The sequence below is a fragment of the Natronomonas sp. EA1 genome, assembly GCF_051195035.1.
Lineage (GTDB): Archaea > Halobacteriota > Halobacteria > Halobacteriales > Haloarculaceae > JBNTJV01.
In genome coordinates, this window is record NZ_JBNTJV010000004.1 from 212,871 (window position 1) to 265,274 (window position 52,404).

60 protein-coding genes and 1 tRNA gene (1 of these 61 cut by a window edge) are annotated in these 52,404 nt (G+C 67.1%); 30 read left to right on the top strand and 31 right to left on the bottom strand.

Features of this window, described 5'->3' with window-relative positions; all coding sequences use genetic code 11:
- The 4 genes in view from cysS to corA are tightly spaced (at most 58 nt apart) and all read left to right on the top strand, a layout consistent with a single transcriptional unit that may run on beyond the window.
- Positions 1-291, top strand: partial view of a cysteine--tRNA ligase gene (gene cysS, locus ACQUQR_RS14550; RefSeq protein ID WP_435197231.1) — the 3' end only. 1,182 nt of this gene lie to the left of the window's left edge; only the last 291 of its 1,473 coding nucleotides appear in the window; its start codon lies beyond the left edge, outside the window; its stop codon occupies positions 289-291.
- Positions 292-348: 57 nt separating this feature from the next.
- Positions 349-993 carry a DUF6517 family protein gene (locus ACQUQR_RS14555; RefSeq protein WP_435197232.1) on the top strand — a complete coding sequence of 215 codons (645 nt, stop codon included), beginning with the start codon at positions 349-351 and terminating at the stop codon, positions 991-993.
- Positions 994-1,051: 58 nt separating this feature from the next.
- Positions 1,052-1,207: a hypothetical protein gene (locus ACQUQR_RS14560; RefSeq protein WP_435197233.1), complete on the top strand. Its 156-nt coding sequence runs from the start codon at positions 1,052-1,054 to the stop codon at positions 1,205-1,207.
- The gene (corA, locus tag ACQUQR_RS14565) at positions 1,204-2,175 is read left to right on the top strand and encodes a magnesium/cobalt transporter CorA (protein WP_435197234.1); all 972 of its coding nucleotides are present in this window, start codon (positions 1,204-1,206) and stop codon (positions 2,173-2,175) included. Before ACQUQR_RS14560 ends, corA begins: the two co-directional genes overlap by 4 nt.
- Here corA and ACQUQR_RS14570 read toward each other — a convergent pair.
- From ACQUQR_RS14570 to ACQUQR_RS14600, 7 genes are all read right to left on the bottom strand, one after another.
- Positions 2,170-3,396 (bottom strand): tripartite tricarboxylate transporter permease, encoded by a 1,227-nt coding sequence (locus tag ACQUQR_RS14570; RefSeq protein WP_435197235.1) that lies wholly within the window; start codon positions 3,394-3,396, stop codon positions 2,170-2,172. The genes corA and ACQUQR_RS14570 overlap by 6 nt on opposite strands.
- Before the next feature lie 98 nt (positions 3,397-3,494).
- The gene (gene rpl12p, locus ACQUQR_RS14575) at positions 3,495-3,827 is read right to left on the bottom strand and encodes a 50S ribosomal protein P1 (protein ID WP_435197236.1); all 333 of its coding nucleotides are present in this window, start codon (positions 3,825-3,827) and stop codon (positions 3,495-3,497) included.
- 6 nt (positions 3,828-3,833) lie between these two features.
- Positions 3,834-4,877 (bottom strand): 50S ribosomal protein L10, encoded by a 1,044-nt coding sequence (locus ACQUQR_RS14580; protein WP_435197237.1) that lies wholly within the window; start codon positions 4,875-4,877, stop codon positions 3,834-3,836.
- The gene (locus tag ACQUQR_RS14585; protein WP_435197238.1) at positions 4,877-5,515 is read right to left on the bottom strand and encodes a 50S ribosomal protein L1; all 639 of its coding nucleotides are present in this window, start codon (positions 5,513-5,515) and stop codon (positions 4,877-4,879) included. Before ACQUQR_RS14585 ends, ACQUQR_RS14580 begins: the two co-directional genes overlap by 1 nt.
- Before the next feature lie 218 nt (positions 5,516-5,733).
- Complete coding sequence (locus ACQUQR_RS14590) at positions 5,734-6,210, bottom strand: 50S ribosomal protein L11 (protein WP_435197239.1); 477 nt, start codon at positions 6,208-6,210, stop codon at positions 5,734-5,736.
- Between the two features lie 45 nt (positions 6,211-6,255).
- The gene (locus tag ACQUQR_RS14595) at positions 6,256-6,456 is read right to left on the bottom strand and encodes a VNG_1110C family protein (protein WP_435197240.1); all 201 of its coding nucleotides are present in this window, start codon (positions 6,454-6,456) and stop codon (positions 6,256-6,258) included.
- An 81-nt stretch (positions 6,457-6,537) separates the two neighbouring features.
- Positions 6,538-6,702 (bottom strand): hypothetical protein, encoded by a 165-nt coding sequence (locus tag ACQUQR_RS14600; protein WP_435197241.1) that lies wholly within the window; start codon positions 6,700-6,702, stop codon positions 6,538-6,540.
- Between the two features lie 122 nt (positions 6,703-6,824).
- Here ACQUQR_RS14600 and ACQUQR_RS14605 point away from each other — a divergent pair, with 122 nt between their 5' ends.
- The 7 genes from ACQUQR_RS14605 (at position 6,825) to artA (ACQUQR_RS14635) (ending at position 15,649) form a co-directional block, all read left to right on the top strand.
- Positions 6,825-7,943, top strand: a complete 1,119-nt coding sequence (locus ACQUQR_RS14605) for an OBG GTPase family GTP-binding protein (protein WP_435197242.1) — start codon at positions 6,825-6,827, stop codon at positions 7,941-7,943.
- A complete protein-coding gene (locus tag ACQUQR_RS14610) occupies positions 7,943-8,413 on the top strand; it encodes a TIGR04206 family protein (protein WP_435197243.1) in 471 nt (156 codons plus the stop codon). Before ACQUQR_RS14605 ends, ACQUQR_RS14610 begins: the two co-directional genes overlap by 1 nt.
- 57 nt (positions 8,414-8,470) lie before the next feature.
- Positions 8,471-9,244, top strand: a complete 774-nt coding sequence (locus tag ACQUQR_RS14615) for a VOC family protein (protein WP_435197244.1) — start codon at positions 8,471-8,473, stop codon at positions 9,242-9,244.
- Positions 9,245-9,553: 309 nt separating this feature from the next.
- The gene (locus tag ACQUQR_RS14620) at positions 9,554-12,457 is read left to right on the top strand and encodes a beta strand repeat-containing protein (protein WP_435197245.1); all 2,904 of its coding nucleotides are present in this window, start codon (positions 9,554-9,556) and stop codon (positions 12,455-12,457) included.
- A gap of 132 nt (positions 12,458-12,589) precedes the next feature.
- Positions 12,590-13,573 carry a hypothetical protein gene (locus ACQUQR_RS14625; RefSeq protein WP_435197246.1) on the top strand — a complete coding sequence of 328 codons (984 nt, stop codon included), beginning with the start codon at positions 12,590-12,592 and terminating at the stop codon, positions 13,571-13,573.
- A gap of 77 nt (positions 13,574-13,650) precedes the next feature.
- On the top strand, positions 13,651-14,592 hold the full coding sequence (gene artA, locus ACQUQR_RS14630; RefSeq protein ID WP_435197247.1) for an archaeosortase A: 942 nt from the start codon (positions 13,651-13,653) through the stop codon (positions 14,590-14,592).
- A 13-nt stretch (positions 14,593-14,605) separates the two neighbouring features.
- Positions 14,606-15,649, top strand: a complete 1,044-nt coding sequence (gene artA, locus ACQUQR_RS14635; protein WP_435197248.1) for an archaeosortase A — start codon at positions 14,606-14,608, stop codon at positions 15,647-15,649.
- Here the strand turns inward: artA (ACQUQR_RS14635) and dph5 are convergent.
- Positions 15,641-16,423 (bottom strand): diphthine synthase, encoded by a 783-nt coding sequence (gene dph5, locus ACQUQR_RS14640; protein ID WP_435197249.1) that lies wholly within the window; start codon positions 16,421-16,423, stop codon positions 15,641-15,643. The genes artA (ACQUQR_RS14635) and dph5 overlap by 9 nt on opposite strands.
- A gap of 45 nt (positions 16,424-16,468) precedes the next feature.
- Positions 16,469-17,440 carry a YeiH family protein gene (locus tag ACQUQR_RS14645; RefSeq protein ID WP_435197250.1) on the bottom strand — a complete coding sequence of 324 codons (972 nt, stop codon included), beginning with the start codon at positions 17,438-17,440 and terminating at the stop codon, positions 16,469-16,471.
- 310 nt (positions 17,441-17,750) lie between these two features.
- On the opposite strand from ACQUQR_RS14645, the gene ACQUQR_RS14650 reads away from it, so the two are divergent.
- Both ACQUQR_RS14650 and ACQUQR_RS14655 read left to right on the top strand, forming a co-directional pair.
- A complete protein-coding gene (locus ACQUQR_RS14650; RefSeq protein WP_435197251.1) occupies positions 17,751-18,725 on the top strand; it encodes a class I SAM-dependent methyltransferase in 975 nt (324 codons plus the stop codon).
- Between the two features lie 115 nt (positions 18,726-18,840).
- Positions 18,841-18,913, top strand: a tRNA-Thr gene (locus ACQUQR_RS14655).
- 89 nt (positions 18,914-19,002) lie between these two features.
- Here the strand turns inward: ACQUQR_RS14655 and ACQUQR_RS14660 are convergent.
- A complete protein-coding gene (locus ACQUQR_RS14660) occupies positions 19,003-19,386 on the bottom strand; it encodes a PIN domain-containing protein (RefSeq protein ID WP_435197252.1) in 384 nt (127 codons plus the stop codon).
- On the bottom strand, positions 19,386-19,610 hold the full coding sequence (locus tag ACQUQR_RS14665; protein WP_435197253.1) for an antitoxin VapB family protein: 225 nt from the start codon (positions 19,608-19,610) through the stop codon (positions 19,386-19,388). Before ACQUQR_RS14665 ends, ACQUQR_RS14660 begins: the two co-directional genes overlap by 1 nt.
- A 163-nt stretch (positions 19,611-19,773) precedes the next feature.
- Between ACQUQR_RS14665 and ACQUQR_RS14670 the strand changes: the two genes are divergently transcribed.
- The 3 genes from ACQUQR_RS14670 to ACQUQR_RS14680 all read left to right on the top strand — a co-directional run bounded on the left by ACQUQR_RS14670 (position 19,774) and on the right by ACQUQR_RS14680 (position 21,725).
- Positions 19,774-20,925: an MFS transporter gene (locus ACQUQR_RS14670; RefSeq protein ID WP_435197299.1), complete on the top strand. Its 1,152-nt coding sequence runs from the start codon at positions 19,774-19,776 to the stop codon at positions 20,923-20,925.
- 65 nt (positions 20,926-20,990) lie between these two features.
- Positions 20,991-21,503, top strand: a complete 513-nt coding sequence (locus ACQUQR_RS14675; protein WP_435197254.1) for a cupin domain-containing protein — start codon at positions 20,991-20,993, stop codon at positions 21,501-21,503.
- A gap of 63 nt (positions 21,504-21,566) precedes the next feature.
- The gene (locus ACQUQR_RS14680; protein WP_435197255.1) at positions 21,567-21,725 is read left to right on the top strand and encodes a DUF7563 family protein; all 159 of its coding nucleotides are present in this window, start codon (positions 21,567-21,569) and stop codon (positions 21,723-21,725) included.
- On the opposite strand, the gene ACQUQR_RS14685 is transcribed toward ACQUQR_RS14680, so the two are convergent.
- Positions 21,722-21,976: a winged helix-turn-helix domain-containing protein gene (locus ACQUQR_RS14685; RefSeq protein WP_435197256.1), complete on the bottom strand. Its 255-nt coding sequence runs from the start codon at positions 21,974-21,976 to the stop codon at positions 21,722-21,724. The two genes, ACQUQR_RS14680 and ACQUQR_RS14685, sit on opposite strands and share 4 nt — an antisense overlap.
- Before the next feature lie 74 nt (positions 21,977-22,050).
- Positions 22,051-22,776, bottom strand: coding sequence for a CAP domain-containing protein (locus tag ACQUQR_RS14690; protein WP_435197257.1), 726 nt, complete (start codon positions 22,774-22,776; stop codon positions 22,051-22,053).
- 78 nt (positions 22,777-22,854) lie between these two features.
- Here ACQUQR_RS14690 and ACQUQR_RS14695 point away from each other — a divergent pair, with 78 nt between their 5' ends.
- Positions 22,855-23,073: a hypothetical protein gene (locus ACQUQR_RS14695; protein ID WP_435197258.1), complete on the top strand. Its 219-nt coding sequence runs from the start codon at positions 22,855-22,857 to the stop codon at positions 23,071-23,073.
- Here the strand turns inward: ACQUQR_RS14695 and ACQUQR_RS14700 are convergent.
- A complete protein-coding gene (locus tag ACQUQR_RS14700) occupies positions 23,068-23,853 on the bottom strand; it encodes an ABC transporter ATP-binding protein (RefSeq protein WP_435197259.1) in 786 nt (261 codons plus the stop codon). The genes ACQUQR_RS14695 and ACQUQR_RS14700 overlap by 6 nt on opposite strands.
- A complete protein-coding gene (gene btuC / locus ACQUQR_RS14705) occupies positions 23,850-24,899 on the bottom strand; it encodes a vitamin B12 ABC transporter permease BtuC (protein WP_435197260.1) in 1,050 nt (349 codons plus the stop codon). The genes ACQUQR_RS14700 and btuC overlap by 4 nt, the downstream gene beginning before the upstream one ends.
- 60 nt (positions 24,900-24,959) lie before the next feature.
- On the opposite strand from btuC, the gene ACQUQR_RS14710 reads away from it, so the two are divergent.
- The 5 genes from ACQUQR_RS14710 (at position 24,960) to ACQUQR_RS14730 (ending at position 28,006) form a co-directional block, all read left to right on the top strand.
- Entirely contained in the window at positions 24,960-26,033 is a 1,074-nt protein-coding gene (locus ACQUQR_RS14710; protein ID WP_435197261.1) for a PGF-CTERM-anchored ABC transporter substrate-binding protein, read from the top strand.
- Between the two features lie 60 nt (positions 26,034-26,093).
- On the top strand, positions 26,094-26,372 hold the full coding sequence (gene srp19, locus ACQUQR_RS14715) for a signal recognition particle subunit SRP19 (RefSeq protein ID WP_435197262.1): 279 nt from the start codon (positions 26,094-26,096) through the stop codon (positions 26,370-26,372).
- Positions 26,369-26,596: an H/ACA ribonucleoprotein complex subunit GAR1 gene (locus tag ACQUQR_RS14720; RefSeq protein WP_435197263.1), complete on the top strand. Its 228-nt coding sequence runs from the start codon at positions 26,369-26,371 to the stop codon at positions 26,594-26,596. Before srp19 ends, ACQUQR_RS14720 begins: the two co-directional genes overlap by 4 nt.
- Before the next feature lie 45 nt (positions 26,597-26,641).
- The gene (locus ACQUQR_RS14725) at positions 26,642-27,682 is read left to right on the top strand and encodes a presenilin family intramembrane aspartyl protease PSH (RefSeq protein WP_435197264.1); all 1,041 of its coding nucleotides are present in this window, start codon (positions 26,642-26,644) and stop codon (positions 27,680-27,682) included.
- Between the two features lie 93 nt (positions 27,683-27,775).
- Positions 27,776-28,006: a hypothetical protein gene (locus ACQUQR_RS14730; RefSeq protein ID WP_435197265.1), complete on the top strand. Its 231-nt coding sequence runs from the start codon at positions 27,776-27,778 to the stop codon at positions 28,004-28,006.
- Between the two features lie 61 nt (positions 28,007-28,067).
- Here ACQUQR_RS14730 and ACQUQR_RS14735 read toward each other — a convergent pair whose 3' ends face one another.
- Together ACQUQR_RS14735 and ACQUQR_RS14740 are read right to left on the bottom strand one after the other, a co-directional pair.
- A complete protein-coding gene (locus ACQUQR_RS14735; RefSeq protein WP_435197267.1) occupies positions 28,068-29,066 on the bottom strand; it encodes an ornithine cyclodeaminase family protein in 999 nt (332 codons plus the stop codon).
- Positions 29,067-29,105: 39 nt separating this feature from the next.
- On the bottom strand, positions 29,106-29,348 hold the full coding sequence (locus ACQUQR_RS14740) for a hypothetical protein (protein ID WP_435197268.1): 243 nt from the start codon (positions 29,346-29,348) through the stop codon (positions 29,106-29,108).
- A gap of 270 nt (positions 29,349-29,618) precedes the next feature.
- On the opposite strand from ACQUQR_RS14740, the gene ACQUQR_RS14745 reads away from it, so the two are divergent.
- Positions 29,619-30,884 carry an MFS transporter gene (locus tag ACQUQR_RS14745; RefSeq protein ID WP_435197269.1) on the top strand — a complete coding sequence of 422 codons (1,266 nt, stop codon included), beginning with the start codon at positions 29,619-29,621 and terminating at the stop codon, positions 30,882-30,884.
- Here the strand turns inward: ACQUQR_RS14745 and ACQUQR_RS14750 are convergent.
- Together ACQUQR_RS14750 and ACQUQR_RS14755 are read right to left on the bottom strand one after the other, a co-directional pair.
- Positions 30,857-31,252 (bottom strand): DUF3054 domain-containing protein, encoded by a 396-nt coding sequence (locus tag ACQUQR_RS14750; protein ID WP_435197270.1) that lies wholly within the window; start codon positions 31,250-31,252, stop codon positions 30,857-30,859. The two genes, ACQUQR_RS14745 and ACQUQR_RS14750, sit on opposite strands and share 28 nt — an antisense overlap.
- Before the next feature lie 30 nt (positions 31,253-31,282).
- Positions 31,283-31,834: a class I SAM-dependent methyltransferase gene (locus ACQUQR_RS14755; RefSeq protein ID WP_435197272.1), complete on the bottom strand. Its 552-nt coding sequence runs from the start codon at positions 31,832-31,834 to the stop codon at positions 31,283-31,285.
- Between the two features lie 58 nt (positions 31,835-31,892).
- Here ACQUQR_RS14755 and ACQUQR_RS14760 point away from each other — a divergent pair, with 58 nt between their 5' ends.
- Positions 31,893-32,411, top strand: coding sequence for a GNAT family N-acetyltransferase (locus tag ACQUQR_RS14760; protein ID WP_435197273.1), 519 nt, complete (start codon positions 31,893-31,895; stop codon positions 32,409-32,411).
- Here ACQUQR_RS14760 and ACQUQR_RS14765 read toward each other — a convergent pair.
- From ACQUQR_RS14765 to ACQUQR_RS14800, 8 genes are all read right to left on the bottom strand, one after another.
- The gene (locus ACQUQR_RS14765) at positions 32,402-32,977 is read right to left on the bottom strand and encodes a histidine phosphatase family protein (protein ID WP_435197274.1); all 576 of its coding nucleotides are present in this window, start codon (positions 32,975-32,977) and stop codon (positions 32,402-32,404) included. The two genes, ACQUQR_RS14760 and ACQUQR_RS14765, sit on opposite strands and share 10 nt — an antisense overlap.
- An 86-nt stretch (positions 32,978-33,063) precedes the next feature.
- Positions 33,064-33,492, bottom strand: a complete 429-nt coding sequence (locus ACQUQR_RS14770) for a hypothetical protein (RefSeq protein WP_435197275.1) — start codon at positions 33,490-33,492, stop codon at positions 33,064-33,066.
- A 271-nt stretch (positions 33,493-33,763) separates the two neighbouring features.
- Positions 33,764-35,101: a hydroxymethylglutaryl-CoA synthase gene (gene hmgB, locus ACQUQR_RS14775; protein WP_435197276.1), complete on the bottom strand. Its 1,338-nt coding sequence runs from the start codon at positions 35,099-35,101 to the stop codon at positions 33,764-33,766.
- Positions 35,102-35,197: 96 nt separating this feature from the next.
- A complete protein-coding gene (locus ACQUQR_RS14780) occupies positions 35,198-36,202 on the bottom strand; it encodes a type IV pilin (RefSeq protein WP_435197277.1) in 1,005 nt (334 codons plus the stop codon).
- Positions 36,203-36,242: 40 nt separating this feature from the next.
- On the bottom strand, positions 36,243-37,598 hold the full coding sequence (locus tag ACQUQR_RS14785; protein ID WP_435197278.1) for a hypothetical protein: 1,356 nt from the start codon (positions 37,596-37,598) through the stop codon (positions 36,243-36,245).
- Between the two features lie 46 nt (positions 37,599-37,644).
- A complete protein-coding gene (locus ACQUQR_RS14790; protein WP_435197279.1) occupies positions 37,645-38,220 on the bottom strand; it encodes a DUF2150 family protein in 576 nt (191 codons plus the stop codon).
- 84 nt (positions 38,221-38,304) lie between these two features.
- Positions 38,305-39,144 (bottom strand): TatD family hydrolase, encoded by an 840-nt coding sequence (locus ACQUQR_RS14795; RefSeq protein ID WP_435197280.1) that lies wholly within the window; start codon positions 39,142-39,144, stop codon positions 38,305-38,307.
- A 45-nt stretch (positions 39,145-39,189) separates the two neighbouring features.
- The gene (locus tag ACQUQR_RS14800; RefSeq protein WP_435197281.1) at positions 39,190-39,627 is read right to left on the bottom strand and encodes an NYN domain-containing protein; all 438 of its coding nucleotides are present in this window, start codon (positions 39,625-39,627) and stop codon (positions 39,190-39,192) included.
- Positions 39,628-39,753: 126 nt separating this feature from the next.
- On the opposite strand from ACQUQR_RS14800, the gene ACQUQR_RS14805 reads away from it, so the two are divergent.
- The 4 genes from ACQUQR_RS14805 (at position 39,754) to ACQUQR_RS14820 (ending at position 45,121) form a co-directional block, all read left to right on the top strand.
- Positions 39,754-41,319 (top strand): S8 family serine peptidase, encoded by a 1,566-nt coding sequence (locus tag ACQUQR_RS14805; protein ID WP_435197282.1) that lies wholly within the window; start codon positions 39,754-39,756, stop codon positions 41,317-41,319.
- A gap of 114 nt (positions 41,320-41,433) precedes the next feature.
- Complete coding sequence (gcvT, locus tag ACQUQR_RS14810) at positions 41,434-42,510, top strand: glycine cleavage system aminomethyltransferase GcvT (RefSeq protein WP_435197283.1); 1,077 nt, start codon at positions 41,434-41,436, stop codon at positions 42,508-42,510.
- Positions 42,507-42,890: a glycine cleavage system protein GcvH gene (gene gcvH / locus ACQUQR_RS14815; RefSeq protein ID WP_435197284.1), complete on the top strand. Its 384-nt coding sequence runs from the start codon at positions 42,507-42,509 to the stop codon at positions 42,888-42,890. The genes gcvT and gcvH overlap by 4 nt, the downstream gene beginning before the upstream one ends.
- A 599-nt stretch (positions 42,891-43,489) precedes the next feature.
- Positions 43,490-45,121, top strand: a complete 1,632-nt coding sequence (locus ACQUQR_RS14820; RefSeq protein ID WP_435197285.1) for a class I adenylate-forming enzyme family protein — start codon at positions 43,490-43,492, stop codon at positions 45,119-45,121.
- On the opposite strand, the gene ACQUQR_RS14825 is transcribed toward ACQUQR_RS14820, so the two are convergent.
- Entirely contained in the window at positions 45,118-46,500 is a 1,383-nt protein-coding gene (locus ACQUQR_RS14825; protein ID WP_435197286.1) for a sensor histidine kinase, read from the bottom strand. The genes ACQUQR_RS14820 and ACQUQR_RS14825 overlap by 4 nt on opposite strands.
- Positions 46,501-46,574: 74 nt before the next feature.
- A complete protein-coding gene (locus ACQUQR_RS14830) occupies positions 46,575-46,781 on the bottom strand; it encodes a hypothetical protein (protein WP_435197287.1) in 207 nt (68 codons plus the stop codon).
- A gap of 29 nt (positions 46,782-46,810) precedes the next feature.
- On the opposite strand from ACQUQR_RS14830, the gene gcvPA reads away from it, so the two are divergent.
- Entirely contained in the window at positions 46,811-48,136 is a 1,326-nt protein-coding gene (gene gcvPA / locus ACQUQR_RS14835; RefSeq protein WP_435197288.1) for an aminomethyl-transferring glycine dehydrogenase subunit GcvPA, read from the top strand.
- Positions 48,136-49,554 carry an aminomethyl-transferring glycine dehydrogenase subunit GcvPB gene (gcvPB, locus tag ACQUQR_RS14840; RefSeq protein WP_435197289.1) on the top strand — a complete coding sequence of 473 codons (1,419 nt, stop codon included), beginning with the start codon at positions 48,136-48,138 and terminating at the stop codon, positions 49,552-49,554. The genes gcvPA and gcvPB overlap by 1 nt, the downstream gene beginning before the upstream one ends.
- 607 nt (positions 49,555-50,161) lie before the next feature.
- On the opposite strand, the gene ACQUQR_RS14845 is transcribed toward gcvPB, so the two are convergent.
- Together ACQUQR_RS14845 and ACQUQR_RS14850 are read right to left on the bottom strand one after the other, a co-directional pair.
- Positions 50,162-50,329: a hypothetical protein gene (locus ACQUQR_RS14845; protein ID WP_435197290.1), complete on the bottom strand. Its 168-nt coding sequence runs from the start codon at positions 50,327-50,329 to the stop codon at positions 50,162-50,164.
- A 350-nt stretch (positions 50,330-50,679) separates the two neighbouring features.
- The gene (locus ACQUQR_RS14850; RefSeq protein ID WP_435197300.1) at positions 50,680-52,263 is read right to left on the bottom strand and encodes a transposase; all 1,584 of its coding nucleotides are present in this window, start codon (positions 52,261-52,263) and stop codon (positions 50,680-50,682) included.
- Positions 52,264-52,404 lie beyond the last annotated feature (141 nt).

Genomic DNA, 52,404 nt, shown 5'->3' on the forward strand with positions numbered 1-52,404 from the left:
GTCGCCGCGACGAACCGCCACGTCGACGGCGCGACGTACGACTACCGGGGACTTCGCGAGGCCGTCGAGCTCCTCGAAACGTACGGCGAGGGGGTCTTCGGCTTCGCCTTCGACGGCGACACCGAGGGGAAGGTCGGCATCGCCCCCGAACTCGTCGACCTCCTGCTCTCCATCCGCGAGGAGGAGCGCGAGGCGGGCAACTACGAGCGGGCCGACGAGATTCGCGACCGTATCGAGGCGCTCGGCGTCGAGGTACAGGACACGGACGAGGGGCCGACGTTCAAACTGTAACGACGGAATCTGTCGTCGGCCACAGGACTTTTTGCGTATTCGTGAGTACCGCCGGGTATGGCACGACGCGCTGTCGCGGCCCTACTGCTGGTTGGGCTGATGCTCACGAGTGGCTGTATCGGCTTTCTGACCGGTGGAGAGGCACTCTACTTCGACTCCGGGACGGTCTCGGAGACGGACGCGGCGAAGAGCGACACCGGCTACGAACTCGAACGGCAGGGGGCGAACAACCTCACGCGGACGTTCAGCGTCGCCGGACAGGAGCGGAACGTCACCGTGACGAACCACTACGCGGAGTACTCCAGAACCGCGGACGCGCCGCTGTTCGGCGACACGAAGGTCTCGCGGTTCAGCGTGTTCGCCACGCCGCAGGTCGAGATCGCGGGCCAGGGGCCGTTCAACCCCGTCTCTCGGATGTCGAACCGCGAGCTCGTGTTGCGGCTCCAGCAGCAGTACTCCGCCATCGAGGACGTCCAGTTCGTCTCGAACCGGACGGTGACGATGCTCGGCGAGGAGACGACCGTCTCGAAGTACAACGCGACGGCGACGATGGAAGGCGGCCAGGAGGTCGAGGTGACCATCCACATCACGAAGGTCCAGACGGAGAGCGACTTCGTCATCGCCGCGGCCGTCCACCCGACGAAGGTGGACGAACAGCAGGAGGTCGACCGGATGCTGGAAGGCGTCCAGCACAGCGAGTAAGCCACTCCCCGCTCGACCCCACGACAACGCTTTTTTCGGTTGCCGGCGCACGCCGGGTATGGACCGCACGGCCCTCGCCGGGCTCCTCATCACGCCGCTCGCGCTCGCAGGCTACGTCATCGGAGCAACGTACGCGTATCCGGGCCGGGCGCTCACCCTCCCGGGGCTGATGGTCGGGGCGACGCTCCTCGCGCTCGGACGGTGGTCACGGTGATCGAGACGGTCGTGTTCAACGACGCGGGGGTGACGACGTACACGGAGGACGCGCTGGCCGAGGCGAAGGCCGCGACGGGAACGACGTGGGTCCGGGTGTACGACGCCACGCCCGAGGAGATCCAGACCGTCGCGGACACCTTCGGTATCCACCCGCTGGCGGTGGAGGACGTGCTCAACGAGGTCCCCCCGAAGACCGAGGAGTTCTCGGCGTACAGCTTCGCGCTCGTGAAGGCCGCGGAGCTCCGGCGCGGCGAGCAGACGTTCGAGGAGGAGGTCTTAGACCGCACCGTCGGCGCCTTCTTCGGCGACGACTGGGTCGTCTCGATGACCACCGTCGGGCTCCCCGTCATCGCGCGGGTGTGGGACGCGGTCGAACGCGGCGACGAACGGCTCCTCCACCGCGGCGCGGACTTCACCGCCTACCGTATCATCGACGTGGTGGTCGACGGCTACTTCGAACTGCTCGACGACATCGAGGACGACATCGAACGCAGCGAGGAGGAGGTGCTCGAATCGACGGAGATCGAGACGCTCGAACGGCTCAACAGCGTCCGGCGTGACCTGCTGGCCTTCCGGAAGATCGCGTGGCCCACGCGCGAGGCCGTGGGGACGCTCGCGCGCGGCGACACCGCCCACGTCCAGCCGGAGACGGAGAAGTACTTCCGCGACGTCTACGACCACCTCGTGCAGGTGGTCGACCTCACGGAGACCTACCGCGACCTGGCCCGCGGTGCGCGCGACATCTATCTCAACACGCTCTCGCAGTCGACGAACGAGGTGATGAAACGGCTCACGGTCATCGCCATCATCTTCCTTCCACTCACCTTCATCGCCGGCCTGTTCGGCATGAACTTCGAGGTGATGCCCGAACTCGCGTGGAGTGGCGCGTACCACGCCAGCCTGTTCGGGATGACGGCCGTCGCCGGTATTCTGGTGGGCTACTTCTACCGCGAGGGCTACCTATAGCGCCAGCGGCCACAGCAACACCCCCATCAGGTGGGCCCGCTGACAGCCGAGTCGGACCGGAACGAGCCCGACGAGCGTCGCGAGCAGGTAGACGCCAACGCCCAGCGTGCCGGCGAAGAGCCACGAGAGTCCCGCCAGTCCGAGGAGAATAGAGACCGAGAGCCCCCGCGGCGGGAGGTTCCCCACGACGGTGAGATAGCGGTCCCCGAGACCGACGACGAGGAGCAGCCCCGCCACGGCGGCGACCGCGACCGAGCCGAGGAGAAACGGGAGGTCGAGCGGTGCGTCCAGCGAGTCGACAGCGACGAGCACGCCCGTCCGGGGGGTCCCGAGCGCGACCAGGGCGAACAGCGCGAAGATGGTGTTGGCCGTATCGACCCCCGACGTGGCGACGACGAACCCGCGCGCCCCGTAGCGCCCGGGGGTCGCCACCAGCGCGAGCGTCGCGGCGACCGCCGACGAGACGCCGGGGAGGTAGCCGACGGCCGCGCCCGCGAGCGCCCCGAGCCCCGCGAGCGCGCTCACGACCCGCGGCGCGAGCGCGATGGCCGTGTCGTCCTGCTCGGGGACTCCCGCCCCGCGCATCGCGTCGAGGAGCACGGGCGCGCCGAACAGCCCGGCGAAAAGCGGGGTGAGCACGCTCCCCGGAAGCGGCGCGGATATCGGGAGGTCCAGCGTGGCGAGTCCCAGTCCACCGGCGAGCCCCGAGGCGATGGCTCCGGCGAGCTTCCCCCCGAGTGTCGGCTCGGTGAGCACGAGCAGGAGGGCGACGCCGACGAGAACGACCGAGAGATGGGCGTCGATGGTCGGATACGCGCGGGTCATCGCCGCGGTGATGGGGACCGCGAGCGGGACGGCGAACACCACGGCGAGCCCGGAGCCCAGCGCCGACAGCCGGAGCGCTTCTCGCCCGCGGCCCTGGAGGACGAGCCGATGCCCGGGGAGCGCCGCGGCGGCCATCGCCGGGTCCGGCACCCCGAGTGCGAGCGCCGGGACCGTATCCAGGAAGGTGTGGACGACGCCCGCCGCGAGCATCGCGCCCGCGACGAGCCGCGGGGGACCGGGGAGCGACGGCGCGACCGCGGCGAGCAACAGCGCCATGTTGTTCGCGTGGAGCCCCGGCACCAGCCCGGAACACGTCCCGAGCGCGACGCCGGCGAGGAGGAACCCCAGCGCCGCGACTGACGACTCGGGGACGAACGCGAACCGGACGCCGAACATGGCGACGCTGGTGCGGACTGGTATTTGAAGCTACGCAGGGCTCACGGCGGCGCTGCCGCTCGTCGGCGTGAAGAAAGGAAAGAAGGTCTGTCGTGGACTTAGCCGAACAGCTGACCGAGGCCCTCGCCGTCGGCCTCGTCGTCACCGTCGTCCTCGTCCTCCTCCTCGGCCTCGGCCTCCTCGGCCTCCTCCTCGGAGTCGTCGTCGCTCTCGGCGGCGGCGGAGCCACCCGACGACCCACCAGCGGCGGGGACGGCGGCGGCCTGCTCGACGGCCTCCTCGATGTCGACGTCCTCGAGGGCCGCGACGAGCGCCTTCACGCGGGACTCCTCGACGTCCGCGCCGGCGGACTCGAGAACCGCGGTCAGGTTGTCTTCGTTGATCTCTTCACCGGTCTCGTGCAGGATGAGTGCTGCGTAAACGTATTCCATTTGTGTTCACCCGAACATAGCGCCGAGCGCGTCGCCGCCATCGTCGTCTTCGTCGTCGTCGGTGGCGTCGTCGGCCTCGGCCTCGTGGTCATCAGTCTGTTCCTCCTCCTCCGAATCGTCGGCAGTCGTCTCGCTTTCTGCGACCTGCTCGACGCCGCGAAGCTCCTCGGGGAGGGCTTCGTCGTCGTCGATGACGGCCGCGAGTGCGCGCATCTGACTGTCAGCCCGCGCAACGAGGTCGTCGACGAGGTCCGGGGACTCGATCGCCGCGTGGAGACCGAGCGCCTTCGCCTCGCCGCTCGCCTTGGCGAGCAGCGTCCCCGCCGTCTGGGCGGTCGGGTAGACCGCGTTGACGGAGAGGTTGCGAGCACCGGCCACGGCGGCCTCGATGTCCGCGCGGTACTCGTCGACGTCGATCGCGAGGTCCTCGGGGTCGAACAGCACGCCGTCCGCGAAGACGGAGCGCAGGTCCAGCCCCACTTCCTTCGGCTCGATGCCGAGTTCCGAGAGGACGTTCGCGAGCTGCGTGGAGACCTCCTCACCCGCGGAGAGGACGGTGGAGTCCTCCATCACCTTGATGGAGCCACCGTCGATGCGGGCGTTCGCGCCGACCTGCTGGAGCTCGCCGACGAACGGACCGGGGTCGACCCCGGTGTCACCTTCGGGGATGACGATGTCGTTCGGGGCGATTTCGCCAGCGTTGATGGGTGCGGGCGTCTTCGAGGCCTCGAGCTGCTTGTACAGCCCGAACGGGTTCGCGTTCGTGCCGATGAGTCCGACCTGCCCCTCGATATGCTCGACGAGGTCTTCGAACCCCTCGTCGACCTGTTCGAGTGCACGGACCATCAGGGTGTTCCGCGAGACGCGCAGCTCGGCATCGCCGTGCAGGTCTGCACGCATGCTCTGGAGCTGGCGGCTCGGGATCCCCGCGATGTTCACGACGCCGACCGACTCGTAGTCCTCGATCATGGAGACGAGGGAGGCGATCTCCTCCTGTTTCCACTCGGGGATGTGTTCGGTCTTCCGGGCCTCGGCGCTGTCGGCGCTCATCAGACGGGCACCTCCACGGCCGGCCCCATCGTCGTCTTCACGAAGATGCGGTCGATGTTGAGCGGCCCCTTCTCGAGGTTCGCCTCGAGACGCCGGACGATCACGTCGATGTTCGACGCGATGTCCTCGGCGGTCATGTCCTCCGCCCCGACGCGGGTGTGGAAGGTCCGACGGTCCCGGGAGCGCACCTGAACGGTGTTCTTCATCCGGTTGACAACCTCGACGACGTCGTCGTCGGGCTGCAGTGGCGTCGGCATCTTCCCACGGGGGCCGAGCACGGTACCGAGGTTGCGGGCCACGTCCTGCATCATGTTCGCTTGTGCGACGAAGAAGTCCGTCGCGTCGGCGAGATCCTTCGCTTCGTCAGTGTCGTCACCGAGTTCGTCGAGCTCGTCACCCGAGAACACCTCGTCGGCAACGTCTTCGGCACGAAGGGCGGTCTCACCCTCTGCGAACACAACGATTCGAGTCTCCTGCCCCGTTCCGGACGGAAGGACGATCGACTCGTCGATCCGGTTGTTGGGGTCGTTTAGGTCAAGATCGCGCAGGTTAATCGCGAGGTCCACCGTCTCACGGAAGTTCCGTGTGGGTGCATCCTCGAGTGCGCGAGAGACTGCTTCCTCTATTGTGTCTGCCATTTTTCACCTCCGTAGTTTTCGCCGTACGGCTTCTACGGTGTGAAACAGGCTACGCCTGTCTCATCGGAGACAACACGGATGATGGACTTAAGACCGTCGAAGCGCGTGCGCCCCGCAGGCGGGAGAATCGGCCGTCTGTGGGTGTTTCGCACGGTGACGAGCCGCCGCGGAGGTGGGGGCCACGGCTCGACAGGGGGAGAACCGGAGAGAATCCGGAGTTACGCCTCGAGAACGTCGTCGTAGTCGCCGGCGTCGACGCGCTGTTTGTAGGTGCGCGCGTCCTCGCCCTCGACGGTGACGCCCATGGAAGCGCAGGTCCCGGCGACCTCCTTCGACGCCTGCTTGGCGTCGTACGCGAGGAGGTCGGGGAGCTTCTGCTCCGCGATCTTCTTCAGCTGCTCGACGGTGATGTCGGCGACGAACTTCTCGTTCGGCTCGCCGGAGCCCGTCTCGAAGCCGAGCTCGTCCTTGATGAGCGCGGCCGTCGGCGGGACACCGACGTCGATCTCGAAGGAGCCGTCGTCCTCGTAGGTGACGGTGACGGGCACCTCGGTGCCGTCGAACGCCGCCGTCTGCTCGTTGATTTCGCTGACGACCGCCTGTACGTCGACAGGGGTCGGACCGAGCTCGGGACCGAGCGGCGGGCCGGGATTGGCCTGGCCGCCGGGAACGAGCACTTCGATAGTTCCAGCCATGTACGGGGGAACCCACGGGACGAATTTAAGAGTTGTTTATTCGGCTCACGGGAGCGACACGCCGTGGCGTGCGAGGAAGTCGGAGACCTCCTTGATGACGACGGGGCTGCCGATGATACGGGCGTACCCCTCCACCTCGAAGACGGTGACGAGAAACCGCTCTTCGATGTCCGCGCGAAGCCCCTCCAGCGCCCCGGCCGGGAGAACGATCTGCGTGCTATCCCGGAGACTGGTGGGGTCCGGCATCGTTTCTCCCTTTTGAACCACTCCCCATTAAGATGTTGAAACGTCGTCACAGCGGCACACGCTGGCGGTTTCATCCATCCCTCAGAGATTGACGAGTGCGAGCCCCACGAGCGCGACGATACCGATGAGCCCACTGAGCTGTTCGAGGCCGGTGTCGAACGCGAGCAGGGCGATGGCCGCGTGGGCGAACGCGACGAACGCGACGCCGCCGAGCACCAGCGACCAGCCGAGCTGCCGTTTCTCCATACCCCGGAGGGGGGACCGCACGCACATAACGAACGGCTTCCCGGCAGGGGACCCACACTCAGGCACCGCGAACCGAACGCCAACGAACACCCTTTTAGTCGCCGATAGCGGACGTGTGGGTAATGGGGCTCCAAGAGGAGATCGACGCGATCGAAGAGGAGATCGCTAACACGCCCTACAACAAGTCGACGGAGGCGCATATCGGCCGTCTGAAGGCGAAGTTGGCGGAGAAGAAGGACAAACTCGAACGCCAGCAGGCGGCCGGCTCCGGCGGCGGTGGTGGCTACGCCGTCGAGAAGCACGGCGACGCCACCGTCGCGCTCGTCGGCTTCCCCTCCGTCGGGAAGTCCACCCTCCTCAACGCCCTCACCAACGCCGAGAGCGAGACCGGCGCCTACGAGTTCACCACGCTGAACGTCCACCCTGGCATGCTGCAGTACAAAGGAGCCAACATCCAGCTGATGGACGTGCCCGGCCTCATCGAGGGGGCCGCGGGCGGGCGCGGTGGCGGCCGCGAAGTGCTCTCCGTCGTCCGGACCGCCGACCTCGTGCTCTTCCTGCTCGACGTGTTCGAGGTGGACCAGTACGAACGGCTCAGCGAGGAGCTGTACAAGAACAAGGTCCGGCTCGACACGGAGAAACCCCGTATCTCCGTGACGAAATCCCACAAGGGTGGCATCAAGGTCACCACGGCCGACGGTGTCGACCTCGACGAGAACACGATCAAGGAGGTGCTGCGGGAGTACGGCTACGTCAACGCCGACGTGACCCTCCGGCAGAACCTCGACATCGACCAGCTCGTCGACGCGCTGATGGACAATCGGGTGTACATGCCCTCCCGCGTCGCCGTCAACAAGGTCGATCTCATCAACCCCGACTACAAGGCGGAGGTGGACGCCGAACTCCAGGAGATGGGGATCGACCCCGAGGACGCCATCTTCATCTCCGCGGAGAAGGAGAAGGGGCTCGACGTGCTGAAAGAGGAGATCTTCCAGTCGCTCGGGCTCATCCGCATCTACATGGACAAGCCCGGTCGCGGTGTCGACTACGAGGAGCCGCTCATCCTCACCGAGGGCGAGAACACCGTCGACGACGCCCTGGCGAAACTCGGCGGGAGCTTCGACGACCGCTTCCGCTTCGCCCGCGTCACCGGCCCCTCCGCGAAACACGACGAACAGCAGGTGGGCCGGGACCACGAACTCGAAGACGAGGACGTGCTCCGCATCGTCGCCCAGCGCTGATGGCACACGGCTCGCCGCGCCGTCGCCTCCTCGCGATTCTCCTCCTCGGGCTCCTCCCCTGGACGGTCCTGTTCATCGGCCGCGACGTGGTTTCGTTCGTCTTCCTCCCCGGCCTCCTCGATTACAACCCCGCCGTCACCCCGCCGCTCAGGGGCGTCCCCGTCTGGGAGCTGTTCGCCGCGGGGGGTGGCCTCCCCCGGAACCCCGAGGCCTGGCCCGCGAGCGCCCTGCTGTATCTCCTTTCGCTCGCGTCCGCGTGCGCGGGCGTGCTCGGGCGCGAGGACCCACGCCTGACCGGCGGGGCGCTCGCGCTCGCCGGCGTGGCCCACCTCCTCGTCTCGGGCGCGTTCCTCCACCGACTCGCCTACACGCCCGTGCCCATCGGCCCCGTGTGCGCGCTCGCGCTCGCGTGGTGGTACTACTGGTCCGACGTTCGGGCGCTCGTCCTCGCCCCGCTCCCCGAGGAGTAACCCGCGTTCGTGCCGGAGGGGGAGTCCTTTTGCCGTCGCCGCGTGTCTCCTCACGTGATGCACGCACCACTCGACCACGTGATGATGCGCGTCGAGGACCTCGACGCCTCGCTCGACTGGTATCAGACCCACCTCGACTACGAGGAGAAGGGCCGGTGGGAGGCCGACACCTTCACCAACGTCTATCTCGGTCCCGCGGAGATGGGCGAGGACGCCGCCTACCTCGAACTCACCTACAACCACGGGGAGCACACCTACGACATGGGCGACAAGTGGGGCCACATCGCCGTCCGCGTTCCCGAGGGGGAACTGGAGGCGACCTACGACCAGCTCATGGACGAGGGCGTCGAAGACTACCGCGACCCCGAGTCCTGTGGCGGGCGCTACGCGTTCGTGAAGGACCCCGACGGCCACGAGATCGAGATCGTCCAGCGCGACGAGGGGACCAGATTCTCCATCGACCACACGATGATCCGTATCGAGGATCCCGACTCGGTCATCGGCTGGTGGGCGCGCAAGCTGGAGTACGAGCTCTTCCGGAGATACGAGGGCGACTCCTTCGCGCTCTACTTCCTCGGCCCCGTCGATGCTGGACCGGACGCCATGTCCGTCGAGCTCACCTACAACTACGACGGCCGTTCCTACACCGATGGCGACGCGTGGGGCCACCTCGCCGCCCGCGTCGAGGACCTCGACGCGGCGTGGGAGACCCTCCAGACCCGCGGCGCGGACGACTACCGCTCTCCGGCGGACTGCGATGATCTCTACGCGTTCACCCGTGCAGCCGAGGGATTCGACCTCGAACTCCTCGAAGAACACGTCACCAACTGACGGACCTATCAGCGTTCTGCAAGCCGCCCGTCCGACGCGAATCGCGGGTGTGTTACACCTCCACACACTCGCTCTCTCCCTCGATTTCGTGGGTGTGGGACGCTCTCACGGAACGTGGGTGACCACAAAACATTTATAACGAGAGACAGTGGTTACAGTCGTACCCCTACCCATGGTGACAGTACGGAGTACCGTGCGAGGGTCTTCCCGCGACACCGTCGCGGCCTTCCCGCGGAAAACGCCCTGTCGCCGTCCGGTACACAAACTATGACAGGAAACAAACTTCGTGGCCTCTTCCTGGCTACGCTGATGGTGCTGTCCGTTTTCGCGGGCACCGTCGCGTTCGCCGGAAGTGCGGCCGCGGCCGCTAATGGTTCAATTACCGCCACCGGCAACGCAGAGGCCGGTGCGGTAACGAACCTCGACGCGTCTTTCGACGCAGATAGTGCAGACGTAAACAACAATGACCACAGTCAGTTTAAGATCACGTTCGCCAACGCTGACGGGTTCGACAACGGGTTCGCCAGCGATATCTCGTCGTCGGACGTGACGTTCAGCGCTGGGACTGTTAGCACCGTCGAACGAAGCAACAACGGTGCGACGCTGACGGTGAACCTGCAGAGCTCGGTCACGCTCCAGCAGGGTACGACCTACACCATCTCGGTCAACAACCAGAAGTTCACCAACCCGAGCTCGGCTGGTAACTACCAGGGTGAAATTGTCGTCAGCCCGCAGTCCAGCTACTCCGGTAACACGGCTACCGACACACTGGATGTCGTCGCCGGTGACACGCAGGTCTCCGCGCCCAACGCCGAGCGCAAGCTCTCGACGCAGGGCTCCGGTAACGACTTCCGTTACTGGCAGGGTCAGTCGCTGTTCATCAAGAACAAGGGCGACGCTGATGCGACCTACGAGATCCACAAGGTCGAACTCGTGAACAACCAGTGGCAGAAGACCTCGAACTCCTTCGTCTCGCAGATCGCGCTTGACGCGAACGGCGAGGCTATCGTCAACACTGGCAACCTCGACGGCACGTATATCATCGAGGACGGATCTGACAACGCGCAGGTCTTCAGCAACGGTGTACAGCAGAGCGAGATCGCTCCCGGTAACAACCTGGCGGGCGCTCGCTTCGCGGTCACCGTCCAGACGCTCTCCGGTGGCTTCACTGACGACGTGACCACGGGTACGACGAACCTCAACGTTCAGTCGAACCGTGTCTCGTACACCGTGAACATCACCTCGAGCAGTCTGAGCAACTCCAAGCTCACGACCGTCTTCGGTGACGACAACACGAACCTCGCCGGCGTCCAGCAGGACATCTCCGGCAACGACGTGAACCTCGCGGCCGACTTCTCCTCGGTCAACCCCGGCAACTACACGTTCAACGTGGAAGTTACGGACACGGAGAAGTCCTTCTCCGACACCATCCAGGTGCAGGACGCCGCTTCGACGGACGCTGCCTTCGCGAACGCCGTCGTGACGGAGGACCGCGGTGACGTCGCAGAGTTCACCGTTGAGCTCACCTCGACGGACACTGCCACGGTCACTGTCGGTTCCTCCGACGTGAACTACCAGTCGACGCTTACTGTCACCGACGAAGACGGTGACGGTGAGGTCACGGTCCAGATGAACACCTACACGGCTGGCACGGCCTCGGAGTCCACTGAGGATGCCGCATTCAGCGCGGCGGGCGACTCGGACACCGTCGACGTGACGTCTGTCCTGCAGTCGTCCTCCGTCCGCGTCCTCGAGACCGGTGAGTACGAGCTGTCCGTCTCCGTCGACACCAACGAGAAGGACGTCGCTGTGCTCTCCATCCGCGAGCGCAGCACGAACGGAATTACGACGCACGTCGCTCCGTCCAACGCTGGCACGACCAGCAACGACGAGTACGCGAACGCGTCCGAGGTTCTGGCCGCCCAGACGCCGGCTGACGAGGTCGCCGACGGCGACCAGATCATCCTCCGCGTCGACGCGTCCGGCCTCTACGGCTACCTCGACGACGCACAGCAGCTCTCGACCGGTGGCGAGGGTCTGAACGTTACGGTTGTTCAGACCAACCCCGGCACGAACAGCCAGCCGAACTACATCGACGTCTCGACCGGCTCGGTCTACGCGGACGCTGAGAACAACCAGTTCCTCCTCGTCCTCGACACCGACGCAACGGATGTCGATGCTGGTGACAAGTACCGCGCCATCTTCACGGTTGAGAAGGGCACGGCCGGTGACGATGACCTCTCGACGAAGCGCTCTGCTTCGGACGACGGTAACGACATCGTCAAGAAGTCTGACCAGTCCGTCAACGCGACCTTCGAGGTCGTCAAGCGTGACATCTCCGTCGACACGCAGGACTTCAACGGTGACGAGCGCGTCGTCGTGAACGCCGCGGCGAACCAGACCATCTCTGGTGAGACCTCGGTCGCCCCCGGTAGCTCGCTGACCATCCGCGCGAAGTCCACGGGCACCTCGCCGTTCCTCAAGAGCCAGACCGCGACGGTTCAGGAGGACGGCACCTTCAACGCCTCGTTCGACTTCACGAACGTCTCGACCAACGTGACGTTCGACGTGACGGTCACGGGTGCGGTCTCGACTGAGAACCCTGTTACTGGCGTTGTCCAGCCGCCCGCCCGCGCCACGGTCACGTTCAACAACCAGACCTCGTCTGGTGACTCCGTGACGGTCGCTTCCGCGTCCCTCTCGGAGGGTGGCTTCATCACCATCCACGACGCGTCGCTGCTCGACGGCGCTGTCTTCGACAGCGTCCGCGGCACGTCCAGCTACCTCGCGGCCGGCTCGCACTCGAACGTCCAGGTCTCCGTCAGCGGTGTTGACGAGACCCAGACGCTCTACGCGATGCCGCACCTCGACACCAACGGCAACCAGGCCTACGACTTCGTCTCCAGCGAAGGCGCGGCCGACGGTCCGTACACGGACGCCCAGGGCAACATCGTCCTCGACGGCGCGACCGTGACGATCGAGACGCCGGAGCCGACGCCGGAGCCGACGCCGGAGCCGACGCCGGAGCCGACGCCGGAGCCGACGCCGGAGCCGACGCCGGAGCCGACGCCGGAGCCGACGCCGGAGCCGACGCCGGAGCCGACGCCGACTGAGACCCCGACGCCGACCGAGACCGGTCAGCCCGGGTTCGGTCTGGCTGTCTCGCTCATCGCGCTCGCCGGCGCTGCGCTCCTCGCGCTCCGCCGCAACTAAGTCGCTGAATAACCGGGTCCCACCCCGGTAATCCGTGGATTTTCCTTTCTTTCACGCCACCCAGCGACAGCTATGGCCCGTGGCCGCGGGGGCGTGAAGAAGATACTTACCGCCGGACACGAACCCCCGAACATGGACCGACGACGCTTCCTCACACTCGCCGGTGGCGGCCTCGGAGCCGTGGCGACGGGGAAGGCCGTCGACAACGTGCTTCTGGGGTACGGCCCGCTCGGGACGAACCTCCTCGACCAGGAGCTGAAACCCCTCCTCCGCGACGGGCTGTTCGAGGGGCTCCACCGGTTCGAGTATGGAGGGGTAAAAATCGAACACTGGGACGGGCTCGTCCGGCTGACGGCGGGGGAAGACGAGGGAGACACGGTGGTGACGCTCCCGCTCGACGCCTCGGACGCGGAGATCCGCGAGGCCGACGCACGGTTCGGGTTCGACGGGCGACTGCGACAGGGGTTCACGGACCTGCGGGCGCTCCACCGCGGGGAGTTCTCGCTCGTCCCGTCGAAGAGCGAGGCGTTCTTCGATTCGGTCGAGGCGGACGCGCTGCCGCTTTCGACGGGTTTCCTCCGTGGCCGTGGCACGGCGGATCCGGCGTTCGTGAGCGAGTTCGCCGATGCCGACGCCGCGGACACCCGCGCACTCGCGTGGGGGCTCGCGGAGGGCTTTCGCGAGTACAGCTCCTACGACATCCCGCGCTATCTGGCGGGGAGCGTGGAGGACAACGTCCTCTTCGGGGCCGTGGACCTCCGCGAGTATTTCGAGTCGCCCACGTCCTTCGAGGCGCTCGTCTCCGGGGAGAACTCGGGGCTGTTCTGTACGGAGCTCACGGTGCGGTCGATCCAGGCGTTCCAGGCGGTCGCCCCCGCGAAGCAGGTCGCGCCGGTCGCCGCCTGCTACGTCTACGACGAGCGGCACAAACACGTCTACACGGGGCTGGTGAGCCTTCAGCGCGTGGACGGTGGGCTCCGCATGCCGGTCACCTTCGTCGACTACACGCACACGACGCTGTACGACGACCTGAATCTCACCGGCGTGATGGGCGAGGGGCTGGAGGGGTACAACGCCCGACACATGGCGACGCGGGTGCTCTGGGACGTCCACTGAGTCGGTGGAGTAACGGTTCGGTACCCGCCGTACCGACAACCACCAAGGATTTACCGGAGTCGCTCCCACTCATGGATATGCCACAGGGACCGACCGATCTCCTCGCGTGGGCCTCGGTGCTGGCGTTCGTCGTCGGTGCGCTCGTCGAGCGGTACGACGCGCGTACGGGTCGGACGCTCACCGCGGGCGCGTGGGCCGTCTTCGCCGTCTTCTGGCTCGCGCTCGTCCCCCACTTCGCCTTCGAGCAGCGCTCCATCATCGAGGGCGTGCTCTCGGCCGTCGCCGTCCCGGCGAGCCTCTACACCGGCTATCTGCTCTACCGCGGGCGCGACACGCTGATGGTGCTCTCCAGGGGCGTCGCCGTCATGGGGCTCATCTACCTCCCGGCGACGACGCTCGCCGTCCTCTACGAGCCGCTCATCGAGACCACGACCGTCCAGATCGTCTGGGCCGTCGAACGGCTCGGCTACGACCCGCAGCTCGTCACCGGCCCGGAGGGGCTGGAGAGTCGCATCCTCTTCGAGACGAACGGCCACCTCTACGCACAGGACATCCTCCTCGCGTGTACGGGGCTCGGGAGCGCGACCATCTTCATCGGGCTCATCGCCGCGGTGCGGGCGCCCCTCTCCCGGAAGCTCCAGGCGCTCGCCGTGAGCGTCCCCGTCATCTGGGCGCTGAACCTCGTTCGGAACGTCTTCATCGCGCTCGGCCAGGGGAAACAGTGGTTCACGGCCGACTGGATGGCGACGGTCGTCTACGCGCTGTTCGGCAACGTCGACCCGCGGACGGTGTCGTTCTACGTCGCCGACCGCATCATCGCCCAGTCCGCCTCGGTCGTGGCGCTCGTCGCCATCCTCTTTGCCGTCCTCCGGTATCTCCCCGAGCTGAAGGTGGTCGTCCAGGACGTGCTGTTCCTCCTCACTCGCCAGGAGCACGACCTCGGTGAGGGTCGCGAGCCCCCGCGCGGTGGGATGCGCGCGGACGGTGGCGCCCGGGTCGAGGACGGTCGTCGCGACTGAACTGAGCCTCCCCATGCCCCTCGAGACCTACACCGCCGTCTACGACGCCATCGCGGTCCCGTTCGCGTGGTTCGTCGTCGCCCTGTTCGCGGTCGGCGCGCTCGCACAGTACCGCGACGAGCCGCGCGCGCGGTGGCTCCTCGCGGGCGCGTGGGCCGTCTTCGGGCTGTTCTGGGCGTTTCAGGCGCCCCACTTCGCGTTCGTCCAGAAGTCCGCCATCGAGGGGGTGGGAGCTGTCGTCGCGGCCCCGGCGAGCCTCCACGTGGCCCGGCTGCTCCTCGGGGGGCGTGACTCGCTGGTCGTCCTCTCGCGAGCCGTCGCCGTGATGGGCGTCGTCTTCATGCCGTTCGAAGCGGTTCCCTGGCTTCAAGAATGGCTCGTCGAGGTGGTCGCCGGCCAGACGCGGTTCCTGATGACCCTGCTCGGCTTCGAGCCCACCCTCATCCCGTGGGACGAGGCCGCGCGCCGGGTGGCCGCGTTCTACGAGTTCGGCCCGGAGCGCACGGCCACGTACGCGGGGAAGTACGCCCCCTACGAGAACACGTTCTTCTTCACCTACGACGGCCGGCCCATCACCTACACCATCGTCCTCGCGTGTACGGGGCTCGGGAGCATGGCCATCTTCGCGGGGCTCATCGCCGGGGTGCGGGCGCCTCTCTCCAGAAAAGTCCGCGCGTTCGCCGTCTCCATCCCCGTCATCTACGCGCTGAACCTCGTCCGAAACGTCTTCATCGGGCTCTCCTTCGGCCACCAGTACGCCCACGTGTTTCCCGACCTGGTGATGGCCGCGTTCGGGACGGACGACCCCTACATGGTCTCGTACTTCGTCGCCGACCGGGTCATCGCGCAGTCGCTCTCCGTCGTCGCGCTCGTCGCGGTGACGTATCTCGTCGTGCGCGAGCTGCCGGAGGTCCTGACCCCGGTGGAGGACCTGCTGTACGTCGCGACGGGGAACGAGTACGACCTGGGGGCGACGCTGGAGCCGGGTGAGGAGAGCGAGAAGACCGAGGAGGGTGAGGAGAGTGAGGAGCCCCGGCCGGCGCCGGTCTCAGACTAACAGCTCGTCCGCGGCGTCCTCGGGGGCGTCCGCGAGCCCCACCAGTGCGTCCCGTTCGAGGTAGTGGAGGCTGCCGGGGACGACGAGCAGGTGGAGCGGGTCGCCGAACTCCCGCTGTGTGAGGGCGTCGAGCCGGTCGGCGACGACGAGCGGTTCCGGGCTTCCGGCCCGGCAGACGGCGACGGCCAGCGTCTCCGGCTCCCAGTGCTCGGCGAGCAGGTCCGCCGCCACGTCCGCGGTCATGTAGTCTCCCTTCTCCGCTTTGATATCGAGGAAGACGAGCGTGTGGAGGCCGCGCTCGCGGTTCGCCTCGATGGTCTCGGTCATCGAGTCGGGAACGCCCTCGCCGCCGTGCGCGTAGGGAAACGGGAGGGTGGTCGCCTTCCCGAACCGGTAGTTCTGCAGGCCGGTGAGCGAGGAGGCGGCCGCCTCCGCGGTGGTGCCGTGGACGACCCGGGTGTCGATCCCGCGGTCGTGGGCCCGCAGTCGGAGGTCGACGTGGGTCGTCGAGATCATCGTATCGCCCGCGGTGAGGAAGACGGCGTGACCATCCTCAGCGGCGTCGAGGATGGGCTCGGGGTGCTGTTCGGTTCCCTCCCGGTCGCGCACGTCGATGTCGATGTCGTGGTACGCTTCCAGCTCGTCGACGGTCGCGCCCGCGAGTTTCGAGGTGTAGAACTCCGCGAAGACGGCGTCCGCCTCCTGGAGGATATCCCGCCCCTCGACGGTGATGGAGCGCTCGTCGTAGAGCCCGAGGCCGATGAAGGTGAGCATACCTCCCCTCGGGCGAGGAGGCGAATAAGCGGCGTGGATTCCCCCTTACAGGCCGAGCGCACGCACCGCGAGCAGGGTCAGAGTTCCCACGACGACGAGATACCCGAAGACGACGCCGATGGGGGCGATGCCGGTCTCGCGCATCCGGTCGAGCCGGATGTCGAAGCCGAGGCCCGCGAACGCCAACAGGAACTGCCAGTCGGTGGCGGTCCCGATACGGTCGAGCGAGGCCGGGGAGAGGAGGCCGCTGTTGGCGACGGTGGCGACGAGGAGGAAGCCGAGCAGGAACTTCGGGAACTCCGTCCAGAGCTGGCCCAGCCGGGGGCCGCCGCGCGCGTAGGCGACGGAGTAGGCGACGGCGACACCCCCGATGAGGGTGTTCCGGACCAGCTTCGTGAGGGTGGCCCACTCGCCCGCGCCGGGGGCGTAGGCGAACCCCGCGGCCGTGACGGGGCCGGTCGAGAACATCGTCAGGCCGGCCCAGACGCCGAACTGCCTGGCGGGAAGCGCGAGCAGCTCGCCGATGAGGGGGAAGGTGACGAGCGTCACGGCGTCGAACAGCAGCACCGTCGCCGCGGCGTAGGCGATATCCGACTCCTCCACGTCGAGGACGCCCGCCGCCGCGACGACCGCGGAGACGCCACACACGGACGCCCCCGCGGCGAGCAGGGCCGCGACGGGGTCGGGGATGCCGACGGCGCGTGCGGCGAGGGTGACCGCGAGGAGGCCGAACGCGACCGTGCCGACGACGAGCAGCGCGACTCGCGGGCCGGCCGCGGCGACCGCGCCGAGCGAGAGGCTCGCACCGAGGAGGACGATCCCCGTCTCCAGGAAGAGGCCGCTCTTCGCGAGCCCCGGCTCCACCGACGCGGGGAGCGAGACGGCGTTCCCGAGCAGGGCACCGATGGCGATGGCGAGAACCAGGTCGTTCAGCGCGGGGACGGCCCCCGCGACGAGCCGTGCGACGACGGCGATGGCCGCGAGGAGGAGGAGCCCGGGAAGGAGCCGCCGGCTCACAGCAGCTGCCAGCCGAACACGGTGAGCAGCAGCGCCCACCCGAGCACCGTCGCCTGCCAGCCCTCTTCCAGGGAGTGCCACCGTCGTCGCACGGTCCGCGTCATCCGTCGCCGGCCAAACATACTCGTTTCCGTCTCCGAGGGTGACCCCTAAAGACGTGTCGCAAGCGGCGGCAAGGGTTGCGTTTTCCAGTGACGGATGCGGCTCTGTGACGTGGGTACCAGCAAGAGTCGCTGGTAGCTATGAGCCTCTCCATCGACGGAGGCGGGAAGCGTCAGCCTTACCGCGGCCCGTCCACGAGACTGAGACAATGACCGTCCCGTGCGTGCGCGTCCGGCCGCAGGCGGGCGAGGAGACCCGGCAGGCGCTCGCCGACCGCGACTGTCTCGACACCCGCTACGACATCACCGTCGAGGACGGCTGGCTCTACCTCCCCGTCACCGACGCCCCCGATTCGTTCGAGGTCGTCGCGTTCGACGCCCCCGAACGGGAGACCCAGACCACCCCCGCGGACCTACTGGGGTTCGACCCCTCGCTGGAACGGCTCGGCGACATCGTCATCATCGACGAGGACGACGACGAGCGGGCACAGGCCATCGCGGACGCCGTCATGGCCTCGGACCTCCCCGCCAAGACCGTGGTGAACCGCGCGTCGAAGATCAAAGGCGAGCTCCGGGTCCGCGACTGGGACGTCCTCGCGGGGAACGGCACGGAGACCGTCCACCGGGAGTACGGCTGCGCCTTCGAGCTCGACATCGCCCGGGTCTACTTCTCCCCCCGACTCGCCACGGAACGCCACCGCGTCACGGAGCAGGTCCGCGAGGACGAGCGGTTCCTCGATATGTTCGCCGGCGTCGGCCCGTTCGTCATCCCCGCCGCACGACGCGGGGCCGAGTGCGTCGGCTGCGACCTCAACGAGGCCGCCGTCGACTACCTCCGCCGGAACGCGGAGCGCAACGCCGTGGCCGACCGGGTGACGCCGATCCACGGGAACGTCCGCGAGCTCGTCCCGGAGTACGAGAACTGGGCCGACCGCCTCGTCGCGAACCTCCCGCACAGCGCGAACGAGTTCCTCGACACCGCCGTCGCGCTCGCCGCGGACGACTGCGTCCTCCACTACTACGACATCCAGCACGACGAGGCCCCCTTCGCCCCCGGTCTCGAGGCCATCCGCGAGGCCGCCGAGCCCGCGGGGTATACGGTCGCCGTGGAGACGGAACGGGTCGTCCGGTCGTACGCTCCCCACGAACTCAACGTCTGTCTGGACGTGCGACTGACTCGCTGACCGTGTCCGATTCGCAACCCTTATTGCGATTATCGCCGGATGGATGAGTGTACATCACGCCGGTGTCCTGCAGAGCGAAGCGATGCAGGGTTCGGCGTGCGAGTGAAACGAGTACGCCGGTGTAGCTCAGCTGGCAGAGCGATTCCTTCGTAAGGAATAGGCCGGGGGTTCAAATCCCTCCACCGGCTCTTTCTGTGACGAACTGACCCGCGAGCACCGCGTCGCGTGTGCTCGCGGTCGTGAGCGGGTACCGTTGCGATTGGGGAGTGGCTCTCGTTCAGTACGCCACCACCGTCAACCCGTCCACCTGCTCGAAGTGTCCGTCTCGGGTGACGAGGTCCGCGCCGTGGTGACGACAGATACCGGCGATGAGGATGTCGCCGAGATTGATCGGGCGGCCGGCGTCGAGCAGTTCGGCTTCGACGAGTGCGGCTTCCTCGGCTGCGGCGTCGTCGAGGGGGAGGGGGTCGACCCATTCGAGGGCGTCGCGGACGCGCTCGACGTGCGCGCGGCCGCCCGTGCGAGCCCCGCCGCGGTACACCTCGAAGAGCGCGAGTGCGGGCGTGTGGAGCGGCCGGTCTCGGTGCTGTTCGACGAACTCCCCGGCTGCGGGCACGCCGTCGAGGTAGTCGATGAGAAACGAGGTATCGAACGCGAGCATTATCGCCGACGCTCGCGTTCGCGGAGGTCGTCGTCGAGTCGCGCACGCGAGTCCGTCGCGGCTGCTCGGAACCCGTCCACGTCGGCCATCGCGCCGAAGCCGCGCATCGGGTCGCCAGGGTCGGTGATCCGCAGGAGCGTATCCGTGAAACTCTCTCCCTTCCGCTTGTGCGCCTTCAGACGCTCGTACGCCTCCTCGGTGACGGTGATCGTCTTCGTTCCCATGTGTACGTGTACGTGTACACAGACAATAAGCGTTGGTCCCGTGAGGGTGACGGAGTTGGGCACCCCGAGTACTCCCCTCGACGGCGTTCCGGGCCACTCAAGGCCGACAGGCCCATCGATTCCGGTCGTGGACGAGGAATCTTTCCGTGGCCACGCGGGCCGGGTGCTCGGCGCGCTGGCGCTGGCGTGGGCGCTGTTGCAGACCGGCCGGTTCCTGCTCTCCGCGCTCCTGCCGAGTATCATCGAGTCGCTGGCCATCACGGAGGCCACCGCGGGCATCGCACTCGGGGTGTTCCAGGTCGTCTACGCCGTGACGCAGTACCCGAGCGGCCGGCTCTCCGACGTGCGCTCGCGGGCCGCGCTCGTCCTCCCCGGGGTCGCCGTGTTGGCGGTCGCGTTCCTCGTCATCGGACGCGCGGAGACGTTCCTCCCGTTCTTCGTCGGGACCCTGCTGCTCGGGGTCGGCAAGGGGCTCTACGCCATCCCGTCCAGAGCGCGGCTCTCGGACCTGTTCGTCGAGCGACGGGGGCGGGCGCTCGGCATCTACGCCGCGGGGACGGACGTGGGTGGGCTGGCCTCCGCGCTCGTCGCCGTCGTCATCGTCGGCGCGTCGTGGCGGACGCCCTTCTTCCCCATCGCGGTGGCGCTGGCGCTGGTCGGGGTCGTCTACGGGGTCTGGAACCGCGAGCCGCTGTGGCCCGCGTCCGAGTCGGGGAGCGACGACTCCGGAACCGCCGTCGGTGGCGTCCTCGCGACGGTCCGGCGGCTGGCGACGACGCGCGAACAGCGGCTGACGCTCGTCGCCTACTCCCTCTTTTATTTCATGGTCGGCGGGTGGATCAACTTCCTCACGACGTATCTCGTGGCGGCGAAGGGGTTCACGCAGGCGACGGCGGCGCTCGGCTTCTCGCTCGTCTTCGCCGTCGGCATCCTCACGAAGCCGGCGGCGGGGGCGCTCTCCGACCGGTTCTCGCGGCGGTCCATCGCGGTCGGAGGGCTGCTGCTCGCGGCGGTGGCGCTCGGTGGGGTCGTCGTTGCCACCTCGAAACTCGCAATCGGGCTCGCCATCGCCGTGCTCGCGGTGGGGTACAAGACGCAGTTCCCGCTCGTGGATGCGATGCTGCTCGATGCCGCGCCCGACCGGAACGCGGGTGGTGACCTGGGTGCGGCGCGGGCGGTCTTCCTCGGTATCGGGGCGCTCGGCCCGGCGTACGTGGGTGTGACGGCGACGTGGTTCGGCTACGAGGTGGCGTTCGCCGGCCTCGCCGCCTGCCTGCTCGCGTGTGCGGGCATCCTCGCGTACGCGCGGGCGTGAGCCGGCTGAAACCGGAGACCCCGAACAGCACCGGGGTTTATCCCTCGGGCATCCCTCCCCGCCGCATGAAGAAAATCGCCATCGAGGACGTCCGCGTGGAGAACAACCCCCTCGGCGTCCACAGCGTCCGCAAGCCCGTCTCGAAGGCCATCAAGACGACCGACTTCGCGATGAACTACTTCGAGCTGAAGCCGGGGGAGTCGTTCTCCGGCGGGATCCACACCCACCACGACCAGGAGGAGGTGTTCTACGTGGAGGAGGGGACGGCGACGTTCGAGGTGCTCGCGCGGCAGGTGGACGGCGAGGAGGACGAACCGAACGAGCGCGCGGAGATCGTCGTCGAGGCGGGGGAGGTCATCCGATTCGCCCCCGGGGAGTTCCAGACGGGCGTCAACACGGGCGAGAAGACGCTCGTCGGCTGGGCGTTCGGCGCCCCCGGCTCCCACGACTGGGAGGAACTCGAATCGCTCATCGGCTGCCGTGAGTGCGGGGAGGAGACGCGCCACGCCCTCGAACTCACCGACGAAGCCCGGTTCGAGAACACCTGCAAGGAGTGCGGGAACACGTTCACGCTCTGAGTGACTGGTTGAATTTCTGATAGCTCCGAAAGCTACAAGAGGGAGGGTGGTGGCTGTGCGAGTATGCCACAGTGTCACAACTGCGAGTCGTTCGTCACTGAGGATTACGTCCGGGTGTTCGCGCCCGACGATATGACGACGGTTCGCGTCTGCCCGAACTGTGAGGACAAGCTCCGTGACGGTGCGGAGGTCCGTACCGCCCGGTCGACCCGCGGGAACTAGGCGTCGTCCGCGGCGCGAACCGCTCCCTTCTCGCCGGCGAGCACGCGTGCCCCACGGTCGGTGAGCCGATAGATCGCCTCGTTCGTCACGGGCTCCATCAGCCCACGGTCAATGAGCAGCTCACACCGACGCTTCGCGTAGCCGTTCGGCATCCCGAGCCGATTGGCGATGAGCGGGATGTACTCCGGTGGGTTGTTCCCGAGGTACTCGAGGATGCGCTCATCTGCCGGCCGGAGCTCGTGGGGGTCCATGGTGGCAAGTATTGCATGTGGTTTGCTACCACTTAACAGTATTGGGAACGAATAGCACGAACCCCGCGTCGGGGTCAACAGAGGTCCACGGTCACGTACACGTCACCGCGCTCGGTGACCGTCGCGCCGACGCCGGCCTGGTCCGCGTCCTGCAAGAGGAGCTTCTGGCGGCTGGACTGCTCCGCGAACCACGCGCTCACGACCGCACGGGCGACCTCTCGCTCGTTCTCGTTGATCCGGGTCTCGCCGTTCTCCTGGTACTCCCGGCCGGCGACGGTCTTCCCGACGGTCTCGATCTCCTTACCGTCGCGGATCCCGGTTCCGGAGTTATCCGAGAGCTTACATCGGTCGTACACGTCGAACCGCTGGTAGCGCTCGACGGTCGTGAAGCCGTCGGCGACGTGCGAGACGAACCCCTGAGCGGCCATGTTGTCGCTGTGGAACGCCGCCATCTCGTTGAGCGTCGATTCGCTGGCGAGCGCGCGGTAGCCGCGGTCCGCGCGCTGCGCGTTGATCTCCTCGCGGACGGCGGTTTCGATCTCGGCCGCGTCGAACCGCTCCGGTGGGGGGACGGGCGTGGCCGTCGCGGTCGGTGTCGGCGTGGCCGTCGCGGTCGGCGTGGCCTCGCCGCCGCCGTTCCCGCCACCGTTCCCGGGACTCGACCTACCGTCAGTCGCGACCGGGGTCTCGGTCGGGTCGTCGACGGCCGGTCCGTCACCCAACTGGAGCCCGACGAGCGCCCCGACGCCCATCGCGGTGAGCATGATCACCCCCACGATGATGAGGAAGGCCTTGTTCATGCTCTCCCCAACGCCGCGCGTTATATAAACCCCTTCGGCGACCGCTGTCGATTTCCCCCCCGCGACCGAAGCGGGCGTATGAACCGCCGTACCCGCTACCGGCTCTCGGGTGGTGCCCTCGCCGTCCTCGTCACGCTCGTCCTCTTCCGAGAGCCGCTCGCGTCTGCCGGTCCCCTGCTCTGGCCACCCGGCGGGCCGCGCTGGGCGACGTTCGTCCTCGTGGTGCTGCTCTCCTTTGCGGTGCCGCTCATGGTCGGGGCCGCGCTCGGCGAGGCGCTCGCCGAACGTGGCTCATGACCGCTTCGCGAGTTCGAGGGGTTCGGAGAGCGCCGTCACCGTCGGCGTCCCGGTGAGGGGGTCCTCCCGGACGACGACGGGGGTGTCGAACACCCGTTCGAGCAGGTCCGGTTCGAACACCGCCGCCGGGGGGCCGACGGCGTGGAGCGTTCCGCCGCCGAGGACGGCCACCGTGTCGCAGAACCGGGCGGCCAGGTCGAGGTCGTGGATGGCGGCGACGATGGTGCGGTCGGCGAGCTCCCGCACCCGCTGGAGCGTGGCGACCTGGTGGTTGATGTCGAGACTCGCCGTCGGCTCGTCGAGCAGGAGGGCGGGCGTGTCCTGTGCCAGCGCCCGCGCGAGGAGGACGCGCTGGCGTTCGCCGCCCGAGAGGGTGCCCACCGCCCGGTCCGCGAACTGCGCGGTGTCGGTCCGGTCGAGCGCCTCGTCGACGGCATCGTGGCCCGCCGGGTCGCGGCCGAACCGGCCTCGATGGGGGGTCCGCCCCATCTCGACGAGCTGGCGGACGGTGAACTCGAAGCGCACCTCCGTCGACTGCTGGACGGTCGCGACGCGCCGGCTGATGTCGCGGGCGGACCGGCCGTGGACGGGCTCGCCCGCGACCGACACCCGTCCCGCGTCGGGGGTGACGACGCCGTTGATCGTTCGGAGCAGCGTCGTCTTCCCGGCCCCGTTCGGGCCGACGAGGGCGACGAACTCCCCTTCCGCCACGTCGAGCGAGACCGCTTCGAGGATCTGCTCCCCGCCGAGCCGCACGCACACGTCGTCGAGTGCGATCACAGCGCCGTCACCTCCCGCTTGCGGAGGAGATAGAGGAAGAAGGGTGCCCCGAGCGCGGCGGTGACGATGCCGACGGGCATCTCCGCGGGCCCCATCCGGGCGGCGGTGTCGGTGGCGACGAGGAACGCCGCGCCCGCGAGCGCGCTCGTCGGGAGCAGGATGCGGTGGTCCGGGCCGACGAGCAGGCGCATCACGTGCGGGACGATGAGCCCGACGAAGCCGATGACGCCGGCGACGGCGACGGCCGCGGCCGTGGCGACGGAGCTCGCGGCGAGCAGCACCCGCTTGGTGCGCTCCACGTCGATGCCGAGGGTGTGGGCGTCCTCCTCCCCCAGAAGGAGGACGTTCAGGTCCCGCGCGTAGACGAGGAGGACGAGGAACGTCGGCAGGGTGACGGCGAGCGTCACCGCTACCTCCGAGTAGGAGGTCGTCTCCAGTCTGCCCATCAGCCAGTAGACGGCCCGCTGGAGGGTGTCGCCGGCCTGCAACAGCATGAACGAGATGACGGCGCCTAAGAAGGTCTGGACGGCGACGCCGGCCAGAAGCAGGGTCGCGACGGGGGTCCGTCCGCCGTCGGTGGCGATGAGGTAGACGCCGAAGCCGGCGAGCAGCGCGCCGAGCACGGCGGCCGCCTGCAGGCTGAGCGGGAAGGAGACGGGGAAGACGATACTCGCCACCGCGCCCACGGCGGCGCCCGTGGAGACGCCGATGATGGAGGGATCGGCCATCGGGTTCCGGAAGAAGCCCTGCATCACGGTCCCGGCGGTCGCGAGCGCGAACCCGACGACGGCCCCCAGCAGGATGCGGGGGAGCCGGAGCCCCGTGACGATGGTCTGGTGAGGGCCGGGAACGGGGAAGGAGAACGGGTGGACGAGGGTGACGCCCCCTGCGGCGAGCGTCGGGACGGCGATGGCGTTGAGCATCGCCTGGGCGACGGTGGCGTACCCGATGGCGACGGGCCCCATCGTCGCGGAGACGAGAACGACGGCGACGAGGACCCCTGTGAGACCGAGGCTCCAGACGAGGGTTCGTTCACGCCGATGCATGCTTCGCAACTGAGCTTGCATTAGGTAAATACTTATTGCATACCGTTCCACGATGGGACGATGCGACAGACACTCATCGCCCTGCTGGTGGTGCTCGCCGCGGTCCCCGTCGGGACCGGTGCGGTGGCAGCAGCGCCCGCGACGCAGGAGAACTGTGGCTTTCCGTACTCCGCGACGGACGCCACGGGCACGGAGGTAACGCTCGAGGAAGAACCGCAGGACATCGTCGTGCTCGGACACAGCACGGCACAGGTGATGTGGGAGCTCGACGCGAAGGAGAAGGTCGTCGGGATGCCCGTCGACAGCTACTCCGCGTATCTGGAGGGCTCCTCAGAGAAGACGAACGTGTTCAACTCGGATTTCACGGTCAACCAGGAGCAGGTCGTCGCGCTGGAGCCTGACCTCGTCATCGCGCCGAACATCACGCCCGATTCGACGGTCGAGGACCTCCGGGCCAACGGTATCACGGTGTTCAAGATCAACTTCAGCGACTCGCTGTCGGCCATCTACGAGAAGACCACCCAGGTCGGTCGACTCACCGGCGAGTGTGCCGCCGCCGAGGAGACCAACGCGGAGATGCGCGAGCAGGTCGAGCTCATCCGGACGACGGTCGAGGGTGAGGATAGACCGCGCGTGCTCTACTACTTCTTCAACTACACGGCCGGCAAGGGGACGTTCATCAACGACGTCATCGAGACGGCCGGCGGTGAGAGCGTCGCGGCGAACGCCGGCATCTCGGGGTACAAGGTCATCAACGACGAGGTGGTCGCCGAGCGGAACCCGCAGTGGCTCGTGAAGCCCTCGGGCGCGACGTTCCCGGCCCGCGAGCCGTACACCTCGACGATCGCGATGCAGCAGAACCAGACCGTCACGGTGGACCGGAACCTCATCAGTCAGCCGGCCCCACGCGTGGTCCAGCCGATGACGAAGCTGGTGAAGGCGTTCCATCCGGAGGCGTACGCGGAGGCGAAAGCCGAGCTGGAGTCGACGCCGACGCCCACGCCGACCCCGGAACCGACCGACGAACCGACGCCGGAGCCCACGCCCACCGCGGGTGACGGTGCCGGCTTCGGCGTCCCCGCGGCCGTCGTGGCTGCCGGCGCGGCCCTGCTGGCTCGCCGCGCCCGCGCCTGACACTCCGTTCTGCCGCCCCGTTTCGGAAAGACGTTTACGCGCCCCGCGAGGAGAACGGGTATGGTCGAGAACGTCCTGTGGCCCGCACACTTCGACGCGGAGCTGTCGCGCTCGGAGGGCCGTCGCGTGCCGCTCGATCTGGCCGTCCCCGAGCCCACCGTCGACGAGATCGCGAAGGCGGTCCAGCAGGTGGGCTACGACGCCACCATCGAGCGTGAGATGACGTACCCCCGCGAGTACGAACCCCGCGGGCGGGTTCTCGTACAGAACGCCGACGACGCGACGAAATCCGACCTCCTCGGCGCCGTCGCCGCGTACATCAACGCCCTGCGCGCATGAACCGCGTCGGCGAGGTGGTCCGGACCGCCCAGGGGCTCGCGGTCGTGCGCGTCCCGGACGAGGCGTACCCCCACATCGGGAGCGAGGTGCTCGACGACTCGCTGTCCGCGGTGGGGCGGGTCGTCGACGTGTTCGGGCCGGTCGAGCGACCCTACGTCGCCGTCGCGCCGGACGACGGGGTGCTGCCGGCGACGCTCCTCGGGAAGAAGCTCTACGCTCGCTGAGCCGAGTAACAGAAGCATCAAACCCCGGCCGCTCCTTCTCCGGGTATGAAGCGTTCCTCCGTCGCCGTCGCCGCGCTCGTCGGCATCTTTCTCGTCGTCCAGCTCGGCGCGCTGGCGCTCGTCGAGCCGTTCAAGGCCGCGGGCTTCCAGACGGTCGAGGACCCCTCTGACCCCACGAACAGTCTCGTCTACATCCTCGCCATCCTCGTCGCCACGGCGCTCATGCTCGCGGCGTTCAAGTTCGGCGTCGACGGGCTCATCCGCGTGCTCGTGGTCGGGAGCGCCGCGTACATCTCGTTTTTCGTCTTCTCGGTCCTGCTCCCGTCCGTCTCGGTGTTCGGCCTCCACGCCCCTGCCGTCGCCGGCGCGCTGCTCATCGGCGTGGCCCTGTTCGTCTACCCCGAGTGGTACGTCATCGACGCCGCGGGCATCGTGATGGGTGCGGGTGCCGCGGGGCTGTTCGGCATCTCCTTCGGCCTGCTCCCCGCGCTCCTGCTTCTCACCGCGCTCGCGATATACGACGCCATCTCCGTCTACGGGACGAAACACATGCTCACGCTCGCGTCGGGCGTGATGGACCTCAAGATCCCCGTCATCCTCGTCATCCCGCTCTCGCTCTCCTACTCGTATCTCGACGCGGTCGCGGAGTCGACCGAGGACGACGACGCGGACTCCACGAACGACGTGGTCACGGGGGGTGACGGCGAGGTCGAAACTGAGGGCGAGGCGCCCGGTGCGGAATCCGGTGAGACCCCCGGTGAGGGACCCTCCATGGAGGACCGCGACGCCTTCTTCATCGGACTGGGTGACGCCATCATGCCGACCGTGCTCGTCGCCAGCGCGGGCTTCTTCGCCCCCGCGTCGGTGCCGAGTCTCGTGCCGGGGCTCGCGCTCACCCTCCCCGCGCTGACCGCGCTCATCGGCACCCTCGTCGGCCTCCTCGTCCTCATGCGGCTGGTGATGCAGGGCCGGGCGCACGCGGGACTCCCCCTCCTCAACGGCGGGGCCATCGCGGGCTATCTCCTCGGGGCCGTCATCGTCGGCATCCCGCTCGTCGAGGCCGTCGGCCTCGCGCCGTATCTGTAGGTGAAATCGATTTCAGTACGGGCGCTTACAGAACTGTATTTCAGCTGATACTTATTACCTCGGAGGTGGTAGCAGGAGGTGAGGAGAACCACCATGCAACTCCACCACCTCGCCCCCGTGCTTTTCGCCTGCTGGCTCGTCTACGGTGCGGTCGTCCAGCCCGTCATCGCCGGACTGCTGCTGGTCGCGCTCGTGCCCGCACTGCTCGTCGTCGCACCGCTCGTCGCGGTTCGCGTCGTGAGTGCGGAGCCCGTTCGCGTCCCCAGGCAGGTCTGCGTCGGTGGCGTCTGTGTCCGCGTTGAGCGCCGCGCGGCCGTGGAGTAGCCTCCTCAAATCCCGCAGACCCTGACATTCCATCCCCGGCTGGTCCCCGGGGGTCGGTTTCTCACTCGCCGGTGAGCGCCTCGCTCGCCGGAGCCAACGAGAGCTCCTGTCCGAGTCCCTCCTCGACCGCTTTCTCGTAGAGCATGTGCGCCGCGGCGACCGTCTCGATGCCCGTCCCGCCCGAGTCGAACAGCGTAATCTCCTGGCGGTCCTCACGGCCGGGGGCCTTCTCGGCGACGACCTCCCCCAGCTCGGCGTGGATGTGCTCGTCGTCGATCGCGCCCTCCTCGCGCGCCTGCAGGAACGCGCCCGCGTCCTGGAGTGCCCGCTCGCGGAGGTCGGGGACGTACTTCGCGCGCTCGATGGTCGTCGTGTCCACCTCGCGCTTGTCGGGACTGTACTGTCCCATCGCGGTGACGTGGGTGCCCGGCTCCAGCAGGTCGCCGTCGAAGACGGGCTCGGATGCGTTCGTCGCGGTGATGACGATGTCCGCACCCTCTACCGCGGCGTCGGCCGAGGAGACCGCCGCGACCGCGGCGTCGAGTTCGTCGTTCATCTCGGCCGCGAACGCCTCGCGGCTCTCCTTCGTCGGGGAGTAGACGGAGACGGTCGCCAGATCACGGACGGTCGCGGCCGCGCGCAGCTGCCCGCGGGCCTGCGCGCCCGAGCCGATGAGCGCGAGCGAGGTCGCGTCCGGCCGGGCGAGCACGTCGATCCCCACCGCGCCCGCCGCGCCGGTCTTGAACGGGTTGAGCGACGCCCCGTCGATGAGCGCCAGCGGGCGCCCCGATACGGAATCGAACAGCGGGAGCACGAAGTGGGCGTCCGCGTCGCCGAAGCCGGCGCTGTACATGTAGCCGCCCATCGCCCCCGTCTCGGGGAGGATGGCCATGTAGCCGGTGAACATCCCGGCGGGGTCGGCGTTCAACAGCTTCTGTCGAGGCTTCGCGGGCGCGCCCTCACCGCGTTCGCGGTAGCCCTCGAAGACGGCGTCGACGTACTCGCGGGGCGTCGCCAGCCCCGCGACGTCCTCACTCGTGAGAAACAGGAGGTCGGTCATGCGGCCACCCACTCACGGCAGTGGTATGAACGTAGTGGCTCAGTCGGCCCGCAGCTGCTCGGGGACACGAGCGGCGTGCGACGAGGCGGGCGCACGAGTGGCGGACGAAGCGCCGGAGACGGGGGTTCGGACGAACATCGCGTGGAGGATCAGAAACAGGGCGACTGCGGAGGCGAGGGGGACGGCTGTCGTCAGTCCCACGCCGAGGGCAGTGAGTACGGCCGTGATACCTCCGAGAGCGAGCGGGATAAGTCCGAGAACGATGTCGTAGTAACCCATCATAATATATTACAAAATATGGACGTAATTGCCATAAGTGTTTCCCATATCTGGTGGGTACTATCTGGGGAATCTACCCGTTACTCATCTATATATTTTATAGAGGTTACTCATAAGTTATGAGAATATCGAACAGCGTGCTACCGGAGGAGAGACGCTGAAGCGGCCGTTCTCCTGGTGTTTCTCGGTTCGGCTGGCAGCTCCCGACCTGTCTGTAGATTGCCTGCTTCCCGAATCGACGGATTCTACCTCGCCGGCCGGGAGGGGTCGTATGTGAACCGTAACGACCGGGCTATCACCGGGCTCGTCATGCTCGCCCACGGGATGGTCCACACGTACGAACTCTCCTTCCCCATCCTGCTCGGGGTCTGGCAGGCCCGCTTTACGGCGCTCTCGCTCCCGCTCGTCGGGACCGTCGCCGTCACGAGCTTCGTGATGGGTGTCGTGCTCACGATGGGGTACGCCCCCTTCGGACTGGGGGCGCTCCCCGGCGGCATCCTCACGGACGCCTACGGCTCGCGGTCGCTCATCGTCGCCTGCCTGCTCGGGATGGGTGGCTCCTTCGTCGCACTCGCGGTCGCCCCCTCGCTCCCCGTCATCGCGCTGTGTCTGTTCGGCTGGGGGGTCGCCGCCTCCGTCTACCACCCCGCCGGCCTCTCGCTCATCTCGAAGGGGGTCGAGGAACGCGGCTCCGCGTTCGCCTACCACGGCATCGCGGGGAACCTCGGTATCGCCCTCGGCCCGCTGCTCACCGCCCTGCTCCTGCTGTTCGTCGGTGAGGACTCCTGGCGGCTCGTCGTCGCCCTGCTCGGCGTGCCGGCCATCGTCGGCGCGGTCGCCGCGCTCCGGATCGACGTGGACGAGACCGCGGCCGTCACCGACGGCTCCGGCGAGGCGACGGGAGAGGTGACCTCCCTCGCGGCGTTCCTCGGTGACTCCCGGACCCTGCTGTTCTCGGCGTTCGCCGTCGTCTTCGGCGTCGTCATGCTCTCGGGGCTCTATTATCGAGGGTTTCTCACCTTCCTCCCCGACCTGCTCGCGCAGTTCCCCTCGCTCGCCCCCGTCGAAATCGCGGGCCGTGAACTCGCGCCCGGGCGCTACGTCTACGTCGGCCTCCTGATGGTCGGCGTGGGCGGCCAGTACGTGGGCGGGATGCTCACCGACCGCATCCCCGTGGAGCTGGGGCTCATCGGCGGCTACGGCGGCCTCGCGCTCCTCGCCGTGGTCTTCCTCCCCATCGCCACGCTCGGGCTCGTCCCCCTGCTGGCGATGGCCGCGCTCGTCGGCTTCTTCCTCTTCGTCGTCCAGCCGTTCTACCAGGCGACCGTCGCGGAGTACACGCCCCCCGAGGCCCGCGGACTCTCCTACGGCTACACCTACCTCGGCGTCTTCGGGGTGGGCGCGCTCGGCGGCACCGTCGCTGGCGGGGTGTTGACCTACGCGAACGAGACGGCGCTGTTCCTCGTGCTCGCGGCGTTCGGCTTCCTCGCCGCGGGGCTCGGGGCCGTCCTCTACCGGCGCGCGAGCAGCACGCGGTAGGGGACGAGCAGGACGAGCCCTACCAGAAGCGAGACGACGAGGAACGGGACGGCGAACTTCCCCGGGAACTGCGGCGTCGCCCGGAGGGTCTGGCCCACGAGGGCCGCACCGATCCACGTGAGCCCGATTCGAGCGGCTGCGGTCCGCGGGTCCGCGAGCGCGTCGGCCGCGTACGAACCCACCAGAATCGCGACGAGCAGCCAGCCGAGCAGGAACGGGGTGATGGTTCCGGGCACGCGCGCGATGGCCTCCATGCCGACGCCGTAGTGCTGGAACTCTCCCAGAAGAACGAACAGCCCGATGAGCAGCACGTCACCGACGGCGACGGGGATGGTCGTCCCGTCGAGTCCGGGATTCACGAGTCGCATACTCGAACTCCACTCCGAGCCCCCTTCGCCCTATCGAACCCCGACGACGGTGTAGGTGAACGCCCGGTCGGGACAGAAGGAGGTGAACCCTGCGCGGTCGAGCTTCCCCATGAGTTCGTCGGGGCTCCAGAAGCGCGAGTCGAACCCCACTGCGTGTTCGAGTGCGACGAGCAGCTGCCCTCTGCGGGGGGTGGGGTCGAACTCCCGAATCAGGAGGACGCCACCGGGCTTCAGGACTCGATGCGCCTCCGCGATGGCCGAAATCGGCTCGGCGAAGTGATGCAGCGCGTCGACGATGGTGACGGCATCCACCGACTCGCTTTTGAGCGGAAGCCGCGCGCCGTCACCCCGTATCCCCTCGATACCCTTCCGCGCGCCCTCGCGGAGCATCCCCCGCGCCGGGTCGACCACGACGGCGTCGTAGTGTCGCGCGGCCCGACCGGTCCCCCCGCCCACGTCGACCACGCGCTCGATATCCCGGTCGGCGAAGGCGAACCCGCGTTCGAAGACGGCGGGGTCCGCGGCGGGCATCGCGGCCTCGTACGCCCGGGCGAAGCGGTCGAACAGCGAGACATCGCGCATACCTCTCTCCCCACGTGCGAGCAGTAACGTGTTTCCCTTCTCCACGTGGAGACCACCCATGGAGTTCGCCCTCCTCGGCTGGCCCGCGGACTCGGTGACGCTCGAACTCGACTGGCAGCGCTTCGCCTACGCCGGGAAGTTCGTCATGTCCTCGACGGGGAAGGCCATCGCGCGCGAGGACGGCGACATCGTGGGGGCCGCGGCGTTCGACGCGGACCGCACCGACGAGGAGACGCTCTGGATTCGGTACGTCACCGTCGCGAACGACGAGAAAGGGCAGGGTATCGGCGCGCGGCTGTGCGCGTTCGTCCGTGACCGCGCACTCGAACGCGGATACGCGCGCGTCGCCATCGGCGTGAACAACCCCTTCTCCTACGAGGCGCTCTACAAGGCCGGGTTCGCCTTCACCGGGGAGGAGACGGGGATGGCGGAGCTGGTCCTCGAGCATCCGGGGGACCGGTCGCCCGAGCGCTATTTCGAAGGATTCGACCGCTTCCGGGACCGGGAGCTCTCCGAGGAGGAGCTGGCGTTTCTCGACGGGCGGGAGGGGGTTCCGGACGTCGTGGACTACCCGTAGACCCGCTCCGTCGCGGTCAGTTCACCGCCCGCGAACGTCGCGCGGTAGACGTCCGGCATGCCGAGTTCGTCGCGCCAGAAGTCGTAGTCGAAGGCGGGGTCGTAGTAGTTGAGGGTGAGCGTCAGCAGATTGCCGTGCGTGCCGACGGCGATGGTCTCGCCCTCGTGGCGGGCGAGGGCGCGCTCCAAGGCGTCGACGCCGCGGGCCTGCGCGTCGAGGTTGGACTCGCCGCCGGCCCACGCGAACTCCCAGTCCGACCAGACGCGCTCGACGGCGGAGTCGAACGTCTCGCCGAACGACTCGACCGGGTCGGGCGAGAGCAGGCGCTCGCGGAACCCCTCTTCGATGTGGAGGTCGGTGTCCGTTCGGTTCGTGAACGGTTCCAGCGTCTCGACGGCGCGGGCGTAGGGGCTGGAGATGGCGGCGTCGATGTCGTCGGGGAGGATGTCGGCGACGCGCTCCGCGTCGGCCTTCCCCTCCTCGGAGAGGCCGCGTTCGGCCTCCGCGTCGGGGACCCACGGCGAGTGTGCGTGACGGACGAAATAGACGGTCGTTTCGGTGGACATGGCTCCGGGTTCTCCGGTATCGGATAAGAAAATAGGGGGGTGAAGGCGGCTGTGAGCGACACACCCAGCGGGAGTTTCGAACCACGTCAGTCGCTGGCGTGGACGTCCAGGGTGAACCCCCACTCGTACTCGGATTCGGGTGACTCGTCCGACAGCGGGCGTATCACGCCACTCAACTCGAACCGGTAGCGACCACCGGGAATACAACCCGTCGTGTTGGCGTCGTCCGCGATGATGACCGTTCGGGTGACGGTCTCACCGGCATCGAGTTCGACCGGCGGGCGCATCCCGCCACTGTACCCCACCGGTCTGTCGGCTTTGCCGTCCGTGCCGATACAGTCGGGGGGCTGTGGCTCCGTCGTGCCGGTTTCGTCCCACAGCAGGATTCCGTCGCGGTTCACCGGGAACACGGGGTCCCCGACGACCGGACCGATTTCGCGCGGGTCGTCCGCCTCGTTTTCGAGTTCGACGGTCAGCCGAGCGGTGTCCTCGGCCGTCACCCACGGTCGTGTCACGGCGACTCGAATCGCGACCCCAGTCTCTGTGGTGGGTGAGGTCTCTTCTACTACCTGGACCCAGCGCCAGTAGCCTGCTGGGGTGTCTTCCGGTGGCGTCGTTTGCGGGGTCGTCCCCGTCGAAACACATCCAGCGGTCAGGAGGAGTACACTCGGTGCGGCACGAACGAGCGTTCGTCGACGTATCGGTCGCGGGGAGGGCATGACACCGGTACGCCCAGCTATCGAATAATGATTCGGTGCCCTCAGCGGGGTGAAACGGGGTGTCGGCTTACTCGACGTAGCGGTACTTCCGCTCGCCCATGCGGCCCCAGCCGTCGAAGGCGAACTCGTCTTCGGGGACGGTGAACTCCTCGACCTCGACGTCCTCGTCGTGGTTGTGGACCTGGTGGACCTTCTCGTACTCGGCGAAGGAGAGGTCGTAGCGCCGCTCGTTCTGCTCGTCGATGTTGAGCGCGGCGATCTCCTCCTGCCAGCCCTCCTGGACGGTCTCGTGGTGAATCTCGGCCTGCGCACCGGAGCCGTAGGAGCCGACGAGGAGCTTCGCGCCCTCGATGTCCATGTCGTCCTCCAGCGCGCGCTTGAGTGCGGCGGCACGCGCGATGTGGACGGAGCCGGTGTACCAGTTGCCCACCTCGCGGCTGATGTCGAGCGTGGGGTCGATGGTCCGGGCGTACCAGGCCCGGTACTGCTCGGTCCCCTTCAGCGCGTCCGTGTACTCACGGACGGCGTCGAGATACTCCTCCTCGGTCTCACACTCCTCCTCACGGGGCTGCATCCCGATCTCGTCGGCGAGCGCCTCCTCGATTTCGGTGTCGCGGATCATGTGACGGTAGCCGAGGAGCGCGGCCTTCCGGACCATGCCGGGGAACGGCGTGTGGAACGGCGCGAAGACGTACTCCTCGGGGTGGGTCTTCCCCGCGACGGACTCGTAGTCGGTGAGCGCCTCACGCATCCGGGCGAGATACACCTGCACAGACCGCTTGCCGTCGACGGAGGGGAACTGCTGGTTCGGCTTGAGGAAGTCCGTCTCGTCCATCGAGCCGTACCCCTGCTCGGGCGAGAGCTCGACGAGCGAGGGGTCCTCGTCGATGAGCATGGCGACGGCGCCGGCCCCCTGCGTGGCCTCGCCGGGGTCGCCGCGCTCGTAGAGCGCCGTGTCGGTGGCGATGACGAGCGCCGCGCGCCCGCGGTTCCGGCCCGCGCGGATCCAGTTGTACGCGTCGTCGATGCTCTGGGTGCCGGCGACACAGGCGAACTTCCGCTCCCCCTTGTTGGCGTGGCGGAAATCGCCCTCGAACACCTGTTCGAGACAGCCCGCGATGTAGGTGGAGACGGGCTTGGAGTTGTCGAACGCCGACTCCGTGGCCACGTCGATACGCCCGATGTCCTCGGGGGTGAGCCCCTTGCGCTCCATCAGGCGCTTGGCAGCGTTCGCGCCCATCGTCACGATGTCCTCGTAGGTGTCCGGGAACGAGGAGGCGTGGAGGCCGAGCCCCTTCGTGTACTTCGCGGGGTCGTCGCCCTTCTCCGGGGCGAACGTCCCCGGCAGGTCGAGTTTCAGTTTGCCTGTCCAGATCTCGATCGCGTCGATACCGACTCCGGTCATGGTGAGACGGTCGACGGCCTGATATAAGTGTTTGACGACGTGCAGTTCGACAACCGTCGAAGTCTCGGGGCTGGCGGTTCCCGGACTGCCGCGTCGCTACTTCGGCACTGCGTCGATGTAGAACTCCTTTCGGCTTCCATCGTCGAAGACGAGCGTGAGGATGATGTCCGCGCTCGGCTCATCTGCGGCGAAGCCGTTCACCTCGATTTTTGGGTTCTTGAACTCCTTGAGTTTGACCTCACCAGTCTCACCAGCACCGATAATCGCCTCGTTCTTGTCGAGGGTGTACTCGGTTCCATCCGTCAGGTACTTCGCGTTGTTGTCGTCTGAACCGTCCTGCTGTACCTTCTTGATCTCGAACTTCGGTTTGCTATCGATTCTGTCGATGCCGGAGAGGTCGTTCTTCGTCTCGACGCTGAACGCTGTCACCGTCACCTCCTTATCCGCGGTGATGTCGAATTTCAGCTCCTTCCCACCGGCATCGGTCGCGGTTCCGGATTTCGACACGGCATCGGCGCTCGCGGGCGTTGCGGTGGGTGTCGCGGTTGGTGTGGCGGTCGGCGTTGCCGTCGGCGTCGCGGTTGGTGTGGCGGTCGGCGTTGCCGTCGGCGTCGCGGTTGGTGTGGCGGTCGGGGTTGCTGTCGGTATCGCGGTCGGGGTTGCGGTCGGGGCTGCCGTCGCCGTCGCACCCACCGCGCCCGCCCGGGCGATGCGCTCGTCCGCGTAGAACGTCCGACCCGTCGGCTCGTGGACCACCTGCACCGCCACGAGCGTCCCGTACGCGGGTTCGGGCGACAGCGGAATCTCCGCCACGTCCCCCGGCCGGAACCGCGGCTCCCCGAACACCGACTCCAGCGGCACTCGCCGGGTCGTCCCGTCGTAGCGAATCACCGCCGAGAGGTCCGTCGCCGACACGGCGTCCCCGCCCTCGCTGGTAATCGTGACCTCGCTCGTCGTCACGGTCACCTCCACGCCGACGAACGGCTCGGTGTCCATATCGGTGATGAAAAGCGCCGGCGTCGCGACAGCGGTCACCGTCGCGACGACGAGCAACGCCATCAGGATGACCCCGATCTGTTCGGCCTGTCCGCGGCTGTTCACGATATCCCTCAGGGTGGGAGACGATAAGTAAGTAGTGTCGTCAGGTCTCTTGGAAGTAGTAGGTCACGTCACCGCGGCTGTCGAACTCCAAGGTGATACGGATGTCCCAGTTGTCGCTCTGGGAGACACGGGTAAGGCCGTTGAAGTTGTATTCGCTCCAAGACGGGGGCCCCCCTCCTGTGGTAGCGTCGCCGAAATCACCGACGAACACCGTTGCAGTCGAGCCACTTCCTGATGTCGAGAGGACGGCGTTCGTGTCGAGGGTTATCACCGTGTTCGTATCACGTGCCGCTGCGGGGCTCCCTCCAGTTTCATTGTTACCATCCGTTCGTCCACCGCGTACCGCGACTACTGCTGCATTCCTCTTCCACAGTTCTTCGACAGCACCGATACGTTCGTCCACCCGCACGGCTGTCACCGTCGCGGACGACCCACCGACGTTCTCGATGTCGAACTGGACGGCGCTGTCACTCGATGTCGTTTCCAGCCCGTCGTTGTACTGGATGCCGTTCTGCGATGGTGAATCTCCTCCAGTTCCGCCACTTCGCGCAGGCGGTGCGAGACTCTGAATCCCGGACGGCGGTGCCTCACCGAACCCGACCTCCGTACAGAACACGGTGTACTCGTCGGTGATTTCGAGGACGATGCGGTCGTTGTCCGGCTCGAACGAGTCCAGATTCACGTCCGGGCTGTCCAGCACTGGCTGCCACGGAGCTATGGTTTCTGCTTGGGTTGGCAGGACGACGTAGAAGTTCCCCGTGACGTTCTGTTCTTGGACCTCACCCTGAAACACGTCGAAGCTCGCCGTGCCACTGCGAGATTCCGAGACGTTCCCCCAGAGCGACACGAGGTTCAGGAGCTTTTCATCGTTGAACACGAGTCTGGGAGCGGTTTCGACGGTCTCCGTGGGCCCACCAGACTGCTGGAAGCGATTGAACAGTCCCGTGTTCTCGTAGATGGTCGTCGGTGCGTTGTCGTAGTAGTTGTAGGAGGGTTCATAGACGACGCTCTGTGTTAGGTCGCCGTTAGGGCACACGTCCACACGGTCCCCGGAGTTGAGGGCCGAGTCGGTGTACACTCCCAACTCCGCGAGTCCAGTCGTGCGAATCGTCCCGCTCGCTGGCCCGGCGTTCACCGCGAGCGAGCGCGAGGGATAGCTCGTCCCGAGTTGCACCTGTGCGACGCCGTCCACGCCGCCGTTCGCGGCGCGGACGATATCGTTCCGGAGGCTGGCCATGTCGCGTTCGACTGCTTGACTATGCTCGAACTCCACCTCGGCGTTCTCGTCGGGCACGACGGTCGCCTGATAGAGGGAAAAAGAGATGATGATGATCGCGAAGACGAGGATGAACCCGATCTGAACGGGCTGGGCGCGCTCGTCCGGAGACAACTGCATGGTCCCTTCTCCGGTGCGAAGCCTGAAAAAGCCCACCCCCAGCGGCTCAGTTCTCCTCGACGACTTCGGGGGTCGAGAGGGCGTCCTGCAGGGAGTCGAGGCCGTTGACCCACTCGGCGACGTAGCCGTACTCTAAGTCCTCGGCGATGGCGCTCATGTCGAGTTCCGCGCCGTCGATGATGAGGGTGCCCGCCTGCGCGCAGTGGCTGAAGGCGGTGTCGAGGTCCTCCTCGGCCTCGGCTTCGGCGGCGGCGTCGATGTGGGCCGTCACGTCGCCCTCGAGCGGGCCGTTGACGAAGTAGGTCTCCGTGGCGGCGATGACGCAGTGGAGCGACATCTGGACGCCGTCGACGAGGATGGCGGTGTCCTCGTCCTCGAAGCCGGCGTCGGCGAGCACGATGTCGGCGATGTCGCCGAGCTCGTCGAGCGCGCGCTCCTCGTCGATCTCGCCCTCGTCGAAGTCGGTGATGATCTTCGCGATGGCGATGGCCGCGTCGTCCTGCAGATTCAACAGGAGGCGGGCGGAGTCCTCGTTCTCGGGGTCGAGCTCCTCCTCGCGGAGGCGGTCGAGCCAGTTGTTCCAGCGTTCCTCGGTGTAATACTCCTCTGCAGGGTCGCTCATGTTCTCCGAGTACGGGGGCCGAAGGTTATGCCTTTTCCTTGGGGTGGCCCGTGTGTCGTGGTGGCGGACCCCGTGTGCGTTCGCCTACAGCGTTCCCTCGGTGTCGATGCCGTAGACCCGCGCGGGCGTGTCGACGTGGGCGTTCTGGACGGCGTCGTCGTATCCCTCTTCGAGCAGCCAGCGGACGCGCCGCGGGACGGTCTTCGGGCCCAGCACGGCCCCCGGTCGGTCGGGGTCGTCGATGAAGTCCGTCTCCATGAGGAAGGGGACGCCGCGCTCGTGGGCGCGGACGAGCTCCTCCTTCTCCGTGCAGATGACGCTCGGGACCGGCCCCTCGACGCCGCCCGTCGAGTAGTGTTTCACGACCTGCTCGCGGGGGAGCCCCTCGGTTTCGGCCCACTCGGCCACCTCCTCGAACTCCTCGCCGCCTTCGGTGTGGAGCTGGACGGCACAGCCGACCTCGGCCGCGCAGGCGAACGCGTGGCGCATCACCGCGTTGGAGGCGTCCCACACCGCCTCCGACACCTCGTAGTGCGGGCGTCCGGACTTGATGGCGAGCGCGGGGCCGTCGGCGACGTACTCCGCACAGACCTCGATCCCCTCCTTCATCAGCTCGCGTGCCTCCCCGGGAGCCATTCCGTCGTCGACGAGCCGCGAGATGAGCGCGGGGTGGACGCCCAGAACGGGCCACGCGCGCCCGGGGAGCATCGCGTTCGCTTCGAGCGTGATGTCGATGGTCAGCTCGAGGGGTTCGTGGAAGTCCTCCCGCGACTCGGGGAGGCCGGTGAGATGCCACGAGGGTTTGTTGAGGACGAGCAGGTGCGTGCCACCGACCTCCATGAACTCCTCGACGGCGTCGAGGCCGCGGCCGGTCACGGGGTCGAGATGCAGGTGGTTGTCGAGAACGGGGCCGTCGTAGTCCATATCCGAGATGAGAGCCAGGAGGAAAAAAGCCCTACCGGAGCTGGCTCACTCCTCGAGCGTGACCGAGCCGTGCGCGGCGTTCCGGAGGGCGTCTGAGCGCCCGTGCTCGCCGGGGGCGATGGCGACGGTTCGCGCGCCGCGCCGGTTCGCGGCCTCGATGACGGGCTTGAAATCCGTGTCGCGGGAGGCGATGACGAGCGTGTCGAGCTCCTCCTCCACGAGGGCGGCGGTGGCGTCGACGGCGAGTTTCACGTCCACGTCGCCGCTGGTGACGACGACCTCGTAGCCGCGGGCCTCCGCGGCCTGGATGAGTGCGGGGGTCGCGTGCTCGTCCACGTACAGGCGGGTGACCGCGAGCGGGCCCTCTTCGGCGGCGGCCTCGCGCACGTCGTCGAGGTCCACGTCGAACTCCGCGCGGAGGACGTTCGGCCCGTCGACGAACAGGCCGACCCGCGGGTCCCCATCGCTCCCGAACAGTTTCATGGTCCGACTCGCGTCCCGGTGAGCAAATGGCTGGCGATACTCGAATACGATGAGACAAAACTTATATTTACGTTGAAAGTGTTGCAATAAATTTATTACACAGCCTCCAGTCGTGGGAACTACGCTATGGGTGACAACAACTCACTTGCGCGTCGTTCGTTCCTGAAAGCCACCGGTGCGGCCGGACTCGTCGCCACCGTTGGGGCCGCTTCCGGTACGCCGGGGAAGAAGCGGGGTCACGACCGGCTGGAGGTCATCGTCGGGGTATCCGCCACGGCGGAGGACCACCGGGCCGCCGTCGCGACCCACCTCGCCGCGAACGAGGAAGTGGTCTCCGACAACGCCACGCTCGGCACCGTCGTCGTCGGCCTCCCCGAGGTCGCAGACGAGCGCGCGAAAGAACAGTTCATCTCTCGGATTCAGACGAAGGAGCACGTGAAGTACGCCGAGGAGAACGTACTTCTCGAGGCGCAGTACGTCCCCAACGACCCCCGCTACGGTGACCAGTACGCCGACCAGCAGGTCAACGCGCCGACGGCGTGGGACACCACGCTCGGCTCCTCGGCCGTCTCCATCGCCGTCGTCGACCAGGGGGTCAAGTACGACCACCCGGACCTCGACGGGAACATGGACGGCGCCGTCTCGAACTTCGGGCGGGACTTCGTCGACGACGATTCCGACCCGTATCCGGACGTGCTCGCCGACGAGTACCACGGGACGCACGTCGCCGGTATCGCCGCCGCCGAAACGGACAACAGCGAGGGCGTCTCGGGTATCGGCAACTCCTCGATGCTCTCGGGGCGCGCGCTCTCGGAGTCCGGGTCCGGCTCCACGAGCGACATCGCGGACGCCATCACCTGGGCCGCGGACCAGGGCGCGGACGTGATCAACCTCTCGCTGGGTGGTGGCGGCTACACCAACACGATGAAGAACGCCGTCTCGTACGCCAACTCGAACGGTTCGCTCGTCGTCGCCGCGGCCGGGAACGACGGCACCAACTCCGTCTCCTACCCCGCCGCCTACGCGGAGTGTCTCGCCGTCTCGGCGCTGGACCCCGACGAGACGCTGGCCTCCTACTCCAACTACGGGAGCGAGATCGAACTCGCCGCGCCCGGGACGAACGTCCTCTCGACGTGGACCGACGACGCGTACAACAAGATCTCGGGTACCTCGATGGCGACCCCCGCCGTCGCCGGGGTCGCGGGCCTCACGCTCGCGCAGTGGGACCTCACCAATACGGAACTCCGCGACCACCTGAAGGCCACGGCCGTCGACGTCGGCCTCTCCGCGGACGAGCAGGGGTCGGGCCGCGTCGACGCCGGGAACGCCGTCACCACGGACCCGGGCTCCACGGGTGGTGGCGGTGGTGGCGGCAGCGAATCGGCCACCGTGAGCGACTCGCTCGCGGGCTACTACGACTCCGACTGCTGGACGTACGCGTGGAGCTTCTCGAACCCCTCGAAGGTCGTCATCGACCTCGACGGTCCCTCGGACGCCGACTTCGACCTCTACGCGAACGACGGGACGGGCACCTGCCCGACCACCTCGAGTTTCGACTACCGCTCGTGGTCCACGGACTCCCAGGAGTCCATCCAGATCGACACCCCCGACGACTCGACGGACCTGCACGTGCTCGTCGACTCCTACTCCGGGAGTGGCAGCTACACGCTGACTATCACCGAGTACGAGTAAGCCCGCGGCCTCGCTGTCCGACCCGTTTTTTCGAGACAGAGATCAATAGCGTCGCCCGCAGGAGTGCCCCGTCGGAACCAAAGTAATTACGTCGGCCCGCGCGAGCACTCGGATATGGGCCTACGGAAGCCGCCGCTGTACGCGGTCCACGACGAACGCGGTGCGAAGTTCACCGGGTTCGGTGGCTGGGAGATGCCGGTGGAGTTCGACTCCATCCGGACCGAACACGCGGCCGTCCGCGAGTCGGCCGGGATCTTCGACGTCTCCCACATGGGCGAGGTGCGCGTCACCGGCCCCGACGCCGAGACCCTGATGAACCGGCTCACGACCAACGACGTGTCGACGCTCTCTCCTGGGCGGGCGCAGTACTCCGCCATCACGAACGAGGCCGGCGACATCATCGACGACACCGTCGTCTACCGGCTCGGCGACGACTACCTGTTCATCCCGAACGCGGGCCACGACGAAGAGACCGTCGACCGCTGGGAGTCCCACCGCGACGAGTGGGGGCTCGACGCCACGGTCGCAAACGAGACGGCCGACTGGGGGATGTTCGCCCTGCAGGGGCCCGACGCCGTCGGCCTCGCCGACGAGGCGGCCGACGCGGATATCGCGGGGCTCTCCCGGTTCTCGGCCGTCGAGACCACCGTCGCCGGGAGCGATGTCATCGTCGCCCGCACCGGCTACACCGGCGAGGACGGCGTCGAACTCCTCGTCCCCGTCGACGAGAGCGAGGCCGTCTGGGCCGCCTTCGACGTCCAGCCCTGCGGGCTCGGCGCGCGCGACACCCTCCGACTGGAGGCCGGCTTCCTCCTCTCGGGTGAGGACTTCGACATCGAGTCGAATCCCCGCAATCCGTACGAGGCCGGCATCTCGTTCGTCGTGAAACTCGACACCGAGTTCGTGGGTCGCGACGCCCTCGCGCGGGTGGCCGCGGACGGCCCCGACGAACAGCTCGTCGGCTTCCGGCTCACGGAGCGCGGCGTCCCGCGCCACGGTTACGACATCGAAAAGGACGGGACGGTCATCGGCCAGGTCACCTCCGGCACGATGAGTCCCACCCTCGGCGAGCCCATCGGCCTGGGCTACGTCCCCACCGCGTACGCCGACCCCGGTACGACCATCGAGGTGATGGTCCGCGGCCGCGGCAAGGCGGCTGAGATCACAGCCCTCCCCTTCCTCGAACAATGAACTTCGACGTACCTGACGACCTTCGATACCTGGAATCGCACGAATGGGCACGCGTTGCCGACGGCACCGCACGCATCGGTATCTCCGACTTCGCACAGGACGAACTCGGCGATATCGTGTTCGTCGAACTCCCCGCGGAGGGCGACGAGATCGTTCGAGAGGACGACTTCGGCGTCATCGAGTCCATCAAGGCCGTCTCGGATCTCTACGCTCCGGTGTCGGGGACCGTTACAGCCGTGAACGAGGCCGTCTTCGACGCCCCCGAACTGGTGAACGAGGACCCCTTCGGCGACGGATGGCTCATCGAGGTCGAGCTGTCGGATGAGGCCGAGCTTGACGAGCTGCTGACGGCGGAGGAGTACGCCGACCAGATCGCCTAGGATATTTTCGCTGTTTTCGTTCATCTCGCTGTGTCTGTCGTGGCGTAGCGGTTGTGCTCTCGAATGCGTCTGCTCGCTACCGCACTGCCGTGACCGCTGGAAACACTACCTCGAAAGCCCCCGCCGCGTCGCGGCCTGCGCCTCGCTGTGCTCCTCGTCGTTCGCCACTGCCGGAGCAAGCTCCGGCAGGCCCTCGTTCGCTCCGCTCACGAGGACTCCGCTCACTCCTGCGGTGCTTACGTCGGCTCGGCTCGCGACGCGGCGGCCCCTTTCAGTCCCACCCCGCGATGGATTTCCGGCCGGGCGACCCTCGGTAGCTGACCGACCAGCCGACCCGCGGTGGCTTGTTCAACACTCGCTCCGGGTGGGACTGAAAGGGGCTGGCCGCTCGCGCCGGAGGGGAGTCGGCTGCGCGAGCCCTATCGCGTGCGCGGATATCTCGCGCAGCGACCGCGAGCGGCCAGGGGCTTTCGAGGTCGTGATAGCGGACCCGTCTCCTGCGACCTACGAGCTCGCAAGAAACGCTGAGCCACTACCGAATATCACAGACGACAAGCAATCGCACGAACGCTTTTATCAGCCGAGTGGGAGCAACCCACATGGACGACGGCTATCGATACGACACCGTCACCGGGCGGTTCGCGCCCGAGATCAGGGACGCCGACACCGTGGCCGAGGTGTTCGCGGCCGCGGCAGCCCTGTGGCCCGACCGGTCCTTCGTCACGGACGCGACGACCGACGAGACGCTCACGTTCGGCGAGTTCCACGACCGGGCACGCGCGCTGGCGGGCGCGCTCGCGAGCGTGGGGGTGGAGTCGGACGACCGCGTGGGGCTGTATCTGCACAACGGGCTGGCGTACCCGGTCGCCATCGCAGCCTGCGCGATGCTCGGGGCGGTCCAGACGCCGATCAACTGGCACTACAAAGCCAGGGAGGCGGCCCACGCGTTCGACACCGCGGAGGTCGGAACGGTGCTCGTCGAACCAGATAACGAATTCCTCGACGTACTGGACGAGACGGCGGGCGACTCGCCCGTCTCGGCCGTGGTGGTGCTCGATGGGATGGAGGGCACATACCGCAACGTCGAGGGGGTCACCACCCACCGACGCTCCGGGCTCTCGGGCGAGGTCCCCGAGGTCCCCCGCGACAAAACGGATCCCGTGGCCATCCTCTACACCTCCGGGACGACGGGGCTCCCCAAGCCCGCGGTGCTCTCGAACGAGTCGTTCCTGCTCGCGGCGACGAGCTTCCGGGCGATTCCCTTCGAGGAGGGTGACGTGAACTACAACCCGTTCCCGCTGTTCCACGCGAACGCGCAGTGTTACTCGCTGCTCGGGTCGGCGCTCGTCGGGGGCCACTACGTCCTCGCGGACCGCTTCTCGGCCTCGGCGTTCTTAGAGCACGTCGCCGCCCACGACGTGACCTCCGTGAACATCCTCGGGGGCGTCCCGAAGATGCTGCTCGCGGCGTACGAGGACCGGGAAGTCCCGGAGAACGGCCTCGACATCGCCGCTGGACCCATCTCCACGGAGGCGTGGGAGCCCTTCGAGGAGCGGTTCGGGCTCACCGTGGCCCAGCTCTACTCCCAGACCGAACACCCCGTGTTGCTCGTGAACCACCCCGAGAGAGCGCAGATCCGCCACGGCGCGATGGGGAAGCCGACGTTCCCCGACCTGGGACACGAGGTCCGAATCCTCGACGAGGACGGCGACGAGGTGCCGGCCGGGGAACAGGGGGAACTCGTCCGGACGGCCGTGGGGGCGATGGACGGCTATCGTGGAATGCCCGAGAAGACCGAGGAGACGCTGCGCGACGGCTGGATTCACTCGGGCGATATCGTCCGCGCGGACGAGGACGGCTTCCTCTATTACGTGGACCGAAAGAAGTTCATGATCCGCCGGGCGGGTGAGAACATCGCGGCCCGGGAGGTCGAGGACGTCATCGACGAACTCCCGGGTGTGGCGGCCTCGGCGGTGATTCCCGTCCCCGACGACGTGCGCGGCGAGGAGGTGAAGGCGCTCGTCCAGCGCCAGCCGGGCGCGGAGGTGAGCGAACGGGATATCGTCGCGCACGTCGCGGCCACGCTCGCGGCGTACAAGGTGCCCAGATACGTGGCGTTCGTCGACTCGTTCCCCCGGACGCCGAGCGAGCGCATCCAGCGGGTGACCCTCGCGGAGGAGCACGCCGAGCGCGAACACGCGTGGGACCGCGAGCACGACGGCGGGGATTAGAGGAGATCCAGCCCTCGCAGCTCGAAGCGCGCGCCCCCGTTCGGTGACTCGTCGACGACGAGGTACCCGCCGTGGGCCTCGATGATGTTGTTCACGATGGTGAGCCCTAGCCCTGTCCCACCCGCCGTGTACCCGCGCTCGACGACCAGTTCGCGCTCTCCGACCGGGATACCGGGGCCGTCGTCTTCCACGGCGAAGCCGTCCGGGAGGGGTCGGACGGTGACCGTCACGTCGTCTCTGGCGTGTTCGACGGCGTTCCGAAAGAGGTTCTCGAGCAGTTGCTGGAGACGGTCGCCATCGCCCGCGACGCGGGGAAGCTCTTCGGGGAGGACGAGCGTGGCCTCCGCGGTGGGCGAGCGCTCCCACGCGCGGCGGACGAGGGGGGTGAGCGAGACGGCTCGGAAGTCGCCGACGCGCTGTCCCTCCCGCGTGAGCGTCAGGATCTCTTCGACGAATCGGGCGATATCGCGTGCTGCGGTCTCGACGTGCTCCAGTTTCTCGAGGTCCTTCGACTCCCGCACGAGCTGGGTGTAGCCCGTGATGGTCGACAGCGAATTGCGGATGTCGTGGGAGACGACCGAGGCGAACTCGTCGAGCAGTTCGTTCTGCCGGCGCAGGTCGGTCTCGCGGGCGACGCGTTCGAGTGCGACCGCGGTCGTAGAGACGTAGATGTCCAGCGTCTCACAGGAGCGGGGGTCGAGCTGTTCTGCGGTCGTCACGGCGAGGACGCCGTACTCGCCGATGGGGAGATAGCGTGTCCAGCCGTCCTCGCAGGGTATCTCCTGCGTCTCACCGGTCGTGAACGCGCGCTGGGCCGGGTCGGGGGCGTCGAGGTCCGCGGCGGAGGCCGCCTGCAGGTGCCCCCCCGCGGTCCACAGCGCACAGCCGACGAGGTCGAAGTTCGATTCGACGCCGTCACAGAGCGCGTCGCGCACGTCGTCGTCGGTCCGGGCTCTCATGAGGGCCCGGCTGGTCCGGGAGAGTCCCTCGAGGCGGTCGCGTTCGGCTTCGAGCAGGCGGGCGCTGGTCGCGGCGGCCTCTGCCGTCCGCGCGGCGGCGACTCGTTCGACGGATTTCACGCCGGAAACGAGCCCTGCGACGGCTCCCCACCCACCGAGAAAGACGGCGATGCCGGCCGAGACGGTTGCCGGCTCGGGTCGGGGCTGGATGGCGACCGAGACGACGAACACCCCGCTGAGGACGAGTCCTCCGGCGACCGACCAGCCGAGGACGGACCGTGCGTACTGCGGAGTGATTCGGCGGGCGACGAGGAGCCAGCCGACGACGAGGAGGACCCCTGGAAGCGCGATGTTCGCCGTGTCGAGCAGTGAGAGCGGCCCGAGGGTCCGCAGGACGGCAGCCGCGGCGATGATGAGCATGCCCAACAGGACTCCCACCACCGGCTGCCACTGTTCCCACCTCTGGTGTCCACCGCCCCATCTCACCTGCGTACTCATGCGTCACATAGCGCCTCGATGGGAGTAACCTTTCCGCGGATCCCTCGGCGTTGTCCTCTGTTGCCGTTGCGCGAGGCGCTCACATGGATATTGCCGGAGTAATGCATATCCGTGTATTCTCCGTTGTCTAACGGGGCTGGAATACCCACGAAACTGAGGGTCGGAACCGAGGCTATCAAGTCCCCCGCCTCGTAATCCTCCATCAGATGTCCACCCGGACAGGAGTTCTATCATGAGTGACAGCGGCACCCCCTACGCGCCGCACACCGACGCGGAGGTCGAGGCGATGCTCGACGCGGTCGGTGTCGACAGCGTGGAGGCCCTCTTCGACATCCCCGACGAGGTTCGCTTCGACGGGGACTTCGGTATCGATGCCCGCTCCGAGCAGGCGGTCCGCGCCGAGGTCGGCGCGACGCTCGGGCGGAACGAACAGCTAACGGAGTTCCTCGGGCGCGGCCACTACGACCACTACGTTCCCTCGGTCGTGGACCATCTCGCCGCCCGCTCGGAGTTCCTCACCTCCTACACGCAGTACCAGCCCGAGATCGCCCAGGGCTTCCTCCAGGCGTTGTTCGAGTACCAGTCGATGCTCGTCGAGCTGACGGGCCTCGAAGTCGCGAACTGCTCGATGTACGACGCGGCCACGGCACTCGGCGAGGCCGCGACGCTCGCGCTTCGCGTCCGGCAGATGTCGGGCACGCACGTGCTCGTCCCCGAGGCGCTGGAAGACGGACGCCGCGGCGTCCTCGAGAACTACCTCGTCGGCAGCGACGCCGAGGTCGTCTCGTATCCGATGGACGCCGGTATCGCGGACCTCGACGCGCTGGCCGACCTCGTGGACGAGGACACCGTGATGGTCTACGCCGAGAACCCCACCGTCACGGGGGCTATCGAGGAGCACCTCGACGAGATCGGTGCCCTCGCCGACGCGAACGACGCGCTGTTCACGCTCGGCTCGGACCTGCTCGCGCTCTCGCTCCTGCAGGAGCCCGCGAGCGTCGGCGCGGACGTGGTCGTCGGTGACGCCGCCGCGCTCGGGATGCCTACCTCGTATGGAATGGGCCTCGGCATCTTCGCCTGCCGCGAGGACTTCCTCCGGCAGACGCCCGGCCGCCTCGTCGGGGTGAGCGAGGATTCCCAGAACCGACGCGCCTACACCCTCACCCTCCAGACGCGCGAACAGCACATCCGCCGGGAGCGGGCCACCTCCAACATCTGTACGAACCAGGCGTGGGTCGCGCTCCGGACGGCGATGCACGTCGCGTGGCTCGGCCCCGAGCGGCTCGTCGAGAAGGCCAACCGGTGTGTCTCACTCGCGAGCGAACTCGCCGACCGGCTGGACGAGCTGGTCGGGCTCAAAGCCCCGCTCCACGACCGCCACCACTTCCGGGAGTTCGTCGTCCACGTCGACCAGCCGGCGAAACCGGTCGCCGAGGACCTCGAGCGCGAGGGGTTCGCCGTCCACGTCGTTGGCGACCACGAACTGCAGGTCTGCGTGACCGAGACGAACGAACACGCCGTCGACCATCTCGTCGCGGCCTTCGAGGAGGTGCTCTAATGCAATACGACCAGGCCCGCTGGACCGACGCGTCCGGCGACAAGTACGAACCGCTGCTCTCCGAGAAGGACTCCACGCACGTCGAGGTGGAGAGCGACCTGCCCGACCACCTCACCCGGGACTCGCTCGAGCTTCCGGACGTGTCCGAACCCGAACTCGCCCGGCACTACACCCGGCTCTCGGAGATGAACTACGGGGTCGAGTCCGGCCCGTTCCCGCTCGGCTCCTGTACGATGAAGTACAACCCCAAATTCACAGAAGATCTTGCAGCACTCCCCAGCGGGGCGGTCCACCCGGACCGCTCCCCCGAGTCGGTGCAGGGCAACCTCCAGATCCTCGCCGAACTCGAAGACTACCTCGCGCGCATCGGCGGGATGGACGCCGTCACCCTGCAGGCCCCCGCGGGCGCAGCGGGCGAGTTCACGGGTATCCTCATCGCCAAGGCCTACCACGAGTCGAACGGCGAGGAGCGCTCGGAGATCGTCATCCCCGATTCTGCGCATGGAACGAACTTCGCGAGCGCCGCGCTCGCGGGCTACGACGTGGTCTCGCTCCCCTCGAACGACGAGGGGCGTGTCGACCTGGAGGCGCTGGAGGCTGCCCTCTCGGAGGACACCGCCGCGCTCATGCTCACCAACCCGAACACGCTGGGGCTGTTCGAGCGCGATATCGAGCAGATCGCCGACATGGTCCACGACGTGGGTGGCCTGCTCTACTACGACGGCGCGAACCTCAACGCCCTCCTCGGGCGCGCCCGACCGGGTGACATGGGCTTCGACATCATGCACTACAACGTCCACAAGACGTTCGCTACTCCTCATGGGGGCGGCGGCCCCGGTGCCGGCCCGGTGGGTGTCGTCGAGGAACTGGAGGAGTTCCTCCCCGCACCGCACGTGCGCGCGACGGACACGGGCTACGAGTTCTACGAGCCCGAGCAATCGATTGGAAAGGTCCACGGCTATCTCGGCAACTGGCTCGTCCTGCTCAAAGCCCACGCCTATATCGCCCGACTCGGCGACGCGGGGCTCTCCGACGCCAGCGCGAAGGCCGTCCTCAACGCGAACTACCTCGGCAAACAGGTGGACTACGAGATTCCCTTCGGCCCGTACCACCACGAGTTCGTCGCCAGCGCGGGCGACCAGGACGCCGCGGATGTCGCCAAACGGATGCTCGACTACGGCGTCCATCCGCCGACGACGAAGTGGCCCGAGATCGTCAGCGAGGCGCTGATGACCGAACCCACCGAGATCGAGAATAAACGCACTTTGGACCAGCTCGCCGACGCCTTCAACAGCGTCCGCGCCGAGTCCGACGAGGTCATCGCGGCGGCCCCGGAGCGCACGAGCGCCGGCCGTATCGACCAGGCCTCCGCCGCGCGCAACCCGCGGCTCTCGTGGCACGCGCTCTCCGACGACTGAACTCCTGCTCTTTTTTTTTTTGCCGATTTCGGGTAGCTGCAGCGCTGTCTCGTACAGATTCGCTGTGGCCTCGTTCCCTCGCGATTTCGTGATTTGCTATCCCACTATATGGTTTATCTCTGGGTCATGGAACGGAATTTCGCGGGGGCGAGGAGGGTGCTTCGGGGGGTTTGCGGGCGAGTTTCCAGTTCATCGTCCGGTTCGCCGGCTGTGTGTCGTGCGGTTCGGAGGCGTGGCGTCGGTGCTGTCGACTCCGGGGTGAGTCAGTCGAATACGGCCCCGATGGGGACGTGGTCGCCCGGCACGACTACCTTCGATGGTCGTATGCACACGGCTCTGGGTACTCGGCACGCGAGCGGCTGGTGCGGCAGGTGGCTGGTATCTGTGTGAGCACAGGGCAGGCTTCTGCCCCGTGAAGCTCCTCTGCCCAGTATCCCGGTTGTGTGATGGTGGGAGTCGAGATTCCTAGGAGAATGAGTCGGTTCGGGGTTCGCTCCAGAGAAAGCCCGGCGATGTGCCGATGGCACGCTGGGGAACGTGCACGTTCGGGACACGAACCCCCCGGAGTTGCGACTCGAAGACGGGGGTGCAGAGAGAAGGGGACTGCTTACGCGACGGTCGAGGTGTCGACGGCGTCGTTGATCTTGACGAAACCGTAGTCGCACTCGGTGCAGTGCCACTTCACCTTCTCGCCGAGGTGCATCGTGGTCGAGGCCGCACGGTAGAACGTCGACGCGCCGCAGTCCGGGCAGTCGTGCTCGATCTCGAGGCTCATACACCCGAGTGTGGACGGGGGCGACTTGACGGTACTGGTTCTGGACGAGACTGGCCGTGGATGGGTGACTAATGGCGCAATGTCCTGCGATTTTGCGGGTTATGACTTCTAAGTGATAAAGTGTATTCGACTATACCGAATCGAAGATGGTGGGGCCATGCACAGTTTCGGAGGATGGGCCAGTACCGGGTCACATATCCGCTCATTCAGCGTACTTCTCCCAACTATTTGCTCTATTTCTCCTCATCCAAGACATCCCAATCGAATGTTTGTGGGAAATTGCGTGGATTTGGGTGCTGCTACAGAGCGTCGCCATTCCCAATCGGCGACCCCAGTGGGGAATCGGTCGCTCAGTCAGGTGGAATCAACGCCGAAGCGACGATCTCGACACATTCACCCGCAGTTAGCACGGGTGCGTAGTCCATTTCTCCATCGACGCCCGCTTTCAGCAGAAAGTCCGTGAGTCGCCAGATGTTGTACAGCAGCACGGCGAATATGAAGTAGAACAACCGCACGCGGTAGTCCTTCGATGATGTCTTCGCGAGAAAATCGCCTTTGATGCTCTTGTATTCGTTTTCGATCTGCCAGCGCCGACTGTAGCGCCGACAGAACGTTTCGGCCTCCTCGGGGCCGACTCGGAGATTCGTCGCGAAGACGGTCGTCCCCTCGCCGCTCGTCGAGGGAACGTACAGGAACCGCATCGGGTGTGATCCAGTTTCGACGTGGACGAACGCGGATTCAACAGCGACCGCCTGGTTGTCTTCGTCCATCCGTTTGATTGCCTCGCGTTCGGAGCTGGTGATGCGCTTCGGGATAAGGTAGTTCACGTCAAGGTTCGAGAGCGTCTGGAAGACGCGCATCGAGTCGAACTCCCGGTCGCAGAGCACCGTCTCAATGGGGACGTGCTCTTTCGCCCGGTGGACGAGACGCCGGACAACGCGGTGGATCTGGTTTGACCGGTTGTCATCCCACGCTGAACTCTCGCGCACTGGCTCGACCGCGAGGACGAGCGGGATGTTTTGACCGATGATCGAGAGGGTTGCGAAGTTGAACGCTCGGCCCTCGCCGTCTTTCGTCCCGCTTACCATCGGCATCTCTTCGACATCCCCGTAGTAGGGAATAGTCGTGATGTCGATGGCGGCAGTAACAGGCCGCCGGAAGGACGTTTCGGAGGCGATAGCCGAGAGCAAACGATCCGTCGTCTCATTAAATCCATCTACGAGGTCTTCGGGGTCGAATTGTTTGACGGCGCGGAGGTGGGTGTCGCCATGCGGGCCGTACTCTTCCCCTCGCCGATACTGGAACCGGGCTGATCCCTGGGCGGTACCACAGCCGGCCATCCCCATGAACGTCTGTAACTCACAGAATTGTGTGTCCTCGTAGGAGGCGTTCGCGGCCCGGCCGGAGTCAAAGTAGCCGAAGGCGTGATCACGCGCGAGCCGCGTCGTCTGGACAATCTCGTCCTGCGAGAACGAATCAACCTCCACTGAGTCCTCCTCTCCTAGAGGCTCGTCGACGATCTCTGCTTTGGGGCGAACTGCGGGCGCGGGTATGTCGCGATCGTGGACTTCTTTGACGACGAAGTGAGCCGCGGTCTGCACGTACTCCTGAACAGCGTCGTCGAATCGATTCCGCCACGCCCGCGAGAACGCCGATGCGTCGGGCACTCGACTGAAGCCAAAGATCGTGGCCACTTCCGGTTGCCGGGTCAGTCGTCGTGCGAATTCGGCATACGAATCACCCGTAATCTCCATGAAAACGAACGCGAGGACCATCGCCCGAAAGGAGAGCGGAGCAGGATGCCACGCTGGATACCCATCTTCGAGTGTGTCGATTGAGCGTTCCAGATTTTCGAATACGGTGACAATATCGGTCTTGCGGAGGTCGGTTCGGATGTCGATCCCGAACTGATACGCTTCACAGAGAGAGCGCATCCGGGATTCGCTATGAGCAGTCGTATCGTTCACGTTAGCGGATGGAAGGAGCGGATCGATATTACGCTCTTGTGAAGTACATTGTTGGTGAGTCAGAGAACTGCTCTGACAATCTCTTTGAGTGCCTCTCGACCCGGTTTG

Coding starts and splice junctions, on each gene's coding strand:
- ACQUQR_RS14710 (WP_435197261.1), top strand. CDS start 24,960: ATGCGACAGACACTCATCGCCCTGCTGGTGGTGCTCGCCGCGGTCCCC.
- ACQUQR_RS14650 (WP_435197251.1), top strand. CDS start 17,751: ATGACCGTCCCGTGCGTGCGCGTCCGGCCGCAGGCGGGCGAGGAGACC.
- artA (WP_435197247.1), top strand. CDS start 13,651: ATGCCACAGGGACCGACCGATCTCCTCGCGTGGGCCTCGGTGCTGGCG.
- ACQUQR_RS14735 (WP_435197267.1), bottom strand. CDS start 29,066: ATGACCGACCTCCTGTTTCTCACGAGTGAGGACGTCGCGGGGCTGGCG.
- ACQUQR_RS14820 (WP_435197285.1), top strand. CDS start 43,490: ATGGACGACGGCTATCGATACGACACCGTCACCGGGCGGTTCGCGCCC.
- ACQUQR_RS14740 (WP_435197268.1), bottom strand. CDS start 29,348: ATGATGGGTTACTACGACATCGTTCTCGGACTTATCCCGCTCGCTCTC.
- ACQUQR_RS14795 (WP_435197280.1), bottom strand. CDS start 39,144: ATGGACTACGACGGCCCCGTTCTCGACAACCACCTGCATCTCGACCCC.
- ACQUQR_RS14790 (WP_435197279.1), bottom strand. CDS start 38,220: ATGAGCGACCCTGCAGAGGAGTATTACACCGAGGAACGCTGGAACAAC.
- ACQUQR_RS14720 (WP_435197263.1), top strand. CDS start 26,369: ATGAACCGCGTCGGCGAGGTGGTCCGGACCGCCCAGGGGCTCGCGGTC.
- ACQUQR_RS14800 (WP_435197281.1), bottom strand. CDS start 39,627: ATGAAACTGTTCGGGAGCGATGGGGACCCGCGGGTCGGCCTGTTCGTC.
- ACQUQR_RS14765 (WP_435197274.1), bottom strand. CDS start 32,977: ATGTCCACCGAAACGACCGTCTATTTCGTCCGTCACGCACACTCGCCG.
- ACQUQR_RS14805 (WP_435197282.1), top strand. CDS start 39,754: ATGGGTGACAACAACTCACTTGCGCGTCGTTCGTTCCTGAAAGCCACC.
- ACQUQR_RS14845 (WP_435197290.1), bottom strand. CDS start 50,329: ATGAGCCTCGAGATCGAGCACGACTGCCCGGACTGCGGCGCGTCGACG.
- gcvPA (WP_435197288.1), top strand. CDS start 46,811: ATGAGTGACAGCGGCACCCCCTACGCGCCGCACACCGACGCGGAGGTC.
- ACQUQR_RS14580 (WP_435197237.1), bottom strand. CDS start 4,877: ATGAGCGCCGACAGCGCCGAGGCCCGGAAGACCGAACACATCCCCGAG.
- ACQUQR_RS14620 (WP_435197245.1), top strand. CDS start 9,554: ATGGTGCTGTCCGTTTTCGCGGGCACCGTCGCGTTCGCCGGAAGTGCG.
- ACQUQR_RS14690 (WP_435197257.1), bottom strand. CDS start 22,776: ATGAACAAGGCCTTCCTCATCATCGTGGGGGTGATCATGCTCACCGCG.
- ACQUQR_RS14675 (WP_435197254.1), top strand. CDS start 20,991: ATGAAGAAAATCGCCATCGAGGACGTCCGCGTGGAGAACAACCCCCTC.
- ACQUQR_RS14585 (WP_435197238.1), bottom strand. CDS start 5,515: ATGGCAGACACAATAGAGGAAGCAGTCTCTCGCGCACTCGAGGATGCA.
- ACQUQR_RS14725 (WP_435197264.1), top strand. CDS start 26,642: ATGAAGCGTTCCTCCGTCGCCGTCGCCGCGCTCGTCGGCATCTTTCTC.
- btuC (WP_435197260.1), bottom strand. CDS start 24,899: ATGCATCGGCGTGAACGAACCCTCGTCTGGAGCCTCGGTCTCACAGGG.
- ACQUQR_RS14685 (WP_435197256.1), bottom strand. CDS start 21,976: ATGGACCCCCACGAGCTCCGGCCGGCAGATGAGCGCATCCTCGAGTAC.
- ACQUQR_RS14730 (WP_435197265.1), top strand. CDS start 27,776: ATGCAACTCCACCACCTCGCCCCCGTGCTTTTCGCCTGCTGGCTCGTC.
- artA (WP_435197248.1), top strand. CDS start 14,606: ATGCCCCTCGAGACCTACACCGCCGTCTACGACGCCATCGCGGTCCCG.
- ACQUQR_RS14830 (WP_435197287.1), bottom strand. CDS start 46,781: ATGGAGGATTACGAGGCGGGGGACTTGATAGCCTCGGTTCCGACCCTC.
- ACQUQR_RS14605 (WP_435197242.1), top strand. CDS start 6,825: ATGGGGCTCCAAGAGGAGATCGACGCGATCGAAGAGGAGATCGCTAAC.
- ACQUQR_RS14680 (WP_435197255.1), top strand. CDS start 21,567: ATGCCACAGTGTCACAACTGCGAGTCGTTCGTCACTGAGGATTACGTC.
- ACQUQR_RS14595 (WP_435197240.1), bottom strand. CDS start 6,456: ATGCCGGACCCCACCAGTCTCCGGGATAGCACGCAGATCGTTCTCCCG.
- ACQUQR_RS14825 (WP_435197286.1), bottom strand. CDS start 46,500: ATGCTCATCATCGCCGCGGCTGCCGTCCTGCGGACCCTCGGGCCGCTC.
- ACQUQR_RS14660 (WP_435197252.1), bottom strand. CDS start 19,386: ATGCTCGCGTTCGATACCTCGTTTCTCATCGACTACCTCGACGGCGTG.
- ACQUQR_RS14785 (WP_435197278.1), bottom strand. CDS start 37,598: ATGCAGTTGTCTCCGGACGAGCGCGCCCAGCCCGTTCAGATCGGGTTC.
- ACQUQR_RS14610 (WP_435197243.1), top strand. CDS start 7,943: ATGGCACACGGCTCGCCGCGCCGTCGCCTCCTCGCGATTCTCCTCCTC.
- ACQUQR_RS14570 (WP_435197235.1), bottom strand. CDS start 3,396: ATGTTCGGCGTCCGGTTCGCGTTCGTCCCCGAGTCGTCAGTCGCGGCG.
- ACQUQR_RS14665 (WP_435197253.1), bottom strand. CDS start 19,610: ATGGGAACGAAGACGATCACCGTCACCGAGGAGGCGTACGAGCGTCTG.
- ACQUQR_RS14600 (WP_435197241.1), bottom strand. CDS start 6,702: ATGGAGAAACGGCAGCTCGGCTGGTCGCTGGTGCTCGGCGGCGTCGCG.
- srp19 (WP_435197262.1), top strand. CDS start 26,094: ATGGTCGAGAACGTCCTGTGGCCCGCACACTTCGACGCGGAGCTGTCG.
- ACQUQR_RS14755 (WP_435197272.1), bottom strand. CDS start 31,834: ATGCGCGATGTCTCGCTGTTCGACCGCTTCGCCCGGGCGTACGAGGCC.
- rpl12p (WP_435197236.1), bottom strand. CDS start 3,827: ATGGAATACGTTTACGCAGCACTCATCCTGCACGAGACCGGTGAAGAG.
- gcvPB (WP_435197289.1), top strand. CDS start 48,136: ATGCAATACGACCAGGCCCGCTGGACCGACGCGTCCGGCGACAAGTAC.
- ACQUQR_RS14750 (WP_435197270.1), bottom strand. CDS start 31,252: ATGCGACTCGTGAATCCCGGACTCGACGGGACGACCATCCCCGTCGCC.
- ACQUQR_RS14615 (WP_435197244.1), top strand. CDS start 8,471: ATGCACGCACCACTCGACCACGTGATGATGCGCGTCGAGGACCTCGAC.
- ACQUQR_RS14555 (WP_435197232.1), top strand. CDS start 349: ATGGCACGACGCGCTGTCGCGGCCCTACTGCTGGTTGGGCTGATGCTC.
- gcvH (WP_435197284.1), top strand. CDS start 42,507: ATGAACTTCGACGTACCTGACGACCTTCGATACCTGGAATCGCACGAA.
- ACQUQR_RS14695 (WP_435197258.1), top strand. CDS start 22,855: ATGAACCGCCGTACCCGCTACCGGCTCTCGGGTGGTGCCCTCGCCGTC.
- ACQUQR_RS14760 (WP_435197273.1), top strand. CDS start 31,893: ATGGAGTTCGCCCTCCTCGGCTGGCCCGCGGACTCGGTGACGCTCGAA.
- hmgB (WP_435197276.1), bottom strand. CDS start 35,101: ATGACCGGAGTCGGTATCGACGCGATCGAGATCTGGACAGGCAAACTG.
- dph5 (WP_435197249.1), bottom strand. CDS start 16,423: ATGCTCACCTTCATCGGCCTCGGGCTCTACGACGAGCGCTCCATCACC.
- ACQUQR_RS14560 (WP_435197233.1), top strand. CDS start 1,052: ATGGACCGCACGGCCCTCGCCGGGCTCCTCATCACGCCGCTCGCGCTC.
- ACQUQR_RS14625 (WP_435197246.1), top strand. CDS start 12,590: ATGGACCGACGACGCTTCCTCACACTCGCCGGTGGCGGCCTCGGAGCC.
- gcvT (WP_435197283.1), top strand. CDS start 41,434: ATGGGCCTACGGAAGCCGCCGCTGTACGCGGTCCACGACGAACGCGGT.
- ACQUQR_RS14590 (WP_435197239.1), bottom strand. CDS start 6,210: ATGGCTGGAACTATCGAAGTGCTCGTTCCCGGCGGCCAGGCCAATCCC.
- ACQUQR_RS14850 (WP_435197300.1), bottom strand. CDS start 52,263: ATGCGCTCTCTCTGTGAAGCGTATCAGTTCGGGATCGACATCCGAACC.